The organism is Brevibacterium album DSM 18261, from assembly GCF_000426445.1.
Taxonomy (GTDB): Bacteria; Actinomycetota; Actinomycetes; order Actinomycetales; family Brevibacteriaceae; genus Brevibacterium; species Brevibacterium album.
The window spans coordinates 709,182-766,668 of sequence record NZ_KE384526.1 but is presented as its reverse complement, the minus strand read 5'-3'; the positions used below and the strand labels follow the sequence as shown (position 1 = coordinate 766,668).

The 57,487-nt window shown below is 70.3% G+C and carries 49 protein-coding genes (1 of these 49 running past the window's edge); 35 read left to right on the top strand and 14 right to left on the bottom strand.

Features of this window, described 5'->3' with window-relative positions; genetic code table 11:
• Positions 1–107: 107 nt before the first annotated feature.
• The gene (locus K318_RS0117130; RefSeq protein WP_029090393.1) at positions 108–494 is read left to right on the top strand and encodes an AMP-binding enzyme; all 387 of its coding nucleotides are present in this window, start codon (positions 108–110) and stop codon (positions 492–494) included.
• Between the two features lie 39 nt (positions 495–533).
• Here the strand turns inward: K318_RS0117130 and K318_RS0117125 are convergent, their stop codons facing one another.
• On the bottom strand, positions 534–779 hold the full coding sequence (locus K318_RS0117125; protein WP_029090392.1) for a helix-turn-helix transcriptional regulator: 246 nt from the start codon (positions 777–779) through the stop codon (positions 534–536).
• A 28-nt stretch (positions 780–807) separates the two neighbouring features.
• Between K318_RS0117125 and K318_RS0117120 the strand changes: the two genes are divergently transcribed.
• The 7 genes from K318_RS0117120 to K318_RS0117090 all read left to right on the top strand — a co-directional run bounded on the left by K318_RS0117120 (position 808) and on the right by K318_RS0117090 (position 9,012).
• Complete coding sequence (locus K318_RS0117120; RefSeq protein WP_084500368.1) at positions 808–1,515, top strand: TRAP transporter small permease; 708 nt, start codon at positions 808–810, stop codon at positions 1,513–1,515.
• Between the two features lie 134 nt (positions 1,516–1,649).
• Positions 1,650–3,029: a TRAP transporter large permease gene (locus K318_RS0117115; RefSeq protein ID WP_169721488.1), complete on the top strand. Its 1,380-nt coding sequence runs from the start codon at positions 1,650–1,652 to the stop codon at positions 3,027–3,029.
• A gap of 95 nt (positions 3,030–3,124) precedes the next feature.
• Positions 3,125–4,336, top strand: a complete 1,212-nt coding sequence (locus K318_RS22855) for a type 2 periplasmic-binding domain-containing protein (protein ID WP_051298156.1) — start codon at positions 3,125–3,127, stop codon at positions 4,334–4,336.
• Positions 4,337–4,342: 6 nt separating this feature from the next.
• Positions 4,343–5,626, top strand: coding sequence for an ArgE/DapE family deacylase (locus tag K318_RS0117105; protein WP_029090389.1), 1,284 nt, complete (start codon positions 4,343–4,345; stop codon positions 5,624–5,626).
• Between the two features lie 63 nt (positions 5,627–5,689).
• The gene (locus K318_RS0117100) at positions 5,690–7,327 is read left to right on the top strand and encodes an amidohydrolase (protein ID WP_029090388.1); all 1,638 of its coding nucleotides are present in this window, start codon (positions 5,690–5,692) and stop codon (positions 7,325–7,327) included.
• Between the two features lie 83 nt (positions 7,328–7,410).
• Positions 7,411–8,529 carry a serine hydrolase domain-containing protein gene (locus K318_RS22850; protein ID WP_169721487.1) on the top strand — a complete coding sequence of 373 codons (1,119 nt, stop codon included), beginning with the start codon at positions 7,411–7,413 and terminating at the stop codon, positions 8,527–8,529.
• Positions 8,530–8,532: 3 nt separating this feature from the next.
• Complete coding sequence (locus K318_RS0117090; RefSeq protein ID WP_035282223.1) at positions 8,533–9,012, top strand: GNAT family N-acetyltransferase; 480 nt, start codon at positions 8,533–8,535, stop codon at positions 9,010–9,012.
• Positions 9,013–9,041: 29 nt separating this feature from the next.
• Here K318_RS0117090 and K318_RS0117085 read toward each other — a convergent pair whose 3' ends face one another.
• Together K318_RS0117085 and K318_RS22845 are read right to left on the bottom strand one after the other, a co-directional pair.
• Positions 9,042–10,298 (bottom strand): ATP-binding protein, encoded by a 1,257-nt coding sequence (locus K318_RS0117085; protein ID WP_029090386.1) that lies wholly within the window; start codon positions 10,296–10,298, stop codon positions 9,042–9,044.
• 158 nt (positions 10,299–10,456) lie between these two features.
• The gene (locus K318_RS22845) at positions 10,457–11,236 is read right to left on the bottom strand and encodes a TetR/AcrR family transcriptional regulator (protein WP_084500366.1); all 780 of its coding nucleotides are present in this window, start codon (positions 11,234–11,236) and stop codon (positions 10,457–10,459) included.
• A gap of 105 nt (positions 11,237–11,341) precedes the next feature.
• Here K318_RS22845 and K318_RS25310 point away from each other — a divergent pair, with 105 nt between their 5' ends.
• The 6 genes from K318_RS25310 (at position 11,342) to K318_RS0117050 (ending at position 19,868) form a co-directional block, all read left to right on the top strand.
• Positions 11,342–12,952: a carboxyl transferase domain-containing protein gene (locus K318_RS25310; RefSeq protein ID WP_029090385.1), complete on the top strand. Its 1,611-nt coding sequence runs from the start codon at positions 11,342–11,344 to the stop codon at positions 12,950–12,952.
• 5 nt (positions 12,953–12,957) lie between these two features.
• Positions 12,958–15,021 carry an acetyl/propionyl/methylcrotonyl-CoA carboxylase subunit alpha gene (locus K318_RS0117070; protein ID WP_029090384.1) on the top strand — a complete coding sequence of 688 codons (2,064 nt, stop codon included), beginning with the start codon at positions 12,958–12,960 and terminating at the stop codon, positions 15,019–15,021.
• Between the two features lie 85 nt (positions 15,022–15,106).
• On the top strand, positions 15,107–16,297 hold the full coding sequence (locus K318_RS0117065; protein WP_051298154.1) for an acyl-CoA dehydrogenase family protein: 1,191 nt from the start codon (positions 15,107–15,109) through the stop codon (positions 16,295–16,297).
• Between the two features lie 135 nt (positions 16,298–16,432).
• Positions 16,433–17,380, top strand: coding sequence for an SDR family oxidoreductase (locus tag K318_RS0117060; protein ID WP_035282221.1), 948 nt, complete (start codon positions 16,433–16,435; stop codon positions 17,378–17,380).
• Positions 17,381–17,518: 138 nt separating this feature from the next.
• Positions 17,519–19,063, top strand: a complete 1,545-nt coding sequence (locus K318_RS0117055; RefSeq protein WP_035282219.1) for a phospholipase D-like domain-containing protein — start codon at positions 17,519–17,521, stop codon at positions 19,061–19,063.
• 244 nt (positions 19,064–19,307) lie between these two features.
• Positions 19,308–19,868, top strand: a complete 561-nt coding sequence (locus K318_RS0117050; RefSeq protein ID WP_084500365.1) for a MaoC family dehydratase — start codon at positions 19,308–19,310, stop codon at positions 19,866–19,868.
• Positions 19,869–19,987: 119 nt separating this feature from the next.
• On the opposite strand, the gene K318_RS0117045 is transcribed toward K318_RS0117050, so the two are convergent.
• On the bottom strand, positions 19,988–20,881 hold the full coding sequence (locus tag K318_RS0117045; RefSeq protein WP_029090379.1) for a helix-turn-helix transcriptional regulator: 894 nt from the start codon (positions 20,879–20,881) through the stop codon (positions 19,988–19,990).
• Between the two features lie 134 nt (positions 20,882–21,015).
• On the opposite strand from K318_RS0117045, the gene K318_RS0117040 reads away from it, so the two are divergent.
• The 4 genes from K318_RS0117040 to K318_RS0117025 all read left to right on the top strand — a co-directional run bounded on the left by K318_RS0117040 (position 21,016) and on the right by K318_RS0117025 (position 23,975).
• Positions 21,016–22,173 carry an MFS transporter gene (locus K318_RS0117040; RefSeq protein ID WP_029090378.1) on the top strand — a complete coding sequence of 386 codons (1,158 nt, stop codon included), beginning with the start codon at positions 21,016–21,018 and terminating at the stop codon, positions 22,171–22,173.
• Between the two features lie 94 nt (positions 22,174–22,267).
• Positions 22,268–23,008, top strand: a complete 741-nt coding sequence (gene aqpZ / locus K318_RS0117035; protein WP_211233350.1) for an aquaporin Z — start codon at positions 22,268–22,270, stop codon at positions 23,006–23,008.
• Positions 23,009–23,144: 136 nt separating this feature from the next.
• Positions 23,145–23,450 (top strand): ArsR/SmtB family transcription factor, encoded by a 306-nt coding sequence (locus tag K318_RS0117030; protein WP_029090376.1) that lies wholly within the window; start codon positions 23,145–23,147, stop codon positions 23,448–23,450.
• 3 nt (positions 23,451–23,453) lie between these two features.
• Positions 23,454–23,975, top strand: coding sequence for an SRPBCC domain-containing protein (locus K318_RS0117025; protein ID WP_051298153.1), 522 nt, complete (start codon positions 23,454–23,456; stop codon positions 23,973–23,975).
• A gap of 111 nt (positions 23,976–24,086) precedes the next feature.
• Here K318_RS0117025 and K318_RS0117020 read toward each other — a convergent pair whose 3' ends face one another.
• The 4 genes from K318_RS0117020 to K318_RS0117005 all read right to left on the bottom strand — a co-directional run bounded on the left by K318_RS0117020 (position 24,087) and on the right by K318_RS0117005 (position 28,833).
• The gene (locus K318_RS0117020; RefSeq protein WP_245579933.1) at positions 24,087–25,484 is read right to left on the bottom strand and encodes a YjiH family protein; all 1,398 of its coding nucleotides are present in this window, start codon (positions 25,482–25,484) and stop codon (positions 24,087–24,089) included.
• Positions 25,485–25,676: 192 nt separating this feature from the next.
• Entirely contained in the window at positions 25,677–26,387 is a 711-nt protein-coding gene (locus K318_RS0117015) for a LutC/YkgG family protein (RefSeq protein WP_029090373.1), read from the bottom strand.
• On the bottom strand, positions 26,387–28,012 hold the full coding sequence (locus K318_RS0117010; protein WP_084500364.1) for a lactate utilization protein B: 1,626 nt from the start codon (positions 28,010–28,012) through the stop codon (positions 26,387–26,389). Before K318_RS0117010 ends, K318_RS0117015 begins: the two co-directional genes overlap by 1 nt.
• The gene (locus tag K318_RS0117005; RefSeq protein WP_029090371.1) at positions 28,009–28,833 is read right to left on the bottom strand and encodes a (Fe-S)-binding protein; all 825 of its coding nucleotides are present in this window, start codon (positions 28,831–28,833) and stop codon (positions 28,009–28,011) included. The genes K318_RS0117010 and K318_RS0117005 overlap by 4 nt, the downstream gene beginning before the upstream one ends.
• A 393-nt stretch (positions 28,834–29,226) precedes the next feature.
• Here K318_RS0117005 and K318_RS0117000 point away from each other — a divergent pair, with 393 nt between their 5' ends.
• From K318_RS0117000 to K318_RS0116960, 9 genes are all read left to right on the top strand, one after another.
• Positions 29,227–30,054, top strand: coding sequence for an HpcH/HpaI aldolase/citrate lyase family protein (locus tag K318_RS0117000; RefSeq protein ID WP_029090370.1), 828 nt, complete (start codon positions 29,227–29,229; stop codon positions 30,052–30,054).
• 2 nt (positions 30,055–30,056) lie between these two features.
• Positions 30,057–30,806, top strand: coding sequence for an alpha/beta fold hydrolase (locus K318_RS0116995; protein ID WP_035282215.1), 750 nt, complete (start codon positions 30,057–30,059; stop codon positions 30,804–30,806).
• Positions 30,803–31,525 carry a peptide deformylase gene (locus K318_RS22840; RefSeq protein WP_035282212.1) on the top strand — a complete coding sequence of 241 codons (723 nt, stop codon included), beginning with the start codon at positions 30,803–30,805 and terminating at the stop codon, positions 31,523–31,525. Before K318_RS0116995 ends, K318_RS22840 begins: the two co-directional genes overlap by 4 nt.
• A gap of 159 nt (positions 31,526–31,684) precedes the next feature.
• Positions 31,685–32,206: a peptide-methionine (S)-S-oxide reductase MsrA gene (gene msrA, locus K318_RS0116985; RefSeq protein WP_029090368.1), complete on the top strand. Its 522-nt coding sequence runs from the start codon at positions 31,685–31,687 to the stop codon at positions 32,204–32,206.
• Positions 32,203–33,600 (top strand): MFS transporter, encoded by a 1,398-nt coding sequence (locus tag K318_RS22835; protein WP_084500363.1) that lies wholly within the window; start codon positions 32,203–32,205, stop codon positions 33,598–33,600. Before msrA ends, K318_RS22835 begins: the two co-directional genes overlap by 4 nt.
• A 310-nt stretch (positions 33,601–33,910) precedes the next feature.
• The gene (locus K318_RS0116975) at positions 33,911–34,738 is read left to right on the top strand and encodes a hypothetical protein (RefSeq protein WP_029090367.1); all 828 of its coding nucleotides are present in this window, start codon (positions 33,911–33,913) and stop codon (positions 34,736–34,738) included.
• A 159-nt stretch (positions 34,739–34,897) separates the two neighbouring features.
• Positions 34,898–38,575: an efflux RND transporter permease subunit gene (locus K318_RS22830; RefSeq protein WP_084500362.1), complete on the top strand. Its 3,678-nt coding sequence runs from the start codon at positions 34,898–34,900 to the stop codon at positions 38,573–38,575.
• A gap of 109 nt (positions 38,576–38,684) precedes the next feature.
• A complete protein-coding gene (locus K318_RS0116965) occupies positions 38,685–39,512 on the top strand; it encodes a CPBP family intramembrane glutamic endopeptidase (protein ID WP_035282680.1) in 828 nt (275 codons plus the stop codon).
• 202 nt (positions 39,513–39,714) lie between these two features.
• Positions 39,715–40,209, top strand: a complete 495-nt coding sequence (locus tag K318_RS0116960; RefSeq protein WP_051298152.1) for an ASCH domain-containing protein — start codon at positions 39,715–39,717, stop codon at positions 40,207–40,209.
• Positions 40,210–40,504: 295 nt separating this feature from the next.
• Here K318_RS0116960 and K318_RS0116950 read toward each other — a convergent pair whose 3' ends face one another.
• The 5 genes from K318_RS0116950 to K318_RS0116930 form a co-directional block, all read right to left on the bottom strand.
• A complete protein-coding gene (locus tag K318_RS0116950; RefSeq protein WP_051298151.1) occupies positions 40,505–40,933 on the bottom strand; it encodes a VOC family protein in 429 nt (142 codons plus the stop codon).
• Positions 40,934–40,988: 55 nt separating this feature from the next.
• A complete protein-coding gene (locus K318_RS25305) occupies positions 40,989–42,038 on the bottom strand; it encodes a helix-turn-helix domain-containing protein (protein WP_051298150.1) in 1,050 nt (349 codons plus the stop codon).
• Between the two features lie 178 nt (positions 42,039–42,216).
• Positions 42,217–43,653: a glycoside hydrolase family 15 protein gene (locus K318_RS0116940; RefSeq protein WP_051298149.1), complete on the bottom strand. Its 1,437-nt coding sequence runs from the start codon at positions 43,651–43,653 to the stop codon at positions 42,217–42,219.
• A complete protein-coding gene (locus tag K318_RS0116935; RefSeq protein WP_029090362.1) occupies positions 43,653–44,294 on the bottom strand; it encodes a VOC family protein in 642 nt (213 codons plus the stop codon). The genes K318_RS0116940 and K318_RS0116935 overlap by 1 nt, the downstream gene beginning before the upstream one ends.
• 371 nt (positions 44,295–44,665) lie before the next feature.
• Positions 44,666–45,154 carry an inorganic diphosphatase gene (locus tag K318_RS0116930; protein WP_029090361.1) on the bottom strand — a complete coding sequence of 163 codons (489 nt, stop codon included), beginning with the start codon at positions 45,152–45,154 and terminating at the stop codon, positions 44,666–44,668.
• Between the two features lie 127 nt (positions 45,155–45,281).
• On the opposite strand from K318_RS0116930, the gene dacB reads away from it, so the two are divergent.
• Genes dacB through tilS form a run of 3 tightly spaced genes read left to right on the top strand, consistent with a single transcriptional unit; the run spans position 45,282 to position 51,504 of the window.
• Positions 45,282–49,193: a D-alanyl-D-alanine carboxypeptidase/D-alanyl-D-alanine endopeptidase gene (gene dacB / locus K318_RS24005; RefSeq protein WP_051298148.1), complete on the top strand. Its 3,912-nt coding sequence runs from the start codon at positions 45,282–45,284 to the stop codon at positions 49,191–49,193.
• On the top strand, positions 49,190–50,353 hold the full coding sequence (locus K318_RS0116920; protein ID WP_084500420.1) for a zinc-dependent metalloprotease: 1,164 nt from the start codon (positions 49,190–49,192) through the stop codon (positions 50,351–50,353). The genes dacB and K318_RS0116920 overlap by 4 nt, the downstream gene beginning before the upstream one ends.
• Positions 50,350–51,504 carry a tRNA lysidine(34) synthetase TilS gene (gene tilS / locus K318_RS22815; RefSeq protein ID WP_156914088.1) on the top strand — a complete coding sequence of 385 codons (1,155 nt, stop codon included), beginning with the start codon at positions 50,350–50,352 and terminating at the stop codon, positions 51,502–51,504. The genes K318_RS0116920 and tilS overlap by 4 nt, the downstream gene beginning before the upstream one ends.
• A 72-nt stretch (positions 51,505–51,576) precedes the next feature.
• On the opposite strand, the gene K318_RS22810 is transcribed toward tilS, so the two are convergent.
• Complete coding sequence (locus tag K318_RS22810) at positions 51,577–52,548, bottom strand: DUF368 domain-containing protein (RefSeq protein WP_051298145.1); 972 nt, start codon at positions 52,546–52,548, stop codon at positions 51,577–51,579.
• A gap of 404 nt (positions 52,549–52,952) precedes the next feature.
• On the opposite strand from K318_RS22810, the gene hpt reads away from it, so the two are divergent.
• The 5 genes from hpt to folK form a co-directional block, all read left to right on the top strand.
• Positions 52,953–53,504 carry a hypoxanthine phosphoribosyltransferase gene (gene hpt, locus K318_RS0116905; RefSeq protein ID WP_029090359.1) on the top strand — a complete coding sequence of 184 codons (552 nt, stop codon included), beginning with the start codon at positions 52,953–52,955 and terminating at the stop codon, positions 53,502–53,504.
• A 145-nt stretch (positions 53,505–53,649) separates the two neighbouring features.
• The gene (gene ftsH, locus K318_RS22805) at positions 53,650–55,860 is read left to right on the top strand and encodes an ATP-dependent zinc metalloprotease FtsH (RefSeq protein WP_156914087.1); all 2,211 of its coding nucleotides are present in this window, start codon (positions 53,650–53,652) and stop codon (positions 55,858–55,860) included.
• On the top strand, positions 55,857–56,423 hold the full coding sequence (gene folE, locus K318_RS22800; RefSeq protein ID WP_035282210.1) for a GTP cyclohydrolase I FolE: 567 nt from the start codon (positions 55,857–55,859) through the stop codon (positions 56,421–56,423). Before ftsH ends, folE begins: the two co-directional genes overlap by 4 nt.
• A 5-nt stretch (positions 56,424–56,428) precedes the next feature.
• Positions 56,429–57,337, top strand: a complete 909-nt coding sequence (gene folP, locus K318_RS22795) for a dihydropteroate synthase (protein WP_051298241.1) — start codon at positions 56,429–56,431, stop codon at positions 57,335–57,337.
• On the top strand, positions 57,334–57,487 hold the 5' portion of the coding sequence (gene folK, locus K318_RS0116885; RefSeq protein ID WP_029090358.1) for a 2-amino-4-hydroxy-6-hydroxymethyldihydropteridine diphosphokinase. Its footprint extends 845 nt past the window's final position; 154 of the gene's 999 nt are visible here — the first part of the coding sequence; it begins with the start codon at positions 57,334–57,336; its stop codon lies beyond the right edge, outside the window. The genes folP and folK overlap by 4 nt, the downstream gene beginning before the upstream one ends.

Below are 57,487 nucleotides of genomic sequence, written 5' to 3'. Positions count from 1 at the left end.
CGCGAGGACTCGGAGTCCGCTGTGACCTGACTGCAGAGCAGCCTGATGCCGTACCGTGCTCGGCTGAGGACCACGCGCATCCGCGGACGATCTGGTTCCGAGGCGAAATGGCCGAGGTGCGGGTGGTCGGCGAGGACGGGGCGGATCGCGGGGCGGACGGCTGCCTCTTCCTCGTCGACCGGAAGAAGGACATGGTCATCACCGGGGGCCTCAACGTCTACACGAGCGAGGTGGAGCAGGCCCTCGACGGGATCGAGGGGGTGGGCCAGGTCGCCGTCGCCGGGGTGCCCCACCCCGACTGGGGAGAGGCGGTCGTCGCCTTCGTCGTGCCCGATGGGGGCGGGGTGACCGTCGAGGGCATCGCAGGGGCAGTCCGTGAGCCGCTGGCGAGCTACAAGCGGCCGAAGCGGATCGTCCTGCTGGACAGCCTGCCGCTGACGGCGCTGGGCAAGGTCGACAAGGTGCGGCTGCGGGGCGAGCTGAGAGCGGTGTGAGGTGCGGGAGGCGCGCCCGGTCGTGCCGGGGAAGCACACCTAGCGTTCTTCGTCCGGCCAGACCGGGGACAGCAGGTCGTCGAGCCCCACCTCGAACGTCGCGGACAGCCGGAGCCAGGTCTGGAGATCGCCGTAGTGCCGGCCCTGGCTGAGGTTGATGAGCGTCTGTCGTGACAGTCCGGAGCGGGCCGCCAGCTGATCGTATGTCAGCCCGGCGTCGTGCCGTGCCCGATTGAAGATCACACGCAGCTGTGAGAGGTCGGGCTCCGGGACGTAGTCATACACACGTTCATCTCAGGGCCAGAAGCCTTTGATGTCAGTAAAGAATCGTGTACCATTTATAAACGTCAGGCTGCTCTGGCGCGCGGGTGTTCTGGTGCCGGGTGTCGCGGGCGAGTTCGGTCCTGATGCGCCGCAAGGGTTCGAAGCTGCACGACTCTGGGCGCCGCACACGGCACATTGCGTCGATGATGACGGAGGGGGCGAGTGGCGAATGGGCATGAAGCCGCCCGCGGCTGTGCGGTCGATAGATCGCGCGATCAATTCGGTGACCGCTGTCGTGGTTGTCGCAATGATGGTTCACGTGACCGTCCATGCGCTGAGCAGATTCCTCTTTCAGGCTCCGCTCCCCGTCACCAACGAGCTGATCGAATACATGTACATGCCGATCGTGGCGCTGTTGGGGATTCCATCGGCGCTTCTGCAGCGCGAACACATCGTCGCAACGCTCTTCACCGAGCGGATGACCGTGGCCAATGCCGTGTTCTTCCGCGCGCTCGGTGCGGTGATCGGTGTCGTCGTCAGTGCTGCATGGGCGTTCTTCGGAGCCAGGGAAGCGACGCACAACATGGAGATCCAAGCGGTGGCAGGCATCTCCGCGGTCACCATCTGGCCGATCTACTTCATCGTTCCGATCGTCTTCACCATTCTCGCGGCCCTGTACGCATACAACGCTGTCATGATCATACGCAACAACGAACCAGATCCTGATCTGCTGCTTGAAAAGGCAGCTGAATCATAATGGCAGATCATCAGAAGCTCAGAGCGAGCGACATCGGAGCGGGACTCCCGCGAAGCGATGACGCGCCGCGTGAGCACACCGCCCGTCTGACCCGATATGTGCGACCCGGCCTGTCCATCGGCTTGCTTCTGCTCGTGACCTGCGTCATCGGCCTGCTCTCGAGCCAGACCACCCAGACCGCCGGAATCTGGGCAGTCGCCCTGGTGCTCGTGCTGATCTTCCTCTCGGTGCCGATCGCTCTGGCTCTCGCAGTCCCGAGCCTCCTGGCCGTGTACGTGATCAGCGGGACGACCGCGCTGCAGAACCTGCTCTCCACATCACCGTTCAACACCGCCGCCAGTTGGACCTACAGTGTGATCCCTGCGTTCATCTTCATGGGGATGCTCATGGTCGAGTCCGGCCTCACGACGAAGCTGTTCAGCGCCTCTGCGAAGTGGTTCGGATGGCTGCCCGGTGGTGTGGGCGTCGGGACCACGGCCGCCGGTGCAGGGCTGGCCTCCGTGTCGGGTTCCACGATCGGCATGACCTACGCGCTCGCTCGTGCGGCCATCCCAGAGCTGCTGCGGGCGGGCTTCAACAGGAAGATGGCCGTGGGAGTGGTGGTCGTGGCCGGCATTCCTGGCTCGGTCATTCCGCCCTCGATCCTGCTCGTGGTCTACGCCGGCATCGCCACCGTGCCTGTCGGCCAGCAGCTGGCGGCCGGAATCCTCCCCGGTGTACTGATTGCAGTCACGTTCGGTCTCTCCATCATCATCGCGTCACTGGTCCGGCCCGGGTTGGCGAACCGCGGAGTCGAGGCCGAGGGGCAGAGCAGGGCTGCGTGGGGCGAACGCTTCCGTTCGCTGCTGCCCATCTGGGGGTTCCCGCTGGTGATGATCGTGCTCTTCGGCGGGCTGTTCTCCGGCGCATTCACGCCGACCGAGGCCGGGGCGGCTGCGGCCATCACAGCTCTGCTCGTCACGGTGGCGATGAATCTCGACCGCAGTGCTCTGGGCCGAATCGTCACCGCCGCACAGAAGACGGTCTCTGCCACGGCATCCATCTTCTTCCTCATCATCGGAGCGGAACTGCTGATGAGGCTCCTGTCCATCTCCGGTCTGTCTGAGATGGTCGTCGACTTCATAGTGTCGCTGAACCTGAGCAGGACCTGGCTGCTGCTCCTGCTGGTCGTCGCGTATCTGATCATGGGCATGTTCTTCGATACGCTCCCGATGATGCTCCTCACTGTTCCGGTGCTGCTGCCGGTCCTGGTCGAGATGGAGATAAACCTCCTCTGGTTCGGGGTGTTCATGGTGATCATGGGTGAGATCGCCATGGTCACACCTCCGGTCGGGATCCTCGCGTTCATCATCCACGGGATTGCGAAGAACCCGTCGGTGAATCTTGGTCAGAGAATCTCCCTCATGGACGTCTTCATCGCAGTCGCGTGGTTCCTGCCCGTCGCGATCGGCTTCGTCGTGTTCCTGATCTTCATGCCCGAAGTCGTCGAATGGCTGCCGAGGATGATCGGATAGGCAGGTCGGATCAAATAGCGGCACGTGCATTTTCTGAGAACAGCTCAATGAGAAGGGAGAGGCCTATGCGAAGCGGATTGAAAGCGGCGTCGCTGATGGGTGTTCTGGCGCTTGCCGCATGCGGTGAGGGAATCGAAGCCGATTCCGATGCCGCCGGGTACGAATACGGTGCGGATCAGGCGGCGATCTCCGAGGCGATCGCCGACCTGGACGACGTGACGATCACCTACCAAACCCTCGCGCCGTCCGGGCAGGACCCGCTCGGCGCTCAGGCGAATGTCTTCAAGGAGATCCTCGAGGAGCGCTCCGAGGGCAAGATCGAACTCGACATCGTCTGGGGAATGGCCGCGGCCGGCTTCGACGAAGTTCGCGACGCTGTGGTGGACGGCCGAATCGATATCGGGTACACGAACCCGATCTACTACCCTGCTGAGTTCCCCGTGATGAATGCATACGCGACAGCGACGGCTCTGCTGGAGACGACGCCCTTCGAGGGTGAGCTCGTGGCGCAGGCCGTCGGCCGTGAGCTCGCGGTCACGGACGAAGCCATCTCCGAGGAGTACGAGAGGCAGGAGCTGGTGCCGCTCGTGCACGCGATGAACCACGGCTACGTCAACATGTGCAACCAGCCTGTGCGGAACGAGGACGAATGGAGCGGCAAGCAGATCCGCATCGCCTCGGTCACCCAGTCCGAGATCGCGTCGGCACTCGGCGCGGCCGGTGTCTCGACCGACATCACGGAGGCATACGAGGCCCTGCAGCGCGGAACCGTGACCTGCATCATGACCCAGCCGTCGGACTCACTCAGCTTCGGCTACGCGGATGCGGCGACCGATATCGGATACACGACAGAGACCTCGATCCCACGCTCGCCCGCGGTGTTCTTCGCAGGCCCGAGCTTCGACCGTCTGCCGCTTCCCTACCGGCAGCTGATCTTCGACTCCATCAACGAGTCCATGGCCGATTGGCACAGGGCCGGCATCGGCGGCTGGTCCGATTCGTTCAGCCGCGTCGCTGACTCAGGCGGTGTCATCGAGCAGATCGACGAGCCGAGCCAGCAGGTCATGGCAGAAGTCACCGATGAGCTCATCGACGGCCTGATCGCGGAGGGCGACCTCCCGGAAACGGTCCGTGACGATGTCAGCGGCTTCACGGAGAAGTGGAAGACTCGCGCGGCTGAGCTCGGATACGAGGACGGGGGCGATGTCGCGGAGGTTGCCGATTGGTACGACTCCGAGGCAGATCTGACCCCGTGGTTCGAGGAGCTCATCGCCGATGAGTCTCTGAATGTCCTGCGACCGGAGTGATGCGATATGCACTGGGATCAAGTCTCACAGATGGTGACCGAGGCCGTTGAAGCGAATTTCGACCAGCAGATCGCCGAAACTCAGAAGCTGATCCGCATACCCTCTCTGCGCGGCTGTGAGGGCGAGGGCCAGGACTTCGTCGAGAACGCGTTCAGACGGCTGGGGCTGACGATCGACCGCTGGGAGATCAACACCGAGGAACTGAAACAGAGCAGGAACTACGGCGTCCCCGACCCCGATGCGGGGCCTCAGGAGAATGTCGTGGGCACATACCGGCCTACGGCCGAGAAGGGGCGCTCGCTCATCCTCAACGGTCATATCGATGTCGTTCCCGTCGGTCCCCTCGAGCAGTGGGAGATGGATCCGTGGAGCGGCAGTGCTTCGGCCGAGTGGATCTACGGCAGGGGTGCCGGAGACATGAAGGCCGGCCTGGTCGCCAACATGTTCGCGCTGCAGGCGATCTTCGACGCCGGCCTGAGGCCCCGGTCCACCGTCATCCTGCAGTCGGTGGTGGAGGAGGAGTCCACGGGCAACGGTGCGAACGCCGCGCTGCAGCGCGGATACTCAGCCGATGCGGCGCTGATCTCCGAACCGGAGGACGATGCGCTCGTCCGGGCGAACACAGGAGTCCTGTGGCTGACCCTGCGGGTCACCGGGCAGCCTGCGCATCCTCGAATCATGACCGATGGTTCGAACGCCATCGAGTATGCGTTCGAAGTGCTGCAATCGCTGAAGTCGCTGGAAGAGCAGTGGAATTCGCAGAGCGGATCTCATGAGCACTTCGAGGGCGTGCCCCGGCCGATCAATTTCAACCTCGGCAAGATCTCCGGCGGGGACTGGGCGTCATCGGTTCCGGGCTGGTGCGAGCTGAGCCTGCGCATTTCGACCTTCCCCGGAGTCTCCCCTGAGGAGGCTCTCGCCGAGGTGCGAGCGCACGTCGCGGAGTTCAACCGCGACTCGCGCTACCAGGTCAGCGTCGAACCGTCCGGGTTCTTCGCCGACGGATATGTGCTCGATCCGGGCGGCGATGCCGAGAGCCTGCTCGCGCAGTGCCACCGGCACGTCGCGGGCAGCGAGCTCGAGACGATCACCACCCCGGGCTATCTGGACGCCTCGCTGTTCGTCAACCACGCAGATGTGCCGACGCTGGTCTACGGCCCCTACACCGAGAACATCCACAGTTTCGACGAGAGGGTCTCGATCGAATCGCTGAAGCAGTGCACGAAGACAATCGCCCTCTTCGCGGCGTTCTGGTGCGGGGTCGAGCCTGCGGAGGCACGCGATGAGTGACGTGCAGACGCGAATCGCGGCGAGACTCCCATCGTGTGGGTCGAGCGGAAGGCAGGCGAATCGATGAAGATCGACACGATCCTGAACAACGGCGCCATCTACACCGGCGATCCGAATCGCCCCTTCGCGAGAAGCGTCGGAATTCACCACGGCGTTGTCATCGGGCTCGACGACGACCTGTCGGGAGTCGAGGCGGTCACCTATGCCGACCTCGGCGGGCGCTGCACAGTGCCGGGATTCAACGACGCGCACATGCACTTCTCGACAATGGGAGTCGAGATGTCTCAGCTGGACGTCTCGTACACAGCGGCCGAGTCGCTGGATGCGCTCTACGGTCTGGTGGAGGAGCATGCTGCCTCGCTGTCTGCGGATGCGTGGGTCATCGGCCACGGATACGATCAGAATCGCATCGGCGGCCATCCGGACCTGAGAGTGCTGGACACGATCACGGGAGGCCGTCCGGCCTATCTGCTCCACAACTCCCACCACATGGCGGTCGTCAACAGTCCCGCGCTCGCAGCAGCCGGAATCGATGCAGCGGAACATATGGTCGTTCCGCCCGGCGGCGATCTGGGACGCGATTCCGACGGCAGGTTCACCGGTCTGCTGCTCGAGCGTGCGATGACGATCGTCTCGAGCGCCATCTGGCCGCTCGAGCTCGAAACGATCGTCAGCGGGATCGGCGCGGCGTCCGAGTGGGCTGTGCGCAACGGTCTGACGAGTGCGACCGAGCCCGGTCTGGGCGGAGACGTGATCGGAAACAGCGCTGTGGACTTCCGCGCGTTCCAGGTCGCCCACGAACGCGGCCTCCTCGATGTCCGCATGACGCTCATGCCTTACATCACCGCGTTCCACGAACTCGGCGGCAGCGACAGGCCCGAGGGCTGGGGCATCGACCTCGGCCTGCGGTCCGGTTTCGGTGATCGGTTCCTGCGCCTCGGTCCGGTCAAGATGCTCACGGACGGTTCACTGATCGGACGCACCGCTGCGACCTGCTGTGAGTACCGCGGCGAACCGGGCAACCGGGGGCTCCTCCAATGGGAGGGGCCGGAGATCGAACAGCTCATCGTCGATGCTCATGTGAATGGATGGCAGGTGGCCGCTCATGCCATCGGAGATCGCTCCCTCAACCATGTGCTCGACGGTGTCGAGAAAGCACAGGCGAAGCTGTATCGGCCTGATCACCGTCATCGCATCGAACATGCTGCGATAGTGTCCCCCGAGCAGGTCGAGAGAATCGCGAGGCTGGGGATGGTTCCGGTTCCGCAGGGCAAGTTCATCTCGACCCTGGGGGACGGCTTCCTCGAAGCGCTCGAGGACGATCAGCACTCGCACATCTACCGCATGCAGTCCTTCTTGGATGCAGGCGTGTGCCTCCCCGGCTCCTCGGACGCACCGGTCGTGGCCGGCGAACCGCTGCAGGGCATTCACGATATGGTGAATCGAAAGACGACGGCGGGTCGCGTTCTGGGTGAGAGCGAGCGTGTCACCGTCTCGGAGGCTGTACGGGCCTACACATTCGGCTCCGCGTTTGCGGTTCATGAGGGAGACGTGAAGGGCGTCCTCGCGCCCGGGTATCTTGCCGACCTGGTCGTCCTGTCCGATGACATCTTCACAATCGCGGCGGAACGCATTGGAGAGCTGGAGGTCATCGCGACGATGGTCAACGGATCATTCGTCTTCGACTCGGCGATTCAGTGAGCCGGGGGAGCGGTCATCGCGTGTCCGTTCGGGAGGCGCCGAGCCGTTGAGCGCTCGGAATCATGGATGCAGGAGAGGGAGTCGTGGAGAAGCTGCTGGCAACATGGATGACGCCGGAATCGAATCGCTGGGCATTCGCTAATGTGCGAGAGATCATCCCCACCGCAAGGGTGGCGCGAGGGGGTGACACGTTCGAGCTGACCGAGGCCGCGTGCGGCGCAGCTGCTCTGGATGCACCGTTGCAGAGCAGCGGAAAGACGGTGGCGAAATACCTCGAGGAGACGGCAACGGACTCAATCGTGGTGCTTTCCGGCGGCGAACTGCAGTTCGAGTGGTATGCCGAGGGCAGGACCGCCGCAGACGTCCACATCAACTTCAGCGTCACGAAGTCGTTGACCGGTCTCATCGGGGGAGCCCTCGCGGCGGAGGGTGCGTTCGCGTTCACCGACCTGGTGGTGGAGTACGTCCCCGAAGTGAAGGGCTCCGCCTTCGACGTCGAGATCCAGTCGCTCTTCGATATGGCTGTTCCGCTCCGGTTCTCGGAAGACTATGCGATGGCCGACCCCCGCATGCTCGAGTACCGCCGCTCGACCGGCTGGATCCCCGGCGAGAGCGAAGGGCTCCATTCGTTCCTGCCATCGCTCGAACGCCGGTCGCCGGAGGGCGCCGAGTACCACTACGCATCGCCGACGACCGACATGGCCGGCTGGGTGCTTGAGCGCGCGGCCGGACGCCGACTGGCGGAACTGTTCTCGACATACATCTGGAAGCCGATCGGCGCGGAGTTCGATGCAGACCTGACCGTTGACGACTACGGTGCAGGGCGCGCGGCGGGCGGCTTCTCCTGCTCGACCCGCGACCTCGCACGCGTCGGTCACCACCTGGCGGCCGGAAGCGGACTGGTCCCGGAGGCCTTCGTCCGCGACCTCTGCACCGGTGATGCTGCGAGGTGGCGGTCGGGCGCCCACATCCGCGACTTCCCGAACGGCACCTACCGGAACTTCTGGTACGTCCCCGACACCAGCGCACCCGTGCTCTACGCGGTGGGCATCCACGGTCAGGGACTCTACGTCGACCTCGAGAAGAAGGTCGTCATCGCCAAGCACAGCTCATGGCCGGTTCCCATCAGCGAAGAGATGCACACCGCCCAGTACCGCGGGCTCCACGACATCGCGGCCGCAGTCGACGGTGGGGTGAGCTGAGCGATGACTGCAGCGGACATCAGCGTCCATGCGGTGAGAGAAGACCACTTCGATCAGTGGTCGGAGCTCTACCGGGGATATGCGGACTACTACCAGGTGGTCCAGACAGCGGAGATGCGCGAGAGGGTCTTCTCGTGGCTGCTGGACGACGCGCACCCGCAGCGCGGCCTCGTCGCTGCCATGGGAGGGCCATCGAAGCTGGTGGGGCTCGCCCACTGCAGGACGTTCTCCCGGCCGTTGGCGGCCTCGCACGGCCTCTTCCTCGACGATCTGTTCGTGGATCCCGCGTCTCGGGGCAAGGGTGCGGCTCGCATCCTGCTCGATCGGCTGGCCTCCATCGCAGCGGAGGAGGGTGGGACGGTGGTTCGCTGGATCACCCGGGCTCACAACTATCGGGCACGCTTCCTCTACGACGAGGTGGCGGAAGGGACCGACTGGATCACCTATGACATGGCACCGGCGGTCGGTGGTGCTGCCCGGTAGGAGGGCGTGGAAACCCTCACGCTGAGCTTTTACGCCCGCCACAGGGTTCCGATCGGCAGGGCCCAGAGTCTGTCTCCGAAGGGCACAGCGCGGGTTCCCGTGTGCAGCACCGCTCCGGCGATGAACCTCGGCCCGGCCTTCTCCCTGAGGTACTCAAGCCCCCTGAAGTGGTTCTCCCCCACACTGGTGGTGGCCTTGACCTCGAGGCCGATGATCTCCCTGCGCCGGTTCTCCAGCACGAGGTCCACTTCCTTTCCGTTTCTGTCGCGATAGTGGCGGAGCGTGAAGTCCACCAGGGACCACGACTGCTGCTTCAGCAGTTCAGAGGCGACGAAGCCCTCAACCAGGCCTCCGGTGAGAGTGCTGGAGATGTCGTGCTCCAAACCGTCGGCGTCGATGTCACAGAGAAAGGCGGCGAGGCCGGCATCCTGGATGCTCAGCTTGGGCCGGGAGACCGCTCTGGTCGTGGCGTTGGTGCTCCAGGGCTTGAGCTCATGGATGAGGAAGACGTTCCGGAGCGCCTGTATGTACGCCGGAATGCTCCTTTCCGGTACGTCGAGCAGGCGAGAGAACCTGGCCGCGACGAACTCGGAGGCGTTCTCGGCCGCGATCACCTGCAGCAGTGGAAGCAGTCGTTCTGGGTGCCGGATCCCGGAGGCGTCTGCCACATCCTTGGACAGCACTCGTTCCACGTAGTTGCCGAGCCATCGGGCACGGCTGCGCGGAGGGGCGTCGCGGATCTCCGGGAACGTGCTGGCGGTGACAAGGCTCAGGTAGTCGCCGCGGCTGAGATCGTCGATGTCCGTGAGCTGACCGGTGCGAGGCAGGTCCCACATGTACGAGGCGAAGTCCTCTGTGCGGCCTGCGAGTTCGCCCTGGCTCAGCCCGCGGAGGACCACCGTCTGTGCGCGTCCGGCAAGGCTCTCCTCAGCACCTCTGAGCGAGTGCAGGTTGGACGACCCTGTGAGCAGGTATCTCCCGGGCCGGCGGTCTGCCTCGAGTGCGTTCTTCAATGAGAGCAGCAGCTCCGGCACCCGCTGGATTTCATCGATGGCAAGGGTGCCTTCCGGGAACTGTGCGGCAAAGCCGTCGGGATCGCTGAGAGCGGAGTTCCGGTCGATCGTGGAGTCGAGGTTGACGATCCTGGCACTGCGATCGGTGAGCAGTGTGCGCATCAGGGTGCTCTTGCCCACCTGGCGGGCACCGGAGATCACCGTAATCGGTGACTCCTGCATGATTTCCTCGGCCAGTGGAGCGGCGTTCCGGTGGACGAGTTCGCTGTTCATACGGCCTTAGCGTACCCGCTCTCCGCTGATCCGCGGGACGTGAGTTGCGGATTCGCGGCCCTTCTATTGCGGATTTGCCGGATGTGAGTTGCGGATTCGCGGAGTCTCTGTTGCGGATTTGTCAGAGCCGGGGTGCCGATCCGCCGGCTCTCCCGCGCTCATATCCCCAGCACCGCCCGGGCTGAGCGGCGGAGCTCGCGGGCGACGGTCTCGGCGGGCAGTCGTCTGCCCAGATGGGGCGTCGAGTTCACCATGCCGAAGAGCGCGTGGACGCGGACGGTTGCCTCCTCCTCGGTGAGCTGCGGGTGCGCGGCCCCCACGGCGCCCACCCACGCCGTCACGTACTGTCGCTGCAGACGGCGGACGCTCCTCCGCGCATCCTCCGGCAGCGCATCCAGGTCGCGGTCCTGAATCCGGATGAGCTCCGGCTCCTTCATCGCGAAGTCCACGTGAAAGTCGATGAGCTGCTCCAGGATGCGCAGAGCTGCCGCTGCCCCCGCTCCGTGGCCGGCCTTGAGGACCCCGGCTCCACCACCGGCTTCGGGGGCACCGGCCTCGGCGCCCGCCTGGGTGAGGCTGGTCCCTGCCCGGGCGTCACCGGCCTCGGCGATGATCTGTCGCCCGCCCTCGTGCAGGTACTCCGAGATGCCTACGAGCAACTCCTCGAGCACCGCCTCCTTCGAGGCGAAGTGCCGGTAGACGGCCGGTCCGGAGACGCCCGCGCCCTTCCCGATGTCGCCCAGCCGCACGGCCCGGAACCCGTAGCGGGCGAACAGATGCTTCGCCGAGGCCAGCAGCTGTTCCCGCCGCTCGGCCTTCGCCTGACCCCGGGGCCCGTGGTGCGCCTCCCGCGGCCCGTGGTGCGCCTCGCGCGAACCGGGGGCCGTCTCGGCGCCGTCTGCCCCGCTCCGCGCCGCTTCGCCTGTGCTCCTTGTCACTTCGCCTCCCGTGCCGCTAGGATCGACTTAGTTAATCAGCATTAACTGAGCATGTCTACGCTGACTGGACCTGTCTACGGGCATCGCCGCCCACGAGGAGAACGCATGCGCACCATCGGATCACCGGTCGATCCGCACACCTCGCCGCACGCGCCCGCACACGCCGAGCTCCTGTCCGAGCTCCGCGAGCGCATCGCGGCAACGGCCCGAGGAGGCTCCGAGGCCTCCCGTCAGCGCCACCTGAGCCGCGGCAAGCTCCTGCCCCGCGATCGCGTCGAGCGCCTCCTCGACCCAGGCAGCCCCTTTCTCGAGTTCTCGCCGCTCGCCGCGAACGGCATGTACGAGGATGCTTCGCCGGGCGCCGGGATCATCACGGGCATGGGGCTCGTCTCCGGCCGGCTCTGCGTCATCGTCGCCAACGACGCCACGGTCAAGGGTGGCACCTACTATCCCGTCACGGTGAAGAAGCATCTGCGCGCACAGGAGATCGCGGCGGACAACCACCTGCCCTGCATCTACCTCGTGGATTCCGGCGGAGCCAATCTGCCCAATCAGGACGAGGTGTTCCCGGACCGCGAGCACTTCGGCCGCATCTTCTACAACCAGGCCACGCTCTCGGCCGCGGGCATCCCGCAGCTCGCCGCAGTGCTGGGCTCCTGCACCGCCGGCGGGGCCTATGTGCCCGCTATGGCCGACGAATCCGTCATCGTCAACGAGCAGGGGACGATCTTCCTGGGCGGGCCGCCGCTCGTGAAGGCCGCCACCGGCGAGGAGGTCACCGCCGAGGAGCTGGGCGGGGGAGCGCTCCACTCCCGCACCTCGGGCGTCGCCGACCACCTCGCCGCGAACGACGACCACGCACTGGAGATCCTCCGGGACATCGCCTCGACCTTCGGCCCGCAGGAGGCCCCGGCCTGGGAGCGCGCGGAAGCCCGTGAACCCGCCCTCAGCCCGGACGAGCTCACGGCGGTGGTCCCCGTCGACTCCCGCACCCCCTATGACGTCCGCGAGGTCATCGCCCGGATCGTCGACGCCAGCGAGTTCCACGAGTTCAAGGCCGAGTACGGCACCAGCCTGGTCACCGGCTTCGCCCGGATCGACGGGCACCCCGTGGGCATCATCGCGAACAACGGCATCCTGTTCGGCGAATCCGCCATGAAGGGCGCGCACTTCATCGAGCTCTGCGATCAGCGCTCCACCCCGCTCGTGTTCCTCCAGAACATCTCCGGCTTCATGGTGGGCCGCGACTACGAGGCCGGCGGCATCGCCAAGCACGGCGCCAAGATGGTCAACGCCGTCGCCACGGCCCGCGTGCCCAAATTCACCGTGGTGATCGGCGGCAGCTTCGGCGCGGGCAACTACTCGATGTGCGGCCGCGCCTACTCCCCGCGCTTCCTGTGGATGTGGCCCAACGCCCGGATCTCCGTCATGGGCGGCGAGCAGGCGGCCAGCGTGCTCGCCACCGTCAGGCGCGACCAGCTCGAATCCCGCGGCGAGGAATGGCCCGCCGAGGCCGAGGAGGCCTTCAAGGACCCCATCCGCAGCCAGTACGAAGCCCAGGGCAATCCCTACTACTCGACCGCCCGCCTCTGGGACGACGGCATCATCGACCCCGCCGACACCCGCCAGGTCCTGGCGCTTGCCCTCGAGGCCGCCCGGCATTCCCCGCTCGAACGCCCCTACGCCGCGCCCGGCTACGGCGTCTTCAGGATGTGATCGCAGTGTTCTCAAGGATCCTCATCGCCAACCGCGGCGAGATCGCCCTCCGCGTCATCCGCACCTGCCGCCGCCTCGGCATCGAGACGGTGGCCGTGTACTCGGATGCGGACGCCGAGGCCGCCCACACCCGCGCCGCGGACTTCGCCCACCGCCTGGGCTCGGCACCGGCGGCGCAGTCCTACCTCGACATCGAGCGCGTGATCGCCGCCGTCCGCGCCACCGGCGCCGAGGCCGTCCACCCCGGCTACGGCTTCCTCTCCGAGAACGCGGCCTTCGCCCGCCGCCTCGAGGAGGAGGGCATCGTCTTCCTCGGCCCCACGGCCGCGGCCATCGAGACGATGGGCGACAAGATCTCCGCGAAGCAGGCCGTCGCCGCCCGCGGGGTCCCGCTCGTCCCGGGCGTCGCCGAGGCCGGCCTCACCGATGACCAGCTCATCGCCCGTGCCGAGGAGGTGGGCTTCCCCGTCCTCGTGAAGCCCTCCGCGGGAGGCGGCGGCAAGGGCATGCGCGAGGTGTTCGAAGCCCCTGCGCTGCCGGAGGCGCTCGCCTCGGCCCGGCGGGAGGCCGCCTCCAGCTTCGGCGACGACACCCTCTTCCTCGAGCGCCTGGTCCTGCGCCCGCGCCATATCGAGGTGCAGGTGCTCGCGGACTCCCACGGCAATGTGATCCACCTGGGCGAACGCGAGTGCTCGCTGCAGCGCCGCCACCAGAAGGTGATCGAGGAGGCGCCCAGCGCGCTCCTCGACGCCGCCACGCGCGAGGCGATCGGCCAGGCGGCCGTGGACACCGCCAAGGCCGTCGACTACCGCGGTGCCGGAACGGTGGAGTTCATCGTCTCCGCGGACCGCCCCGACGAGTTCTTCTTCATGGAGATGAACACCCGGCTCCAGGTGGAGCACCCCGTCACGGAGCAGGTCACCGGCGTCGACCTCGTCGAACAGCAGCTGCGCGTGGGTGCCGGCGAGCGGCTGGGCCTCGTGCAGGAGGACATCCGGCTCACGGGCCACTCCATCGAGGCCCGCATCTACGCCGAGGACCCCGCCCGTGGCTTCCTCCCCACCGGCGGCACGGCCCTGGACGTGGCGTTCCCGCGCGGCACGGGTGGGCCCGGCACGGGTCTGCCCGCGGGGGCGGCGCGCGGCGGCCACGGCGCGGACCGGACGGGTGTGCGCGTGGATGCCGGGCTCGAGCCGGGACAGCAGATCGTGAGCGACTACGACCCCATGATCGCCAAGCTCATCGTCACCGGCGCCGATCGTGCCGAGGCCGTCGCCGGCATGCGGCGCGCCCTCGCGAAGTCCGCGGTTCCGGGGATCGTGACGAACATCGGCTTCCTGCAGACCCTCATGGGCCTGCCCGAGGTGGCCGCGGGGGACCTCGATACCGGCCTCATCGACCGCATGGCCGAGGAGCAGCTGGCCGAGGAGCTCGATCCCCTCGCGCTCCAGTTCGCGGCCGCGGCTGTCACCTCCCAGTCCCCTCATTCCCGCCGAGTGAGCGATTTCTGTCGGATCGGTGGCCCGGAAACCTCACATAGTGCTCACTCGGTGAGTGTGGCGGGGGTGTCCGCATGGCAGCAGGGATCCGGCTGGCGAAGCCTGGCACCCGCGCGCACCCTCGTGCCGTTCGTGCACCGCGGCGAGCGGCACGAGACGGAGTTCCTGCACCCGCCGGTCACCCGCCTCGGCGGTGGGGAGCTCGTGCTCACGCTGGAAGGCGAGCAGCACCACGGCCGGGTCTGGGCCTCCTCGGATGCGCGGACGTTCTGGGTCCGCACCGCGCGTGGGGTCTTCCAGCTGGTGAGGCCGCTCGCGGATGCGACGATCGGCGCGGCGGCCGGGGGAGCGGAGGTGCTCGCGCCCATGCCCGGGACCGTCATCGAGGTCCGGGCGGCCGAGGGCGCCGAGGTGGCGGCGGGCGATCCCGTCGTCGTGGTCGAGGCGATGAAGATGGAGCACGTGCTGCGAGCGCCCGCGGCCGGCACGGTCGAGCTGCGGACGGCGGCGGGGGCGCAGGTGGCCCTCGACGAGGTGCTCGCCGTCGTGATCCCCGCGGACGGCGAGTGACCCGGCGGAACTGAGCGCCGCCTCCGGCGCGGAGAGGCGCCGGCGGAGAGAGACGAGGCCCGTGGGAGGGCCGGAGGAGAAGGACATGAGCACGCAGACAGAGCAGATCGCATTCGTCCCGGGGATGCTGCCGGAGGAGTACGAATCGCTGCGGCAGACGGTCGCCGCGTTCACCGACGAGGAGGTCGCGCCGGTGAGCGCGGAGCTCGACGCCAAGCACGAGTTCCCGTACGCCCTCGTGGCGAAGATGGGCGACATGGGGCTCTTCGGACTGCCGTTCCCGGAGGAGTACGGCGGCATGGGCGGCGACTACTTCGCGCTGTGCCTGGCGCTCGAGGAGATCGCGCGGGAGAACCAGTCGCTCGCGATCACGCTCGAGGCCGGGGTGTCGCTGGGGGCCATGCCCGTCTACCGCTTCGGCACGGAGGAACAGCGGCGGGAGCTGCTGCCGCAGGTCATCGACGGGCGCGGGCTCGCCGCGTTCGGCCTCACCGAGCCCGAGGCCGGCTCCGATGCCGGGGGCACCCGCACCAGGGCGCGGCTGGAGGACGGCGAATGGGTGATCGACGGGGCCAAGGCGTTCATCACGAACTCGGGCACGGACATCACGAAGTTCGTCACCGCCACCGCGGTGACGGGCACCCGGATGGGCCGGGACGGCAGCGAGAAGCCGGAGATCTCGACCATCATCGTGCCCAGCGGCACGCCCGGGTTCACGGCGGAGCCGGCCTACGACAAGATGGGCTGGAACTCCTCGGACACGCACCCGCTCACCTTCGACGGCGCGCGCGTGCCGGAGGCGAATCTGCTGGGCGAGCGCGGACGCGGCTACGCGAACTTCCTGAGCATCCTCGACGAGGGGCGCGTGGCGATCGCGGCGCTCTCCGTGGGGGCGGCGCAGGGCTGTGTGGATGCGAGCGTGACGTACGCGAAGGAGCGCACCGCCTTCGGCCGGCCCATCGGGGACTACCAGGGCGTGAGCTTCAAGATCGCGCGGATGGAGGCGCGGGTCGCATCGGCCCGGGCGGCCTACTACGCGGCGGCCTCGAAGATGGTGGCAGGGCTGCCGTTCAAGAAGGAGGCCTCCATCGCGAAGCTGCTGGCCGGCGAGGCGGCGATGGACAATGCGCGCGATGCGACTCAGGTGCACGGCGGCTACGGCTACATGAACGAGTACCTCGTGGCCCGGCACTACCGCGATTCGAAGATCCTGGAGATCGGCGAGGGGACCACCGAGGTCCAGCTCATGCTCATCGCCCGCGATCTGGGGCTCTGAGCCGCTGGCGGGCGTGTGCGGAGACGGCCTCGGCGGCCGTCAGGGGGCACGCGCCGGGGCCCGGCACCGGGGCTTCCTCGAATCCGCACCCGCGCGCTCGCCGCTCTGAGCGCATCGAGCCGAGAGGAACGCGATATGTCCATGGATGTGAGCGCACTCGCCCGCGATCCGTTCCCGCTGCGCGGCCGCGCAGTGCTCGTCACCGGGGTGAGCCGGAGGGCGGGCATCGGCTATGCGACCGCCTGTCGTGCAGCGGCGTACGGTGCGAGCGTCTTCTGCCACCATTTCGCACCGCACGACGCGCAGCAGCCCTGGGGCGGGGATGACATCGCGGCGGTGATCGCCGGGGTTCGCGCCCACGCGGCGGAAGGCACGGTGGTGGAGCATGCGCACGCGGATCTGGCGGAGGAGGGCGAGCCGGAGCGGCTGGTGCGCACGGCCTCGGCGGCACTGGGCGGTCTCGACGGGCTGGTCTGCAATCAGGCGCTCTCCGGTTCGGACGGTGCGCTGGGCGAGCTGACCGCGGAGATGCTGGACCGGCACTGGGCCGTGAACGCACGCGCCTCGATCCTGCTGGCGCAGGAGTTCGCGCGGCTGCGGGAAGCGGCCCGGGCGCAGGCGGGCTCACCCTCGGACCGCGGGAGGGAGGTGAGCGGGCCCGAGAGCACCTGCTCGGATCCTGAAGGTACGGAGAGCCTCGGGGCCGCGCCGCGCCTGGGCGACGATGCCAGCATCGTCCTTCTCACCTCCGGTCAGGGGGAGGGGCCGATGCCGGGGGAGGTCGCCTATGCGGCGGCGAAGGCGGCGCTCGCCGGGATCACCGTGACGCTCGCAGATCAGCTCATCGATTCTGGGATCAGGCTGAACACGGTGAATCCCGGTCCCGTCGACACCGGCTACGTCACGGAGGAGATGAGGGAGGCGACGCGGGCGCAGTTCCCGCTGGGGCGCTGGGGCGAACCGGACGATCCGGCCCGACTCATCGCCTGGCTGCTCACGGACGAGGCACGATGGATCACGAGTCAGGTGCTGAGCACCGAAGGCGGCTTCGCCCGCTGGCGGGCACCGCATTCGCGGGGGTGATGGGTCGTACTCGCAGCTACTGTAAAGAAGGTGTTCGAGTAGGTGTGACAGCTGCGGGGGCCTCGGTCACAGCGTTCGAGTCCCGCACCGATAACCCTCACCCGCCGTGATCCGGCCGCGTAGTCTTGTCCCGTGGGCATGAGTGCATTGGACGTGACGACATGGGGTCTGCCGCCCCTCGTGTCGACGATCCTGATCGTCCTGGACTACGCGATCAAGGTCGTTGCTGTGGGCGTGGTGCCGGAGAATCGCAGGCCGTCGTCCTCGAGCGCCTGGCTGCTGCTCATCCTCTTCCTGCCGCTGGTCGGCATTCCGCTCTTCCTGCTGCTGGGCAGCCCCTACATCACGGGCCGCCGCGGTGCGATCCAGGAGGAGGCGAACACCCGCCTCGTGCAGGGCACTGCGGACATTCCCGACTGGCCGCAGGCGCTCGAGGTTCCGCCCCAGCTCGGCAGCCTCGTCACGCTCAGCCGCAACCTCACCTCGCTGCCCATGGTGACGGGCACCGACCACGGCATCCTCACGGACTACGAGGAGAACATCCGCCGGATGGCCGCGGCCGTGGACGAGGCGGAGGAGTACGTCGACGTCTGCATCTACATCATCACGGCCGATCCCACGACGGAGGTCTTCATCTCCGCCCTCGAGCGTGCGGCTGCGCGGGGCGTGACGGTGCGGCTGCTGTTCGACCACATCGGCTCCCGCAAGTACGCAGGCTTCCGGCCCCTCAAGCGCAGACTGGACTCCGCCGGCATCCAGTGGAGCCTCATGCTCCCGTTCCTGCCCCTGCAGGGGCGGGTCCGCCGCGTGGACCTCCGCAACCACCGCAAGCTCATGGTGATCGACGGAGTCCGCGCCTTCATGGGCTCGCAGAACATGATCGACTCGGCCTACGGCAGGGAGTCGAACGCGAGGACGGGCCGTCGCTGGAACGACATCATGGTGGAGCTCACCGGTCCGGTCGTCTCCTCGCTCGAGGCTGTCTTCGCCACCGACTGGTTCTCGGAGACCGGCGAGGACCTCACGATCCGCGCCTACGAGTTCGAGGGCCGCATGGCCGAGCGCGAGAGCGCGATCGGCGAGAGGCTCGTCCAGGGGCGCTACCGGGAGAAGGTGAGCAAGGACTCCGAGGTCAATGCGGTCCAGGTGGTGCCCTCCGGTCCCGGGTTCCGCACTGAGCCCAATCTGCGCCTCTTCGTCTCGCTCGTCTACCTGGCGCGCAAGCGCCTGCGGATCGTGAGCCCGTACTTCGTGCCGGACGAGTCGATGCTCGCCGCGGTCGTGACCGCAGCCCACCGCGGGGTGGAGGTCGACCTCTACGTGAGCGAACAGGCCGACCAGTTCATGGTCGACCACGCCCAGAGCTCCTACTACGAGGCGCTGCTCGAGGCCGGCGTCCGCATCTACCGCTTCCCCGCGCCGGCCGTGCTCCACACCAAGTGCTTCACGGTGGACGGCCTGTGCTCGGTCATGGGGTCGTCCAACATGGACATGCGCTCCTTCGGCCTCAATTACGAGGTCAGCCTGCTCGCCTACGGCGGCGACATCACCGAGCGGCTCCACGAGATCATGGACGGCTACCGTGAGATCAGCAGCGAGCTCACCGCGGAGGAGTGGGCGAGGCGCTCATGGGGCCGCCGCTGGCTCGATTCGGCGATGCGTCTGACCTCGGCGCTGCAGTGACGCCGGTTCCGCTGTGACGCGGGCGGTGCGGCGAGGCCGCAGCAGTGAGGTGGCTGCCGCGATGGGACGGCCGCTGCGGTGAGGCAGGCGCTGCGATGAGGCAGGCGCCGCAGTACGGTGCGTGAGCCTCGGCGTCACACCTGCCCGCGGCCCCGGAGGTGAGACAGAGCCGCTAGCCTGGGGCGGAGAGCGCCGTGACGACCGTCACGGCGAGTGCACGAGCACGCAGGCGAAAGGAGCGCAGATGAGCGAGGAGAGCAGGGCTGAGGCTGGCGGCCAGGGAGAGGCGAGCGCTCAGGGGAGCGCCGCGGGGGAGACCGCCGCCGAGGCGAAGGTCATCGACCAGCGCGGGCTCTGGTTCGAGGAGTTCGAGGTGGGCGCTGTGTACCGCCATGCGCCCGGGCGCACCATCACGGAGGCCGACAACACCTGGTTCACCGCCGTCACGATGAACGCGCAGGCGCTGCACCTGGACGCGCACTTCGCGGAGTCCGAGCCCTTCGGGCAGCGGCTCGTGAACTCGATGTTCACCCTCTCCACCCTCGTGGGCCTGTCAGTCCAGCAGCTCACCCAGGGCACGATCGTGGGGAATCTGGGCTTCTCCGAGGTGTCGTTCCCTGCGCCGATGTTCCACGGGGACACCCTCTACGCGGAGACGCGGATCCTCGACAAGCGGCTCTCCCGCTCGCGACCGGGCGAGGGCATCATCAGCCTCGAGCACATCGGGCGGAACCAGCACGGGACGATCGTCGCCAAGGCCGTCCGCAAGACGATGGTGTTCACGCAGGAGCACGCGCAGAGCTGAGCGGTGATCGGCTTAGCCACCCCTTGTGCCGCTGGACGGCCCTATATGACGGGGCGTCCAGCGGCATTAGGGGGTGAGTGCGCGCTCCGCTCAGACCGCGGGGTCACCCGCGGATGTCGTCACGGCTCCGCGCGCAGCCAGGTGGAGAACGCCTCGCCGCCGGCCTCGGGCTCCGCATTCCCGGCGCCGTCGTGCGCGTCGGCGCCAGCACCCGTGCCGAGCGAGGTGTAGTACACGAGCCGCAGGTGCCGGTCGCTCTCGAGTGTCATGGTGATGTGTGCGAGTTCGATGTCGCCGAGCCCGTCCAGGCGGAAAGTCCGCCGCCCGTTGCACACCCCGTCGATGTCCGGGCGCTTCCACCAGCGCGCGAAGTCCGGATCCATGCGCGAGAGGTTCTCCGTGAGCGCGGCGAACTCCGCGTCCTGCGGGGCCTGCGCGAAGTCCCGCTTGAAGCTCGTGAGGATCTGCCTGGCCTGCTCCTCCCACGGCCGCAGCCGTGAGCGCAGCCGCTCGTCCGCGAAGGTCATCCACAGCATGTTGCGCTGCTCCATGGGCTGTGCCGCGAAGCCGAACAGCCGGTCCGCCGCCGAGTTCCACGCCAGCACGTCCCATTTCAGGTTGAGGACGAACGCCGGAGAGTCGGGCAGCCGGGAGAGCAGGTCCAGCGCCGTGGGCGGGACGGTGCATGCGCTGCGCGCCGGCTCCCGGGGCGGCCGCTTCTGCGTGAGCATGTAGAGGTGCCTGCGTTCGGCGGCGTCGAGCCTGAGCACCGTGCTCAGATCGTCGAGGAACTCCGCGGACACGCCGATGTTCCGGCCCTGTTCCAGCCAGGTGTACCAGGTGATCCCCACCCCAGCCAGGGCCGCGACCTCCTCGCGCCGCAGCCCGGGAGTCCTCCGCCGTCCCGACGACTGGAGTCCGAGCTCCTCCGGCGTGATGCGCTCCCGGCGGCTGCGCAGGAACTCCGCCAGCTCTGTGCGCGTGCGCTCGAGCCTCCGGGCACTGTCCGCCATCACGTCTCCCTCCCTCAGAGCATCACTGTCTGTAACAGCATAAAAGGACATATTGTCACACCCTCGGTGCGCCCGTACGTTCGGTGTGGCCGGTCCGCAGGGGCCGGTGTGGAACTTCAGTCGAAGGGTGGAGAATGATCCGCACAATCTGGCCGCTCGTCATCGCGGCGGTCTCGCTGGGCATCGATGCGTACGTCCTGGCGGGGGTGCTGCCGCAGATGGCCGATTCGCTTGCGACGACCGTGGGCGGCATCGGGCTCGGTGTCACGGTATTCACCGGCGCCTATGCGCTCGCCGGCCCCGCACTGGCGAGGAGGGTGGCTGCCGGCCCCACCGCGCGGGCGCTGCTGCTCTCCCTGGGGGTGTTCAACCTCGGCAATCTGCTCACCGCTCTCGCTCCCACCCTGGCCGTCTTCCTGGCCTCCCGGGTGTTCGCGGGGGCGGCGGCCGGCGTCCTCACCGCACTCGCGACGAGCACGGCGGCGGCTCTCGTCCCCGCCGCGCACCGAGGGCGCGCGATGTCCCTGGTCACCTTCGGCCTGTCCGCCGGGACGGTGGCGGGCGTGCCGCTCGGGATGCTGATCGGCGAGCACATCGGCTGGCGCTGGACCATGGGCCTCGTGGTGCTCGTCGGGGCGGTGTCCATGACGGCCCTGGCCGTCCGCGGCCGGTCGCTGCCAGTGATCCCCTTTGCGCAGACCGCAGGCATGAGCGTGCTCCGGCAGCCGCAGGTCCTCCTCGGCATCGCCCTGGCCTTCCTCCTGGGCATGACGAGCCTGGGCTTGTACACGTACATGCTCCCCGTGGCGGAGGATCGCGGTCTCGCGGGGTGGGGGTTCGCGCTCATCTGGGTGTGGGGCATCGGCGGGGTGACGGGTTCGATGCTCGTGGGCCGGCCCATCGACCTGCTCGGCTCGCGCAGGCTCCTGCCCGTACTCGCCTTCGCGCTGCTCGCGGCCTTCGTCGTGATCGGCTTCGCCGGGCACGGACTCGCATGGATCCCCGCCGTTCTCGTCTGGGGAGCTGCCGGCTGGGCATCCGTCCCCACCGTTCAGGACGCGCTCACCCGCAGTCGGGCGGAGGACACCCCTTCGATCGTGGCCTTCCAGATGGGGGCGATGTACCTCGGCTCGGCGGCCGGCTCCGCCCTCGGCGCCGCCGTGCTGGAGCGCGGTGCGCGCGCGGGCGCGCTGCCCCTGTGGGCGGCGGCGGTCCAGGTGCTCACGGTGGTCCTCGCCTTCGCCGTCACGGTCCTCGGGCCGAGGCCGTCCTCCGTGCCCGCACGGGAGTGAGGCCGATCGGCATGACCTGCGCTTTCGCCTTCCCAGGGTGGCCTCCGAGTCGTAGTCTGGACAGACAACTCCATCTCAGCCCTCGGAGGCCGCAATGTCGCAGTCCACCGCTCCTCCCATGTCCGCCCGCCTGTGGGCGGAGCTCCTCGGCACGTTCTGGCTGGTGTTCGGCGGCTGCGGGGCCGCAGTGCTCGCGGCCAAGGTCGTCGGCGACGACGGCATCCAGATGGGCATCGGGTTCCTCGGCGTCGCGCTCGCCTTCGGGCTCACGGTCCTCACCGGCGCATACGCGCTGGGCCACCTCTCCGGCGGGCACTTCAACCCGGCGGTGACGCTGGGAGCCCTGTGCGCGGGGCGGGTCGAGGGCAGGGCTGTCGCTCCGTACATGATCGCCCAGGTGGTGGGCGGTGCGCTCGCCGCCACGCTCCTGTTCGTCATCGCCAGCGGTCAGGCGGGCTTCGCCATCGACACCTCGGCGGCGGGCTCGTTCGCCACCAACGGATACGGTGAGCTCTCGCCGGGCGGCTACAGCCTGCTCGCCTGTCTCCTGCTCGAGATCGTGCTCACGGCGGTGTTCGTGTGGATCATCCTGGGTGCCACGGATCCCCGTGCCCCGGCGGGCTTCGCCCCCATCGCGATCGGCCTGGGGCTCACGCTCATCCACCTCATCGCGATCCCGGTGACCAACACCTCGGTCAACCCCGCCCGCTCGCTGGCCGTGGCCTTCTACAACCCGGCGGCGCTGGGGCAGGTGTGGCTGTTCATCATCGCGCCGCTGGTGGGCGCTGCGATCGCGGGTCTGAGCTACCGTGCGCTGACGGCGGCGAAGGACTGAGGTCGCCCGCCACCCCTTGTGCCGCTGGACGCACTGACGTATCGGAGCGTCCAACGGCGCAAGGGGTGGCTTTCCGTGTGGAGTCGTGTGAGTGCACCCTTTGTCAATGCGTAAGGGATCGCTTACGCTTTAGTGCATGAGCGCGTTGGACGTCCTCGATGACCCCACGCGGCGGCGCATCGTCGAAGTGCTGTCGGACGGGGAGCTCAGTGCCGGCGAGGTCGCCGCTGAGTTCGCGATGAGCAGGCCCGCCGTCTCCCAGCACCTCCGGATCCTCCTGGACGGTGACGTGGTGACGGTGCGGACGGCCGGACGCAGACGCCTCTACCGGCTCAACCGCGCAGCGCTGCGCGAAGCCGGGGACTGGCTCTCTGCTCAGGCAGGCCGGTGGGAGCGGGTTCTCGACGATCTGGAGGCCGCACTCGACGAGGGAAGGATCTGAGTCATGCAGGAAAGAGATACGACGACTGCGCCGAAGGGCGCGGGAACACTGGGCGTCTCGGGAGACGGGGTGTTCCGGATCCACTTCGACAGGCACCTGGCGCACCCCGTGGAGAAGGTGTGGACGGCGCTCACTGATGACCGGACGCGTGCGGTGTGGCTGGACGGCGTCCGCATCGACGCCCGCCCGGGCGGCACGGTGGCCTACGACTTCGGTGAGGAGGGCACCGCGACCGGCGAAGTGCTCTCGGTGCACGGTCCCAGTGCGGACGACCCCGCGGCTGAGCTCGTGCACACCTGGCAGTGGGAGGGCGTGCCGGACTCCGTCGTGACCTGGCGGCTCGAGGGCGGCGAGGGAGGGACGCGTCTGCAGCTCACGCACTCCGAGCTGGTCCGCGAGCCCGCACGTGATTTCGCGGTGGGCTGGCACATCATCCTGGACTCCGCGGATCTCCACCTCTCCGGTGGGGATCCGGGCGCGGCGTGGGAGGCATACGAGGAGGTCGCCGGCCACTACGCCGCGTGAGGCGGCACCTCCCTTGCCCTGCCACCCCTTGTGCCGCTGGACGCACTGATACGTCGGTGCGTCCAGCGGCACAAAGGGTGGCCGGCGGAAATGTGCGCGGCACACCGGAGGTCAGTAGAACAGGTGCGCGGCCAGCACGACGATCGGCAGGGTGATGAGCGTCCGGAGGAGGAAGATCAGCACGAGATGGTGGAACTTCACGGGGATCTTCGAGGCGAGCAGCAGCCCGCCCACCTCGGACATGAAGATCAGCTGCGTGATCGACAGGCAGCCGATGACGAACCGGGTCATCTCCGTCTCGATGCCCGCCCCGATCACGGTGGGCAGCAGCATGTCCGCGAAGCCCACGAGGACCGTCTCCGAGGCGGCCCGGGCCTCGGGCACGCCCATGAGCTCGAGCAGCGGCACGAAGGGTGTGCCCAGCCAGGCGAAGAGCGGAGTGTGCTCGGCGATGAGGACGGCCACGGTGCCCACGGCCATGATCACCGGGATGATCCCCACCCACATCTCCAGGACGTTCGACGCCCCGCGGCGCAGGATGAGGCCCGGCCACACCTGTGAGGCTCGGCGCAGCGCGCCGTCCCATGCCCGGCGGAGGGGAGAGCCCTGCTCTGCCCCGGCCGCAGCGGTGACGGCAGCGCCCGTGGTCGCGGAGCCTGTGTTCGCCGCTGCGGCGCCCGAGGCCTTCGCCCGCTCCGGCCGGGAGCCGTCGATGTACTCGTCGGGGATGCGGGAGAGCGGCGGGATGCGGGGCATGATCACGGCGGCGACGAGGCCCGCCACCACGATGGTCGCGTAGAACTGCAGCGTCATGTGCTGCAGGCCCAGCAGGCCGATGATCACGACGGTGAACGTGAGCGAGACGACGTTGAAGGTGGTGCCGAGGATCGCCGATTCGCGCTTGGTGTAGAAGCCCTTCTCGTACTGCTGGTTGGTCATGAGGACGCCGATCGTGGCGTCCCCGAACCAGGAGGCCAGCGCGTCCACCGAGGACCGCCCGGGCACCGTGAACACGGGACGCATGACGCGGTTCATGAGCACCCCGGCGAACTCCAGCAGGCCGAAGTCCAGCAGCAGCGGCAGCAGGAAGCCCGCGAAGAGGAAGACCGTGAACATGAGGACGCAGAGATCGAGGATGAGGCCTCCGGTGTCCTCTCCCCACAGTCCCTCCGGGCCCAGCTCCAGCAGCGTCGCGAGTCCGAGGGCGAAGCCCGCGCAGCGCACGAGGCACCACACCGCGGTGACGTCGAACAGCAGCTGCGGCACGCCGCGCTGCATCCACCCCGGCTTCACGGTCAGTGCGAGGAGTGAGCCCAGCGCCGAGACCCCCATGACGGCCACCACGAACGGGTGGACGATCGCCGCGAGCGCCGTCTCGAGCATGCTCGCGAGGAACGCCACGGGGATGGTCGCCCCGCCCGCGCCGTCCGGCACGGGGGCGACGAAGATGAGGAGTCCCAGCAGGGAGGGCAGGAGGAAGCGCAGCGCTGCGGCGGGCCCGGACGGCACGGGCACCGCCGCGGAGGAACCGTCGAGAGCAGGTTCGGCCGGCGAGCGCTCAGCCTGTGCCGCCCCGGACGGAGGCTGCTGCCCGGGAGCTTCCTGCGGCGGTTCTTCAGCAGACGGGGAGGGGGTGGTTCCCCGGTCCTCCGCACTGCTCCGGTTGCGGGGCTGCGGGTCAGAGGAGTCTGTCAATCGGTCTCACACCCCGCGGACGATGACGACATCGAGCGTGCGGGGGCCGTGCACGCCTTCGACGCGCTCGAGCTCGATGTCACTGGTGGCCGACGGACCGGAGATCATGGTGACCGTGCGGGTGGGATCGATCCGGGCCCAGGCCTCGGGGACGATCTCCACGATCGAGGATTCCGGAACCAGGCACACATGGTGGTCCGGCACCAGGGAGATGGCACGGCGGCCGCAGTCGTCCGCTCCGTCGAGGAAGATGGTACCCGTCTGCGCGCATGAGACACGAGACGAGGTGATCACCGCACTCGTCCGGTCCAGCTCGTCGACGGTGAGGGCGGTGGTCTCGTCCTCCACCGTGATGTGCACGGCGGGATCCAGTGCGGACAGCACCGGCTCGTCCAGGGCGGAGAGCACACCGCCGTCGAGGCCGAGCGGTGCCACGACCGAGGCCGCCCCGGCGAGCTTCTCCGCGACGACGCCCGGCACCTCGGCCGGCTGCGCCTCGACCACGTTCGCCCGGTAGTCCACGAGGCGGTCGACGAGCTGGGCGATGACGGACTCGTGGTCCAGCGCGCCGGTGCGCCGGTAGTCGCGCGGAACGGGGGCCGCGATGTCGACGGGCCTGCCCGTGCCGGGCACGATTCCGGGGCGGGTGGTGACGCCGTCCTCACGGCCGAGCGCCTCGTGCAGACGCCCCATGATCTCTTCCCGTGCACTCGCCATCAGCGGTCACCTTCCTTCGCAGCTGCGCTGCGATCGTGTCCCGAGCTCGGGGCCGCACCCCTGTTCTTCCCCCACCAGGTGCGGAACGACTGGGCCGGCAGCCGGGGGACGTCGCGGCTGGACGTCCACGCGCCCACGACTCCGGGCATCCGCCGGATGCGGCCGGACCGTGCGCCCAGCAGGGAGGCCAGCGGCAGCGCGCGCTCCGCGAGCGCGATGCGGCGGCCGTCGGCCATCGCCCAGGAGGCGGCCTTGAGACCTGCGTCCAGCTGGCCCTCCGCGCTCGCGAGGCGCCGGACGCGCTGAGCGGGGCCGGCCTCGGCGGCGGCCTCCTCCTTGGCGAGGTGGTCCTCCCCGCGCAGGTGCACGAGGATCGAGGGGATGTCGATCTTCACGGGGCAGGCCGAATAGCAGGCGCCGCACAGGCTGGAGGCGTACGGCAGGGAGTCGTTCTCCTCGGCCTCGACGCCGGTGAGCAGCGGGGAGAGGATCGCTCCGATCGGTCCGGGATACGTGGAGCCGTAGGCGTGGCCGCCCGTGCGCTCGTAGACCGGGCACACGTTCATGCAGGCCGAGCAGCGGATGCAGTGCAGCGCGGACCGGCCGTACTCGTCCGCCAGCGCGCGCGAGCGCCCGTTGTCCAGGAGCACCACGTGCACGTTCTGCGGCCCGTCTCCGGGAGTGACGCCGGTCCAGAAGCTCGTGTAGGGATTCATGCGCTCGCCGGTGGAGGAGCGGGGGAGGAGCTGCAGGAACACCTCGAGGTCCTCCGGCGCCGGCAGCAGCTTCTCGATGCCCATGACGGTGATGAGCGTCTCCGGCAGGGTGAGGCACATGCGGCCGTTGCCCTCGGACTCCACGACGCCGAGCGTGCCGGTGGAGGCGATGCCGAAATTGGCTCCGGAGACTGCGACCTTCGTCGTGAGGAACTTGTTCCGCAGATGCCGGCGGGCGGCCTCGGCGAGCTTGGGCGGGTCATCCGTGAGGCCCGGGTCCACATCCGGCATCTGTTCGAGGAAGATGTCGCGGATCTCCGTGCGGTTCTTGTGGATCGCGGGGACGAGGATGTGGCTGGGCTTGTCGTCGCCCAGCTGGACGATGAGCTCTGCGAGGTCCGTCTCGAAGGCGTCGATGCCGCGGGGCTCCAGGTATTCGTTGAGTCCGATCTCCTGCGTCGCCATCGACTTGATCTTCACGACCTCGCGGCGGCCGGTGTCCAGGACGGGGGCGTGGGCTTCGATGAGCTCCTCCACGATCCGGTTGGCCTCGTCCGCGTCACGGGCCCAGTGCACGTGCCCGCCGGCGGCCTCGAAGGCCTCGGCGAACTGCTCGAGGAGCTCCGGCAGGTTCGCCATGACGGTCTGCTTGATCGCGGCACCCGCGCTGCGCAGCTCCTCCCAGTCCGGCAGCTCCGCGACCACATTGGCCCGCTTGGCCCGGATCGTCGAGGTGGCGTGGCCGAGGTTGCGGCGCAGCTGCGCATTGCCGAGCTCGCGCTCCGCGTAGTCCGGGAAGTGCTCGGACTCGAAGACGTTGCCCAGGGCGCCGGGGATCGAGCCCGGGACGCGCGCATGGCGGATCGCCGGGCCGCCGCCCACAGCGGGCATGCCGAGGAACGTGGTCATCGCAGGCTCCCTCCGGAGAGAATCGGTTCTGAGCGGGGCGGCAGCAGCGGCTTCTCCCTCGTGGAGGCGAGGACGCGGGCGAGGTGCACGGTGCCCACGGCACCGCCCCGGGGGCTCACGGCCCCCGAGCGCGAGAGTCCGCCGCCGATGTGCATGAGGCAGCTCGCATCGCCGCCGGCGCACAGGCTCGCGCCGGTGGAGACGATGTTCGCTGCCTTGTCCTCCAGCATGGCCGAGGACACCTGGCGGTTCTTCATGGAGAACGTGCCGCCGAAGCCGCAGCACTGGTCCGCCTGCGGCAGCTCCCGCAGGTCGATCCCCTCGACGGTGCTCAGCAGCTCCCGCTGCCTGTCGCCGAGGTTCAGAAGGCGCATGCCGTGGCAGGAGGGGTGGTAGGTGACGGGGTGCGGGAAATAGGAGCCCAGCTGCGCGGCCGCGTCCGTGACGCCCAGGACGTCGGTGAGGAGCTGGGCGAGCTCATAGGTGCGCGAGGCGAGGTCCTCTGCACGGGCCGCGAGGTCCTCATCGCCGGCGCGGCGGGCGATCATGGGCTGCTGGTGGCCCAGCGAGGCGACGCAGGAGCCGGAGGGGGCGACGGCGACGTCCCAGCCCGGCTCCTCCTCGAAGGCGCGGACGTGGCCGGCGACGACGGGGTGGGCGCCTGCGAAGTCGCCCGAGTTGATGTGCATCTGGCCGCAGCAGGCCTGGCGCTCGGGGAACACCACCTCGTGACCCAGACGTTCGAGGATCGTGACCGTGTCGCGGGCGACCTCCGGGTACATGGCATCGACGATGCAGGTTGCGAACAGCGCTATCCGCATGGGTCCTCTCCTCCTGCGGCTGCCCGGGTGAGAGCCGGTACGGGCCTGTCCGATGACCGGCATGGGGTGGCCGCCGCGTGGTGCCAACTCTAGACCGCGGCACGGACATGACCGGGGCGCGGGTGCCGGAGGGCGAGGCCCGGGCAGGCGCGATGCGGCGGTACCCGGTCACAGTGCCGGCGGGCTCGGCCTGCGCTCCGGGCGACCCCCGGCCGGTGCACCTGCGTCCTGAGCGGTCCCGGCAGCCGCACCGGGCGACCGCTGCGGATGCGCACCGCATAGGATTGTGAGCGGTGTCGCACCGGCGGGGTCCGGCCTCGGCGATCCGGGTGCGGGAACGCTTCCCGCGCCCCTGCGGCACCGGCACCGCTGCCCATCGAAAGGCCCCGTTCCATGTCCTCGTCCTTCTCCCTCCGCCCGGCCTGGCTGTTCGTCCCCGGCGACCGCCCGGACCGCTTCGCCAAGGCCGCCGAGCGCTCCGACATCGTCATCCTCGACCTCGAGGACGCGGTGGCGGAAGGGGACAAGGAGGCAGCGCGGAGCGCCGTCGCCGAGGCCGCGGGCACCCTGGACCCGAAGCGGACCGTGGTGCGCGTCAACGCCGCGGACACCCCGCACTTCGAGGCCGACCTGGAGCTGCTGCGGACGCTGCCCTTCACGGTGGTCATGCTGCCCAAGGCGGAGAGCGGTGAGAGCGCGGCCCCGCTGGCCGACTACGGCGTCATCGCGCTCATCGAGACCCCCGCCGGTGCCGTGAACGCCGCGGAGATCGCCGCGGCGGAGAACGTCCGCGGGCTCATGTGGGGCTCCGAGGACCTCATCGCCTCGCTGGGCGGCGGCTCCTCGCGGAGGGCCGACGGCACCTACCGCGAGGTGGCGCGGCACGTCCGCTCCGCCACGCTGCTGGCGGCCAAGGCGCACGGGAAATGGGCGCTCGACTCCATCTGGGCGGCGATCGACGATCTCGACGGGCTCGCGGAGGAGGCGACGGACGCGGTGGAGAGCGGCTTCGACGCGAAGGTCTCCATCCACCCCAAGCACGTCCCGGTGGTGCGCCGGGCCTATGCGCCCACGGAGAAGCAGGCCGCCTGGGCCGCGGGCGTCCTGGCCGCCGCGGAGGGGGCGAAGGGCGCGTTCAGCTACGAGGGGTCGATGATCGACGCCCCGCTGCTCGCGCACGCCCGCAACATCCAGGCGCGCGCCGCGGCGGCGGAGGGCTGAGCATGACCGCCCTGTGGTTCGCGGACCGAGGTGCCGGCGAGCCCTTCGTGCTGCTGCATCCGGGCGGCACCGATGCCCGCGCCTTCGAACCGCTCATGGCTGAGCTGGACGGCGGATACCGCTTCCTCACGCCCGAGCAGGCAGGCCACGGCCGCACACCGGACTGCGAGGGGGAGTGGGGCTTCACGGACATGGCCGCGGACACCGCGGCACTCCTCGAGGAGCTGGGCACGGGGCCGGTGCACGTGCTGGGCTGGAGCGACGGCGGGGTACTCGGGCTCTATCTCGCCCACACCCGCCCGGACCTCGTGCGGAGCCTCGTGGTGGGCGGGGCGCCCTTCCACCTGGACGGCTGGCGCGAGGGCGTGCTGGACGGCGGCGCGCCCGGCGGGGTGCCGGAAGGATACGCGGAGCTCTCCCCGGACGGCCCGGAGCACTGGCGCGTCGTCGCGGCGAAATCGGACCGGCTGCACGAGCGCGAGCCCGCGCTCACGGAGGACGATGTGCGTGCGCTGACCATGCCCGTGCTCATCCTGCAGGGCGATGACGACGAGGTGCGCTTCGAGCACACGGTGCGGATGTACGAGGCGCTGCCCGACGGCGAGCTCGCGATCGTCCCCCGCGCCAGCCACGGGCTCATCGTGGAGAAGCCCGCGCTCCTGGCCCGGCTCATCCGCGATTTCCACGACCCCGGGAAGACCGACGGCCTCGTCCCGATCCGCCGGGCCCGTACCACCGAGGAGAGACCATGACCGCGACAGCCGATGCGCCCGAGGACGCAGCCTCCGCCCGCGCCATCCGCGACACCGTGCGCGCCCTCCTCGACCATGCGCGGGAGCACGACGGCCTGCTGCCCATCGTGAAGGCCGGCGACCCCGTCCTCCGTACCGAGTGCGCGCCGGTGGACGGCCAGCTCGACGACGCGGAGCTGCGCGAGCTGTCCGAGGCCATGCTCGCCACCATGCTCGCCGCTCCTGGAGTGGGGCTGGCCGCCCCTCAGGTGGGCGTGCCGCTGCGCATGTTCGTCGCCCAGGACACGGCCGCGGACCCGGACGTGCTCGAAGCGAGCGACCCCGAGGCCGCGGACCGTCTCCGGCAGCGCGAGCGGGCGCCGTTCGCTCCCCGGACGGTGCTCAACTCCCGGTACGAGGCCGCCACCGGGCGCACGGCCTCCTTCTACGAGGGCTGCCTCTCCATCCCCGGCTACCAGGCCGTCGTGGACCGCCCGCGGGCCATCGCGCTCACCGGCTGCGACCTCGACGGCTCCCCGCTGGAGGAGGAGCTCACGGGGTGGCCGGCGCGCATCGTCGCACACGAGTCCGATCACCTCGACGGAGTCCTCTACCTCGACTCGGCGCAGATGCGCTCGCTGGCCTCGGACGAGGCGGTGGCTCGGTGGTGGGCCCGGGCGGACGTGCGCGAGGCCGCTGCGGCACTGGGCTTCGAGATCCCCGCGACGACCGTCTTCTGAGGTCGGTGCCGACCATCCGGCTTCCGTCTGCTGCGCGAACGCAGATCGGCTCTCTGCGCGTTCACGCGGCAGACGGAAGCGCAGCACGGACGGAAGCGCGGTGCCGGGCGCGACCGGGTGCGGCGGAATAAAACGGTGGCGGTGCATGTCTGGACGGATATGACGACTCTGACCCTGGGCGCAGGGTGCTTCTGGTGCCTCGACGCCGTCTATCAGCGCACGCGCGGAGTGACCAGCGTGATCAGCGGCTACACCGGGGGCGAGGTCGATCACCCCACATATGAGCAGGTGTGCTCCGGCACCACGGGCCACGCCGAGGCCCTCCAGGTCACGTTCGACGAGTCCGTCGTTCCCGCCGACGTCATCCTCGGCCTCTTCTTCACCGGCCACGATCCGACCAGTCTCAACCGCCAGGGCAATGACGTGGGCACGCAGTACCGCTCGTCCATGTTCTACCGCGACGAGGACGAGCGCGCGTACTTCCAGCAGGCCCTCGACCAGGTCCAGGCCCAGCTCGACCGCCCCGTCGTCACCACCCTCGAGTCCCTGGGCGCCTTCTGGGAGGCCGAACCGGTCCACCAGGACTTCTACACGCAGCACCCCTACAACGGCTACTGCCACTTCATCATCGAGCCCAAGCTCGCCGCCGCTCGCCGTCATTTCCACGAGTGGGTGGGATGAGGGTGCGGCGGGACGAGGAGGAGTCGAAGGTCTCGGGCAGGGCCGGGAGCAGCGCCTCGGGCAGGGCACCGCGCAGGGCCTCACACAGAGCAGAGCAGAGGGCCGCGCGCAGGGCCGCGGTCCCGGCCGACATCTGGGTCCTCGTCTCCGCGGCCTTCATCGTGGCGCTGGGCTACGGCCTCATCGCCCCGATCCTCCCGCAGTTCGCGGCGAGCTTCGACCTCGGTGTGACCGCGGCGAGCGTGGTCGTCAGCTCCTTCGCGTTCTTCCGGCTCGTGTTCGCCCCTGCAGGCGGCCGGCTCGTCGACAGGCTGGGGGAGCGACGCGTCTACGTCGCCGGTCTGCTCATCGTGGCGGCCTCGACGGGAGCGGTCGCCGCCGCGCAGGACTACTGGCAGCTGCTGCTGTTCCGCGGCCTCGGCGGCATCGGCTCGACGATGTTCACCGTCTCCGCGATGGCGCTCATCATCCGGCTCGCACCCCCGGAGGCGCGCGGGCGGGCCAGCGGCCTTTACGCCTCCAGCTTCGTGTTCGGCAACATCATGGGACCCGTGGCCGGCGGCCTCCTCGCGGGACTCGGCATGCGCCTGCCCTTCGTCATCTACGCCGTGGGCCTCGTGATCGCCGCGCTCGTCGTGTGGGTCCGCCTCGAACGCCAGCCCCAGCTGGACTCGAAGGGGCCGGCGGGAGGTGAAGGCGCCTCGGCGGAGGCGAAGGGCAGCACCGCCGCCGAGGCCGCCCCCGGCCCGGAGCCAGTGTCCGGCCAGGAACCGGCGTCCGGCCAGGAGCCTCTACGCGAGCGCATGCGCTTCCGCGATGCCTGGCGGGACTCCGCGTACAAGGCCGCGCTGGGTTCGGGCCTGGCCGTGGGCTGGGCGGCGATGGGCGCGCGGATCGCGCTGTACCCGCTGTTCGTCGTCGCGGTGCTGGGGGCGGATCCGACGCTCTCGGGAGTGGCGCTCACGGTGTTCTCCGCGGGCATGGCCGTCTCCGTCTCGCAGGCCGGCCGGATCGCGGACTCGCGCGGGCGCCGTCCCCTCCTCATCGTGGGCCTCGGTGTGCTGGGCGCCTCGACCATCGCGGTGGGCCTCTCGGACTCGATCTGGGTGTTCTTCGTCCTCAGCCTGTTCGCGGGCCTCGGCGGCGGGCTCATCAATCCCGCTCAGCAGGCGGCGCTCGGCGACATCATCGGCCCGCACCGCAAGGGCGGCACCGTGCTCTCCCGCTTCCAGATGGCGCAGGACCTGGGCGCGATCGCCGGTCCCATCGTCTCGGGCATGCTCGTGGACGCGCTGAACTACGGCTGGGCCTTCGCGGTCACGGGGACGGTCGCGCTGCTCGCCTGCCTCGGCTGGATGCTCGCCCGGGAGACGCTGGGCACGCCCCCGCGGTGAACGGGTGGGGTCCCTCGGCGATGCAGCGGGGATCCCCGTGGTGACGATGGGCTGAGCATCGTGATGTCGGTGGGCGGAGCCCCGCGGTGACGCCTGGCCGGCCTCGGAGGCGGGCCCGGCCGCCCTGCCGGTACGGCAGGGCCTCCTGACACCGGACTGACACATGTGCGCCGCGCCGGCGGCCTCCGGTCTGCGGCAGGATGAGGGCATGAGCCAGGACCCGTCGTCTCAGCCCTCGTCCGGGCATCCGCCCGCTCAGCCCCTGCCGATGCGCCCGCCGCAACCTCCGCCCTCCGGCGAGCATGAGCGCATGCCGCAGCCGCACCCGCCGAGCTGGGGGCAGCCGCCTCGACAGCAGCCGCGGATCCCGGCACCCCTGCCCGAGCCGGCCTCGGCTGCACCGCGCGGGCGCACGGAACGCCGCCGGCGCAGGGATCCCGAGACGCAGGTGCCCGGCTGGTGGGGCGATGCGCGCCGGATGCTCATGTACGCGATCATGAGTGCGGCGTTCTGGGCGCTCGCGCTCCTCCTGGCGCGGACGGGTCTGCTGAGCCACAGCGGCAGGGCGGTCTCCGGCGATGCTGTGCTCGCCGGCATCCTGGCCGCCATGCCAGGCCTCGTGTTCCCGTTCCTCCAGTTCGCGAGCGGGCGGGCGGATCGCGGCTTCCGCACGCACCGGCTGGTGCCGCTCATGTGGTTCTCCCTCGGCGCCGGTGCGCTCGTCCAGACGCTGAGCATTCTCGTGTGGCCGCTGATCCTGGGCGACCGAGCGGTGCCCGGCACCGTCCTGGGGGAGCTCCCCGGCGGCACTGCGGTGCTCACCGTGTTCGCGTTCGTGCTGGCGTCGATGGCGTGGTTCACGGCCCTCGTCATGGTGATGATCCTGTGGGCGCCGGTGGGCGCGCTCATCGCCCTGCTGCCGTTCCTCGGGGCGATCGTCCTCTTCGGGTTCGCCGGAGCGGGCGTGTTCGGAGCGGCACCTGCGGGGGCGCAGGCAGGCCTCTGGGGTGCTGCCGCCGCAGCGGGACTCGCCGCCGTGACGCTGGTGAGCGCGCTGCGCGTACGCCGGCATCGGAGGGCCCAGATCTCCGCCCCTCAGCGGCCGACGCTCGAGGAGCTGCGCCGGCACCCGCGCTGAGCGGGTGGAGTTCTCCCCACTCCTTCCCGGGGCTGGCCTCCGCTTCTTCCCGGGCTGGCCTCCGCGCCAGGACGCCCGTACCGGGTGCGGGAACGGCGCCTGTGACCGGGCAGTAGGATTGGCACGGCCCCTCTGCCTCCTCCGCACCCAAGGACCCGCGTGCTCTCCCTCACCAGGATCAGTCTGAAGAACCGCGCCCTCATCGCGCTCATCACGATCTGCGCAGCCGTGTTCGGCGTGATCGGCACCTCCAGCCTCAAGCAGGAGCTGTTCCCCGAGTTCGAGCTCCCCCAGGCCTTCATCTCCGCCCAGTACGAGGGCGCGACCCCGCAGGCGGTCGAATCGGAGGTGACCGCACCGCTGGAAGCCGCGCTCACGGGTGTGGCCGAGGTCGAATCGATGCAGTCCACCTCGGCGGCGGGTTCGTCCCAGATCGTCGTGGAGACGGACTACGGCACGGACTCCGATGACGTGGTCCGCTCGCTGCAGCGCGCCGTCTCGCAGGCGCAGGGCCAGCTGCCCGACGGTGTCGAGCCCACCGTCTTCGCCGGCGGCCTCGCGGACTTCCCCGTCATGATGCTCACCGTCACCGGCGGCGAGGACGTGGAGAGCCTCGCAGCGGACATGGAGGACATCGCGGTCCCGGAGCTGCAGGACGTCGAGGGCGTGCGGAGCGTGGAGGTCACGGGCGACCGGCCCATGCAGGTCTCCATCACGGTGCGCGAGGACGACCTCGAGGACGAGGGCGTGAGCATCGAGGCGCTCTCCGGCCTGCTCCAGGCCAACGGCATCCCCTCGGCCCCCGGCCAGCTGCGCACCTCCGAGGGCAGCGCCCCCGTCCAGGTGGGCACCCGGCTGGAGTCCGTGGAGCAGATCCGCAGCCTCGTGCTTGCGGGCGCGGACGGTCCCGTCCGGGTCGACGACGTCGCTGACGTCGAGCTCACCCAGGAGCCGCAGACGTCCGTCTCGCGGACCGACGGCAAGGACGCGCTCACCGTCCAGATCATGAAGAAGCCCGACGGCAACACCGTCGAGATCTCCCACGGCGTCACGGCGACGCTCGACGAGGTCGCCGACACGATGGGCGCCGGCGTCGAGTTCACGACCGTCTTCGACCAGGCCCCCTTCGTGGAGCAGTCCATCGAGGATCTGCTGGTCGAGGGCCTGCTGGGACTGGGCTTCGCCGTGCTCGTCATCCTCGTGTTCCTGCTGAGCGCGCGGGCCACGGTCATCACCGCGATCTCGATCCCCGTCTCGCTGCTCATCACCATGATCGGGCTGTGGGTGAGCGGGTACACGCTCAACATGCTGACCCTGGGCGCGCTCACGATCAGCGTGGGCCGCGTGGTCGACGACTCCATCGTCGTCATCGAGGCGATTCGCCGCAGGCATGCGATGGGCGGGGACAAGCTCACGAACATCCGCGCCGCCGTCGCCGAGGTCGCCGGCGCGATCACCGCCTCGACGCTCACCACCGTGGCCGTGTTCCTGCCCGTCGCGTTCGTGGGCGGCCAGGCCGGGGAGCTGTTCCGCCCCTTCGCGCTCACCGCCTCGCTCGCGCTGCTGGCCTCGCTCTTCGTCGCGCTCACCATCGTGCCGGTGCTCGCGTACTGGTTCCTCTCCCGGCGCGGGAAGCAGACGCGGCTGTCGAAGGAGCAGAAGCGGCACTGGAAGTCCGAGCGCACAGCGCTCACCCGGGAATGGCGGAAGGAGCGGAAGGAGGCGCGCAGCCGCCGCATCGACCCCGCCCATCCCTCCGGCCGGCGCTCGACCGCCGAGCTGCCGGTCGTGGGCGCGGGCACGGAGCTCGGTGCGGCCGGGGGCCGACGGGTGGATCGCGGTGTCGCCGAGGCGGGCTCGGGAGGGACTGGCCCCGGCGCCTCGGCAACGGGCGGCTCTGCGGCGAGCGGTCCTGCGATGAGCGCTTCCGGTCCCGGCGGCTCGGGCACCTCTGACATCGACGAGCTCGAGGCCATGCACAGCCCGGTGACCCGGCTGCAGCGGACCTATGTGCCCGTCGTGGGCTGGACCACCCGGCATCCCGTCGTCACTCTCGCCGCGGCCCTCGTCGTGTTCATCGGCACGATGGCGATGACGCCGCTGCTCAAGACCGAGCTGTTCGGCGACACGGGCGAGGCCGTCGTCCAGATGACCCAGGAGTTCGGCGCGGACGTCTACCTGGACGAGGCCTCGGAGGAGGCGCGGCAGGTCGAGGACGTGCTCGCGGAGCGTCCCGAGGTGGTCTCCAGCCTCGTCTCGATCACGGGCGGCGGCGACGCCATGATGATGGGCGGCGGTGGCGGCGGTCTGAGCGGCACCTATGTCGCCAACCTCGGCGAGGACGTCGACATCCCCGCCTTCGCGGAGTCCCTGCAGGAGGAGCTGGACGCGCTCGGGACCTCGGGGGAGATCGAGGTGCTCACGGCCGGCACGATGCCCGGCGGCTCGACCATCGACGTGACGCTGACCTCCAATGACACCGCCGCGCTGGAGGAGGGCGCGGACTCGCTGGGCGCGGAGCTCGGCGAGCTGGGCGGCGTGCAGAGCGTGAGCGACGACCTCACCGCCGTGCAGCCGGTCGTCGAGGTGCGCGTGGATCGCGAGGAGGCCGCGGAGTACGGGCTCACCGAGTCCGGAGTGGGCCAGGTGGTCTCGCGGGCCATGCGCGGGCAGCAGCTGGGCCAGGTCATCATCGACGACGTGGGCCACAGCGTCCTGCTCTTCGACGGCTCCGTCGAGGACCTCGACGACCTGCGCGGCCTCGAGCTCGACGGTATGGAGACGGTGGACGCACCGGCCCCGCCGCTCGACCCGACACCGGGGGAGCAGGCCCCGGGCGGTCCCGGCGGTGAGCAGGGCGGCGAGGGCGGTCCGGGCGGCGGCCTCGGCGACGGGCAGGGCGCTGCGCCGGGACCGGGGACGATGCAGCAGCCGGCGACCGTGGAGCTCGACGAGATCGCGGAGGTCGAGGAGGTCACGACCGCGCCGACCATCACCCGCGTGGACGGACTGCGCGCCGTCACCGTGAGCGCGACGCCGGGCAGCGACGATCTGGGCACCGTGAGCGCGGAGATCCAGGAGGCGGTCGACGCCCATGAGCTCCCGGACGGCGTGCGCGCGGAGATCGGCGGTGCCGCGGCGGAGCAGCAGGAGGCGTTCACGCAGATGGGCATCGCGATGCTCGCCGCGATCCTGCTGGTGTTCGTCATCATGGTCGCGACGTTCCGCTCGCTGATCCAGCCGTTCATCCTGCTCGTCTCGATCCCGTTCGCCGCGACCGGCTCGGTGGGCCTGCTCCTGCTCACGGACACGCCGCTGGGCATGACGGCGCTCATCGGCCTGCTCATGCTCATCGGCGTGGTGGTGACGAACGCGATCGTCCTCATCGACCTCATCAACCAGTTCCGCGAGCGCGGGGTGGACCTGCGCACGGCGATCGTGCAGGGCGCGCGGCTGAGGTACCGGCCCATCCTCATGACGGCGGCGGCGACGATCTTCGCGCTCACGCCCATGGCCCTGGGGGTCACCGGGGGCAGCGTCTTCATCTCGCAGCCGCTGGCGATCGTGGTGATCGGCGGCCTCATCTCCTCGACCGTGCTCACGCTCATCCTCGTGCCGGTGCTGTATCAGCTGGTGGAGGGCTTCAAGGAGCGTCGCGCGGAGAAGCGCGAGATCGCGGACATCACCCGCGATCAGGCGGTCGCCTGGCAGCCGGCCGGCGCGAGCGGGGCCGAGGCGGATGCTCGCGGTGCGGGCGTGTCCGGGTCTGCAGCACCGGGGGCCGGTGCCGATGCACCAGATGCCGGCGGGGCGGCCGGCGAACACGGGAAGCACTGAGGTCGTGGCGGAGCCCGGAGAGCCGGAGCGCACGGGCGGAGAGCGCGACGCTCACACCGAGCGCATCGGGGACGCGCCGCCGGAGCGCACCCTTCTCCCTGAGCGGGCGCTGCCGCTGAGCAGGCGCCAGACCGTCGCCGAAGCGCTGGTCGTGGCCGGTCTGTCGCTCGGGCAATCGGGTGTGTACGCGGTGGTGCGGCTCATCGACATGCTCACGCAGGCGCCCCTGTCCGAGCAGGAGGCCCGGCTCAACACCTCGGCCTCGGAGCGGCCGTGGTTCGACCTCACGTACCAGCTGCTGGGCATCGGGTTCGCGCTGGTGCCCGTGGCGCTCGTGCTCGTCCTGCTGGCCCGCGACGGGATGCTGCTGCGAGGCCTGCGCGCCTCGCCGGGCGCCGTACGGCTTCCGGAGCCGTCCGCGGCGCACGCATCCTCAGGAGTGCTCGCCCGGCTGGGCGTGATGCGGGCGCCGGGCCGGGACCTCGGACGCGGTGCGCTGCTGTTCCTGCTGATCGGCGCCGGCACGCTGGGGGTGTACGCGGCCGGGCGGGCGCTCGGCGTGACGGCGCAGATCCAGACCGACAACCTCGGCGCGCACTGGTGGACGGTGCCGGTGCTGCTGCTCGCGGCGGTGAAGAACAGCCTGCTGGAGGAGGTGCTCCTCATGGGGTACTTCCGGATCAGGCTGCACATGCTGGGCCTCTCGCCGTGGACGGTGATCGTGGCGCTGGCCGTGCTCCGCGGCAGCTATCACCTGTACCAGGGCGTGGGGCCCTTCCTGGGGAACGTCGCGATGGGGCTGATCTTCGGGTGGTGCGCGCTGCGATGGGAGAGACGACGCGGAGACGCGGTCATGCCGTTCGTGTGGGCGCACTTCCTCATCGACGCCGTGGGCTTCCTGGCCCCGGGCGTGCTGCACATGGTGGACCCGGTGTGACGGGGTCGCTCTGACGCCGTGGCGCTGGGCTGCGGCCTCTGCCGCCTCGGCCTCGGCCTCCGGCGTTGTGGTCTGCCGTGCCGACGCGAATCCGCGCGAATCGCGTCGGCACGGCAGACGAAAGCGGCGGGGTATGGGGCGCACGGAGCGATGGCCGGCCACGGCCTGAGGCCTCGCGCCGGCCCGCTGATAGCGTTGCGGCATGGCTCACACTGCTGACTGCACCCAGGCTGAACTGCTGGAGGAGTTCTGGCTCCGGGCGCACACGGCGCTCCCCGAGCTGCCTGCAGAGAGTCCGGAAGCGTGGTCGTTCGGGGCCACGCCCGCGCACGCGGACCAGTTGCTGGAACTCGTCCTCGCCGGGATCAAGACGGCCACGTCCTCGTCGCTGTGGGACCTTGATGCGACGGGTGAGCCCGTTCCTCAGGTCGGCGATCTGAGCATCCTCCTCGACGGGCGGGACCGGCCTCGCGCGGTGATCGAGACAGTCGATGTCGTGACGGTTCCCTTCAGCGCGGTGAGTGCTGAGCACGCGTATGCGGAGGGGGAGGACGACCGCACTCTGGAGACCTGGCGGAGCGGCCATGAGGCATTCTGGCGGAGGTACGCGGAGAGCTCGCGGGTCTTCGCCGCCGATATGCCCGTCGTCTGCGAGAGGTTCCGCCTGCTCTGGCGCGAGGTCGAAGCGCCGGCCTGAGGTGTTGGCTTGCGACGCCGGCCTGAGGTGTCGACCTGAGGCCGTCTCGGCGACTCTGCCGGCACCAGGGCCGGGCCGGTTGCCGCTGTAGTCTCTGCGCCTCCGCCTCCGCCTCGGGCACTGTGGTCTGCCATGCCAACGCGAATCCGGGGGAATGGCGTTCGCGCGGCAGACGACAACGGCGGGGGCCGCGAGCCAGCGCGGTCGGCGCGGCAGCTGGGACCAGCGCGACCAGCGCGGCAGCCGGGAGCAGCACCTCGGCCGGGGTGTCCTGGTCTGATCTTGTGAGGCCCGCTCACTCCTCCAGGGGCGCGCCGGCATAGGTGCCGAAGGACCACTGATTGCCCTCCGGATCGCGGACTGTGAACTCGCGGCTGCCGTGGTCCGTGTCCCGCAGCGGTATGACGACTTCCGCCCCGTGTGCCGTGACGTGCTCGTAGAGGGCGTCCGCATCGGCGGTGACCAGGTACGCGCCCGCCGTGCCCGGGGTCTGCGTGTACTCGCGGCCGGGGTCGTGGCTGCCGAGCATGACGCCTCCCGGGCCCTCTGGCCAGCGGAGCTCGGCGTGGGCCACACGGCCGTGGTCGTCATAGCGGGCGGTGAGGACGAAGCCCAGCACCTCCGTGCAGAAGTCGATGAGCGCGCTCGCGTCCTCGGCCTGCAGGGTGTGGAACAGCGCCGGACCGATGTCCTGCGCGTGCGTTGTGCGGTCTGCTGCCTGCATGTTCCTGCCTCCTCGGGTATCGGGCACCGGACTGCGTCCCGGTGCTCCCGCCCATTCAGTGTGCGGCAGCGCCGTGCCCGCCGTCTTGAATGTTTCGGAACTCCTCGGCGATCCAGCTCCGGGGCGGCAGTCCGGAATAGCGGGCGAACTCGCGGCTGAGATGCGCCTGGTCGCTGTACCCGGCCAGGGTGGCCGCACCGGCGAGGTCCGCGCGCCCTGCACCCGCGACCTGCCGTGCGATGATCCGCGTGGCCCGCTCGAAGCGCATGAGGCCCGCGATCTGCTTGGGGGAGTGCCCCACCTCCTGCGCGAACAGCGTCCCCAGCCGCCGCGTGCTCAGCCCCGTCGCGGAGGCGAGCTCACTCACGCTCACGGCTCCGCCGCTGCGTTCGAGCAGCTGCCACGCCTGCAGCAGCTCGGGTCGCAGGCGGGACGAGACGGTATCGTTCCTCCCGTGCTGCCGCACGAGGGCTCTGGCAGTCTCCCCGAACAGTCCGGTCCACCGGGAGCGCTCCGCATCCGCTCCTCTCTCCCGCGGCACGATCCCCTGCCCCGGATGCTCCCGCACCGTGCGCTTCCGCGTCGACTCCTCCCGGGGCCCATCCGTCCCGGACCGTCCTCGGGGCCCACCCAGGCCCTCCCGCTCGCGCTTCTCCCGAACCAGCTCCTCCTGCGTCAAGCTCTCTTCCGCCAGGCGCTCCTGCAGCTCCGCGGCCCAGCCTCCCAGCACCGCGGCGCCGTCGAACCCGCTCAGCGGCAGCGCCGAGGCGGGCATCCCGAACAGCGCGCGGGCCGCGAGCGGGTGCACCGCCAGCTGGATGCCCGCCTGCGCGTGCTCGCGTCGCACATGGCTCGCGACGGTGTGCAGACCCGCGAGGAGGAGGGGGTTCGGGCGGGCGGAGGCGGCCTCGGCCTCGGTGGCGCCGGCCTCGACGCCCTCATCGAGTGCGAGGATGAAGGTGAGCCGCGCCGAGGGCAGGCCGCGATGCACCGCCGCGGGCGCGGGCGCGGAACGGTAGCCCACCATCGTGCTCACACCCGGCGCGAGGCCGCGCGGAGCGAGGTGGAAGGGACTCGCCGCCGGATCGCGGCCCTTCTCCGCCATGTGTCGAGTGTACGGACGGATGCGCCTGCAGCGCAGAGGTCGGGTTGCGATCGTGCGCCGAGGAGTGTGGTCTGCTGTGCCGACGCGAATCCGGGCGTATGGCGTTGGCACGGCAGACGAAAGCGGCGGGGTCAGCCGGCGCGCAGGAGCTGAGGAGCCGCGGCCGGCCCCTGCAGGCTCACTCCGCCAGCGAGAGGGAGTGCGCCGCGAGCGCCACGCATGCCGCCGTCCATGCCAGCGGCGCCACCGCTGCGGGCTCCCCACCGGCCAGCACCTTCTCCGGATAGCTGCCCGCGGGGGTGCGGTGGGCACCCAGCCAGTCGAGCAGGCGGACGGCCTCGGCGCGGTGGCCGGCCTCGGGCGAGGTCGCGTGAGCGAGGGCGAAGACCGCCGTCTCCGGTGTCCACGAGACTCCGTCGCGGGCCCACCTCTCCCCGGGCGAGATGCCGCCGGCCGGCTGTCTCAGCGCATCCTCCGTACGCGCGAGCTCGCTGCGCACGTGCTCCGCATCGCGCCAGTCGCGGACATAGGGCGGAAGCATGAAGCCCACGGCGGAGTCCGCATGGCTGCCGCCGGCGTGCCGAGGGAAGCCGTGGGCGGCGAAGCGCTCGGCGATGTGGTCGGAGAGCTCGGCCTCGGCACGGGCGCAGGCCTCCTCGAGCGGATCGTCGGCGGCGGCGAGCACCGGCTGCAGACGCTGGAGCCCTGCCAGCGCAGGTGCCGCGGTGCCGAGCGTCACCCGCCACTCGAACACCTCCCAGTAGTCCGAGGAGACGGGCGGCCGACCGCCGTGCGCGTCGAGTTCGCCGAGCAGGCTCTGGGCGAGGGAACGGGCGAAGGGGGCACGGCGCTGCACGAAGGCATCGCGCTGGGCCGTCGTGGGCATCGCGTTCTCGTGGATCCAGCCCACCGCCCAGGCCGCCCAGCCCAGCCCGTCGAACTGGGGGCTGCGGTCGTCCGGGGCGCCGGTGCCGTCCAGGGCGTAGCGGGCCTCGAACCAGCCCTCGTCGGTGCGGGGAGCGTCCGCGAGGAAGTCGAGGAGCGTCTCGGCCCGGGGCAGGTCACCGGCGGCGGCGAAGGCCACGGCCGCATGCGCGGTGTCGCGCGGCCAGATGTGGCGCCAGGCCGTCGTCCAGCCGGCGACCGTTGCCGGCAGCCCCTCCGTGAGCACGAAGAGGTCGAGATAGGCATCGCGGACGAGGCCGGCGTGCGGACCGCGACGGGTCCAGCCCGCCAGGGAGGCCAGCCACTCCCTCTCCCGCGTCAGCAGCTCATGGGCGGCCGGCGCCGAGGCCTGCACCCGCGAGCCGGGCAGCACCGCCTCGGCGCTGCTGATGAGGGAGCGTTCGTCCGCCGAGGAGAACGCGGCGGTGAGGGAGTGCAGGGGGCGGTCGGCGAGGGTGTCGTGGGCGGGCGGCAGGAGCCGCCGCGTGAGCAGCGTGCCGCCGGCCGCCGCGCCGAGGCCCAGCGCCGAGCCGATGAGGAGGTTCCTCCGCGAGACCTGGGGGCGGAGAGCGCCGACCGCGCCCCGCACACTGTTGTGCGAGGGCGCGGGGGAGGCTGCGCGGGAGGGCGGCCGGGCCACGGCCCCCTCGGCCGTGGCGTCGGGCTGCATCAGAGCGTCACGAGCCCCTTGGCGGTGTGGAAGGTGACGGACATGAGGCCGGGGGCGCCGTGCGGTGCCGTCCAGTCGATGCTGATCTCCGGGATGGGCTTCTTCTCGTCCGTGCCCAGCCATTCGCGCACGCGGTCGCGGTCACCGGCGATCGTGATCTCCGCGATCGAGACGTCATTGGGCCGGCCCAGCTGCGAGGGGTGCTGGCTGCGCGGGGAGAGCCAGTGGATGAAGAACGGCAGCTGCGGGTCTGCGATGAGGCCCTTGACGCCGATCTGCTTCCACAGCACCTCCTCCTGGCCTGCGGGGGTGCGGTTGCCGTCCACGGCCTTGCGCTCGAGCCGTGCCTCGACGGCGGCGAGATCGTCGACGCGGACCACCCAGCCCAGCCAGCCCCCGCCGAGTTCCGTGCGCGCGCGGACGGCCTGACCGAACGGTGTCGACAGGGTCGCAGGGTGCTCCAGGGGCTCCACGACCTCGACGTAGTGGCCCTGGGCGAGCGGGAAGATGAGGTTCCGGGTGCCGAACCGCGGATGGATGCCGCCGTCGTAGGGTTCGATCCCGAGGGCGTCTGCGAGGCGTCCGGCAGTTGCCTCCAGCCCGTCGGGTTCGCTTGCGAAGGAGACGTGGTCGAGATGCATATGTGCAGAGTGTCACATTCTGCGGTCCCGGGGCAGTGAGGGTGACCTAAGTGCGGTTTCGGGGGTGGTGTGGGGCGCGGCGGAGTGCGGCCGGGCCGCTGCGTGCCGGGCCCGCACGGACGCCCGGTCTCCTTTCGTCGACGCCCAGTTCTCCCTCCGGGCGCCCACCGGTCCGCGCAGACGCCCAGTTTCCCTTCGTCGACGCCCAGTTCTCACGCAGACACCCACGTATCCGTGCGAATACGTGGGTGTCTGCGTGAGAACTGGGCGTCATCCAGGGGGCCACTGCGCCCGCGGCTGTTCAGCCTGTCGGAGCGAGCCCGGCCTGCTGAGCCTTCGGCCCCCTCGGGAGCGCTCAGATCGTCCGGGTCTCAGTGGCCCTCGGCCTTGAAGCGCTCGATCGACTCGGTGACGATGCGCTCGGCCTCCTCGCGGCCGGCCCACTCGGATCCCTTGACGAACTTGCCCTTCTCCAGGTCCTTGTAGCGGGTGAAGAAGTGCTCGATGGCGTCGAGCTCGTGCTGTGCGACATCGGACACGTCCTGGATGTGGTCGAAGCGGTCATCGCCGCCGAGCACCGCGAGGATCTTGTCGTCGCCGCCGGCCTCGTCCTCCATCTTGAAGACGCCCACCGGGCGGGCATCGACGAGGCAGCCGGGGAACACCGACTCGTGCAGGAGGACCAACACGTCCAGCGGGTCGCCGTCCTCGCCCAGGGTGTCCTCGAAGAACCCGTAGTCCGTGGGGTACTGCATCGAGGTGAAGAGGTAGCGGTCGAGCTTCACCCGGCCGGTCTCGTGGTCGACCTCGTACTTGTTGCGCGAGCCTGCGGGGATCTCGATCGTTGCGAGAAGTTCCATGGGTCCTCCTGGACGTGCGGGGCGCTCCGACGCGGGTGGCCGCGCGGGAGCGCGCTGTTTCGAGCCTCACCTAGCATAGTGACGAGAGCGTGGTGGCGACACCGCAGACCGTTGTGAGGGAGTCCGAGTGTCAGACACCACAGGTGAAGGCCCCGACGCGCACGAGACCGCCTGCGACGGCGAGGAGCACGTGCGGGAGTCCGTTGCCGGGACGGCTTCCGAGGAGGGGCTGAGCGCCGAGGCCGAGGGGGAGCGCCATCCTGAAGCGGAGGCGGCGCCTGATGCTGAGGCGGGGGCAGAGTCTCATGCTGAGGCGGGGGTGAAGTCTGATGCTGAGGCGGAAGAGGCGGAACCGGAGCGCGTCGCCGACGCGGGCCCCGGGGGTGACGCCGAAGAGGAGTCCGCCGTCGATGTCGAGGCGGCGCTCGGGGCCGACGCTGAGACGGCCGAGGAGCCCGGTGCCGAAGCGGTGGAGGAGCCTGGTGCCGAGGCGCCTGGTGGTGGGGTGGTGCTCGGTTCCGAGGACGTGACGCCGCCCGAGGAAGCTGGACCGGACGCCGGGACCGAGACCGGGAGTGCTGACCGGTCAGCGGCCGTGCCCTCGGAAGCCGATCAGGCAGTCGCCGCCCCACACGAGGTCGAGACTCCCACATCGGAGGAGGGCCGCCTGACCGAGCTCACAGAGGCCGAGGCCGACATCCGAGGCGACGATGCGAGAAACGACGGCGATGCGGGAAGCAGTGCTGGCACCGGTCCTGCCGCGGAGGGTGCGGGGGTCCGGGAAGCCGGCGATGAGGACGGGGCGGCCGCCGATGGCGGTGCCGCTTCCGAGGACGGCGCGACCGCCGGTGGCGACCCGGCTGCCGAGGCGGAGACGTCCGATGAGACCGATCAGGCTCATGACGGCCATGTGACCGAAGCTGACAGGGCGGATTCGGAGGGGTCTGCGAGCATCGCCGCTGAGGGTGCTGAGGGTGCTGAGGGTGCTGAGGGTGCTGAGGGTGCTGAGGGTGCTGAGGGTGCTGAGGGTGCTGGCACGGATGAAGGCGAGGCCGAGCCGGCGGAGGTGATGGATGCCGAGCCGACATCTGATGAGGCTGTCGCAAGCACCGAGGCCGAGGCAGGCGGGGAGCCGGCCCCCGTCCATTCGGACGAGCCGACGGACAGGCTTGAGCAGGAGCCCGCAGGTCGGGAAGGGGGCGCCGGCCTCGGTGCCGAAGACGGCGAAGGCGCGGGCGCATCGGGCAGTGTGGTTGACCATGACGGTGACGATGAACCGGCGGGTGCGAACGAACCGGGTCATGAGAGCGAGCCGAGCGGCTCCGACGACACTCACGGCGTAGACCGGTCGGACGACTCCGGAGAAACCGAATTCGCCGAGTTGGCCGCTCACACCGGCGACGGGAGCGAGCTGGACTGGGACTCGATTGCGCCCGTCGGCTTCGATGTGTCCGCGCACCTCGACGCCGGCGAGGCGGATGATTTCGCCCACGCCGTCACGGGCGCGGACCTGCCGGTCGATTCAGGCCCGTCTGAGCCGCCCGAGGACTCTGGCCCGGGTGAAGGACCGGACCGGTCACAAGAGTCCGAGCGGTCGGGAGAATCCGGCCGACTGGGAGAATCCGAGCAGTCGGAGGAGTCCGGTCGGCTGGGGGAGCCTGACGGACCGGAAGAGTCTGACCGGTTTGACGAGGAGGAGCCCGATCCGTCGGATGCACCTGTCATTCCGGAGGACGCCGACCTGCAGGAGGAAGACGAGGCCGACCTGCAGGAGGAGGACGAAGGCGACCCGCAGGGGGAATCCACTTCGTCTGCTCATGCAGAAGCTTCTGCGGGCTCGGAAGCAGCGGAGTCCGAGGCGTCCGAATCCGCTGTCCAGGAGCAGACCGCCTCGACCGAGGCCGATCCGGAGGCGACCTCTGGGCCGGAATCCTCCGAACCAGGCCTCTCCGAGCCGGAGCTCTCCGAATCGGAGCCCCCGGAACTGGAGCCCTCGGAACCGGAGCCTTCGGAACGGGACTTCTCCGGCCACAGCCCCGCTGCGCAGGAATCGCTCGACGGAGCGGCCTCGGAATCGGACCCGGACGATCCGGTGTCGGACCCGGACGATCCGGTGTCGGACGCCGAGGCCGATCCGGAGCCGTCCCCCACCGCTGAGTCGTCCGAGGAACCGGAAGCGCAGGTAGAGGCCTCGCCAGATGACGGTGCCGACGCGGCACCGAGCGAATCAGTGACGGCCGATTCCGCCTCGGCGGCGGCCGCTCTCATCAGCCTGCCCGAACCCACTGAGCCCACCGAGCGAACTGAGCCCACCGGACAGTCCGGCCCAGACAACGCACCCGAACCCGCTGACGACGCAGAGCCCTCGGACGCGGACGATTCCGCCACCGCAGCGGACCCGCCTCCGTCCGCGGACCCGCACCCGGCCGCCTCGCCACCGGCTCCCGCAGGCTCGCCCGAAGCGCCCGAAGCGCCCGAAGCGCCCGAAGCGCCCGCCTCCAACCCACTCGAGGCTCTCACCTCCGGCCCACCAGAGACCGCAGAGGCACCCCGCAGACGCCGTGGCCTCGTGTTCGGGACGGCCGCGCTGGTCGTGCTGCTCGGCGGGTACGCTGCCCTCGACGCCTACGGGCACGTGCCGGGCGTCCTCACCACGGAGCCGCAGATCGCGGTGCAGGCGGTGCCCCAGCCCGCGCCGGAGGTCGAAGGGCGGAGCGCCATCGGCCCGCTCTCGGACTCGGCTCCCGCGCCGCAGGGCGTGCAGGAGCTCATCCAGGCGGTGTTCGACGACGCGGAGCTCACCGGCCGTCACAGCTACGACGTCCGCGACATGCTCACGGGCGAGGTCCTCGCCTCGCAGGACGCGGGGACGGCGCACACGCCCGCCTCGGTGACGAAGGTCCTCACGGGGGCGGCCGCCCTCGGCACCATCGGAGCCCGCACCCGCTTCGCCACGCGCACCGTGCTCTCCGGCTCGGCCGTTGGCGGAGACTCCGACGCGGCGGCCCCTGCCGAGGACGCTGCGGAGACCTCCGCCTCCCAGACCGCGCACGGTCCTGCGACGGTCCACCTCATCGGCGGCGGAGACGTCCTCCTGGGCACGGGTGAATCGGATCCGGATGCCGTCATGGGCCATGCCGGCCTCGGCACACTCGCCCAGGAGACGGCGGCGGCGCTCGCCGAGGCGGGCATCGCCTCGGTCACGGTCTCCGCCGACCTCTCCCGCTACTCCGGCAGCGGCTGGCACGAGGGCTGGGCCCGCGCTGACGTGGGCAGCGGGTTCATCACGCCGATCGCACCGCTCATGCAGAACTCGGCCTTCGAGCAGCCCGGCCAACGCTATTCGCCCAGGCAGGAGGACGCGCCCGCCGTCGCACTCGAGACCTTCGCCGAGGCGCTGCGCACCGCGGGCGCCGAGCAGGGCCTCGCAGTGCAGACGGCGGACCCGTCACAGGCCCCCGGAGCCGCCGAGGAGCTGGCCCGGGTGGAGTCCGCGCCGGTCTCGGCCGTCGTGGACTTCATGCTCGGCCAGAGCGACAACGTCGTCGCCGAGGTGCTGGGCCGCGAGACGGCGGTGGCGCTGGGGCGCGAGGCCACCTCGGCGACGGGCCCCGAAGCCGTCATCGACGCGCTCGCGGAGCAGGACATCGACACGGGCTCCATCCGCCTGTCCGACACCTCCGGCCTCGACTACGCCAACCGGATCTCCGCACACGACCTCACCTCGATCATCGAGGCCTCGGCGGCATCCGAGGGGGATCTCTCGCTGCTCGCGCCCTCCCTCCCGGTGGGCGGCTGGTCCGGCACCCTCGCCGAGCGCTACCGGGACGAGGACTCGCGGCCCGGAGCCGGGGTCGTCGTCGCGAAGACCGGCACGCTCGCCACCGTCACCTCGCTCGCGGGCACCGTCCTCACCGCCGACGGGCGCCTGCTGGTGTTCTCGATGATGGCCGACGAGATGGAGCCCGGCACGGCGGGCGAGATGCGTCAGGCCTTCGACGTCGCGCTCGCCCGGATCGCGGAATGCGGGTGCGCATGAGCGCCTTCGTCGACATGCGCCTGCTGGAGCGCGGCCTCCGGGAGCTCGTGCCCGGCGGGCCCGCACTCGGCCCGGACGAGGCGGCCGGCGTGGTCGAGGAGCTCCGTGCGGCGGCGGAGACCTCCGTGGACCTCGTCCTCGATGTGATGCGGCTGGAACCGGAGCACGCCGATGCCGTCCGCGCCCGTGCAGCGCACGATCATGTGCTGGTCGTGGACCGGCCGGGCTGGGCGAAGGCGACCGCGCAGTCGCTCTCGGCGATGCTCGGACCGGTGGTGAGCCCTGCGACGCGCGCGGCGATGGAGGACTCGAGGCTGTCGACGACGATGGAGCTGGCCGGAGTGCTCGCGCTCCTCTCGACCCGCGTGCTGGGGCAGTTCGATCCCTTCGGTGCGGGCGCGGCCGGTGGTGCGAGCACACCGAGTGCGGGTGCCTCGGGCGGAGATGCCTCGGGTGTCGGGAGCATGGCCGACAGCGCCGTCGGCACTGCGGCGGGCCGGCTGCTCCTCGTGGCGCCGACCGTGGCGCAGACCGAGGCCTCGCTCGGCGTGCCCGCACGGGACTTCCGCCTGTGGGTCGCCCTCCACGAGACGACGCACCGCATGCAGTTCGCGGCTGCGCCGTGGCTGCGCGGACACCTGCAGGTGCAGGTCGCGGAGCTGCTTGACGAGCAGAAGCCGGAGGAGGGGCCGGGGCGAGGCGCGCGGAGCCGGCCGGGCGTGCAGCTCGGGCTGGGTGAGGTGCTGAGCCGGCTGCCGCAGGTGGTCCGGGGCGAGGCGGAGCTCGTGGACATGCTCACGCAGCCGGCGCAGAGGGAGGCGCTCGACCGGGTGCTGGCCGTCATGAGCCTGCTCGAGGGCCATGCGGATGTCGTGATGGACGCGGTCGGGACCGGGGTCATCCCCTCGCTCCGGCTCATCCGGAAGCGGTTCGAGGCACGGCGCGATGCGGGGATCGGCCCGGCGGGGACGATCGGTCGCCTCCTCGGCGCGGATTCCAAGCTGCGGCAGTACCGCGAGGGTGCGGCCTTCGTCCGCGCTGTGGTGCGGAGAGCGGGTCACGCGGGCCTCGCCGCGGTCTTCGCCGATCCGGAGAATCTGCCCTCGCCCGAGGAGATCGCCCGCCCCCGGCTCTGGGTCGAGCGGGTGAACGGCACGTGAGTGAGGGGCGTGCCGGGGCCGGAATCCGCAGGCCGCGCCTCGATGCGGCCACCGCCGCCGTCCGCACGGCGCTGCGTGCCGGTCTGCGGAGGCCTCTGCCCCGCGCTCCGGCTGAGGGTGCTGAGCCGCCCCCTGTGCTCCTCGCGGTGTCGGGCGGGGCCGATTCCCTCGCCCTGGCCTCGGCGGCGGCATTCCTGCACCGCCGGGGCGAGGGGCGGTTCCTCGCCTGCACTGTGGACCACGGGCTGCAGGAGGGCTCCGCCGAGGTGGCCCGGCAGACCGTCGACCTCCTCGGGGAGCTGGGGCTGCCGGCTGTGAGCGTGCGCCTGGGACCCCTGTCGGAGTCGGCGGAAGGCATCGAGGCGCGGGCCCGGCACGCGCGCTATGCCGCACTCGCCTGCGCAGCCCGGGAGCACGGGTGCGCCGGCGCCGTCCCTGAGCGCGATCCATCACGGAACGGGGCGGACGAGGCGGAGGGCCGGGCCGAGGAGGCACCGGACGCCCTGCCGCCACTCGTGCTCACGGCGCACACGCAGGACGACCAGGCGGAGACCGTGCTGCTGGGGCTCATGCGCGGCTCGGGCGCGCGGTCGCTCGCGGGCATGGCCCCGCTGGCCCCCCTGCCGACCGAGGCGGGGGAGATCGTCCTCGTGAGGCCGCTGCTGGGAGTCACCCGGGAGCAGACCCGCGCGAGCTGCGAGGCGCAGGGCCTGCCCGTCTGGGACGACCCCATGAACGAGGATCCGGAGTTCGCCCGGGTGCGGGTGCGCAGGCTCCTGCACCGGCTCGAAGGTGAGCTGGGACGGGGGCTGCGCGGCAATCTCGCTCGTACGGCGAACCTCCTGCGCGAGGACGCGGACTTCCTCGACGCCGAAGCGGACCGGGTCCTCGCGGAACTCGCCGGAGACGGATCGGAGCTCCTCGAGGGCGAGCGCCTCGCCGCCCTGCATCCGGCGGTGCGGACCCGTGTGCTGCGGCGCTGGCTGCTGGCCGCGGGGGTGAGTGCGCAGGAGCTCACCGCGGCCCATGTGCGCAGGGTGTCGGAGCTCGCCGTCCCCGGGGCGAAGGAGCGGGCACGCGTGTCCGTGCCGGGCGGGCTCGAGGTGCGGCGGACACGCGGGCGCTTCGAAGTGCGCACCGCGTCCCCCTGACCGCGTTCCCACCCTTTGTGCCGCTGGACGCCCCGATACGTCGGGGCGTCCAGCGGCACGAAGGGTGGGAATTCACACGGCGCGGGAGCTCCGCCGCGAGACCCACAGGGTGAAGAGCACGAACACCGCACCCGCGACCATGAGGAGCAGCGGACCCACGACATCGCCGGTGGTGTAGTCCGCGCCCGGCTCCCAGGGCCACAGCGCGCGCAGCGAACCGGCCATGAGCCCGGCCATCGAGGCCGCGGCGAGGTGCGGGATGCGCACGAGGGCCACCCGGATCACGCGGACGATGCTCACGAGCCCCACGAGCGCGCCGAGGCCGAAGACGCCCACGTATGCGAGGTCCCGCTCGCTCACCGCCTGCAGCGTGGGTGCGTAGAGGCCCATCGCGAGCAGCATGAAGGAGCCGGAGACGCCGGGGATCACGAGTGCGCAGATCGCGACGGCCGCGGCGAGGAACACGGCGATCATCGAGGGGTTCTCGGCGGGGGAGTCCGTCGCGAGGCCGGTGAGGAAGAAGGCGGCTGCGGCGAACACGAGGAACAGCAGCACGTGCACGGCACTCAGCGTCCCGCGCCAGCGGACCATCTGCAGGGGTGCTGCGATGCCCACGACCACGATCCCGAAGAACAGGCCGAGCGAGCTGAGCGGATAGCCCTCCACGAGGTCGTGCAGGAGCCCTGCGAGCAGGAGGATCGCCGCGACCATGCCTGCACCCAGCGGCAGCATGAGTCGCCAGTCCACCTCTTTCAGCTCAGCGCGGAATGCGGCTGAGCGTCCCCGCAGCAGCGCGCGGCCGGCGCTCACCACGTGGTCGGCGGAGCGGATGATGGGCTCGTACACGCGCACGATCATCGCGACGGTGGAGCCGGAGACCCCCGGCACGAGCTCCGTGATGCCGATGAGGAAGCCGCGCAGCAGGTCCAGCGGAAGCAGCGCCCAGGACCGCGGCGGCTCCGGCGCGGTCGCTGCGTGCTGCGGGTCCGCGCCGTGCGCGGGGTCGGGTGCCGGTTCGTTCGCGGGGTGTGCGGTGCTGGTCACAGAGAGGTCCTCGGATGGCGGGCGGGGATGCGGGAGAACATTATTCCCTGTCTCGCTGCGGAACGCCTGTGCGGGCGGCCGGGGTTAGGCGCAGTAGTGCTCCGTCGCCGCGATCGCCCCCGGGGCGCTGAGGCAGTGCCCGGGACGGCGGGTGCGCATCCCCGGCGGAGATCGCACCCGGGACGCCGAGTCCGCGTCCGCGACGGAGGGCGCGCATCCGCGGCAGGGGGATTCGTCCGGGGCGGAGCTGCCGTGTCCGCGGTCCGCGCTAGAGTTGGGGAGGATTCGAGCAGATACGAGCACGCGCAGCAACGAGCACGGGCAGACACGAGCACCAGGCAGGTGCGCACGGGATGCGGCGGGCAGACCGGGCTGCGCGTACAGGTTCGCATGAGGAGTGACAGGTGGACGAGAAGGACCTTGGCGACGACATCACGACGGTGCATGCCACGGAGGCGCAGATCAAGCACCGCCTCCAGGAGATGGCCGCGGACATCGACCGCGACTACCGGGGCAGGGACCTCCTCCTCGTCGGCGTGCTCAAGGGCGCGGTGATGGTGATGGCGGACCTGGCGCGGGAGCTGCACCTGCCGGTGCGCATGGACTGGATGGCGGTGTCCTCCTACGGCTCCGGCACCAAGTCCTCCGGCGTGGTCCGCATCCTCAAGGACCTGGACACGGACCTCAAGGACCAGCATGTGCTCATCGTCGAGGACATCATCGACTCCGGTCTGACGCTGTCGTGGCTGCTGGCCAACCTCAAGTCCCGCGGCGCGGCCTCCGTGGAGGTCTGCACCATGCTCCGCAAGCCGGAGGCGGCGAAGGTGGAGATCGACGTCAAGTACGTGGGCTTCGACGTGCCCAACGAGTTCGTGATCGGATACGGCCTGGACTTCGCGGAGCGCTATCGCAACGTTCCCTTCGTCGCGACGCTCGCCCCGCACGTCTACAGCTGAGCCGCTCAGCGGAACCGGGCGCCGCGCAGCGTCCGGCCGCCGGACCATGCACGGGCACCGCACCGCCCGGGCCTGGCAGACGGCCCACATGTGCACCGGCTAGTCTTGCCGGGCTCGCCCCACCCTCATGCCCCAGAGAGGATCCATGGCTGAAACAGCTGACCGCAAGCCCGACCTGAAGAAGGCCTCGAGGGGGCCATTCTCCTGGGTCCTGCTTGTCGTGCTGATCGTCGCGGTCGGCTTCATGTTCATGAGCGGGGGCGGGTTCCAGCGCATCGACACGGAGCAGGGCCTCACCCTGCTGGAAGAGGGCAAGGTCGAGCAGGCCAAGATCGTCGACCGCGATCAGCGCGTGGACCTCGTGCTCACCGAGGACTACGAGTTCGAGGAGAAGGACTACGGCAAGCGCATCCAGTTCTTCTACGTGGAGCAGCGCGGCGAGCAGATCGTCGAGGCCGTGGACGCCGCCGATCCGGCGCAGGGCTACACGGATGACGTGCCCCAGCAGTCGTGGTTCACCTCCCTGCTCATCAACCTCATCCCGTTCCTCCTCATCTTCGCCGTCCTCTGGTTCCTCCTCTCCCGCATGAGCGCCGGCGGCGGGGGCATCATGAACGTCGGGAAGTCCAAGGCCAAGCTGGTCAACAAGGAGAACCCGGACGTCACCTTCAAGGACGTCGCGGGCGTGGACGAGGCGCTCGAGGAGCTCGAGGAGATCAAGGAGTTCCTCGCGGAGCCGGACAAGTTCCAGGCCGTGGGCGCCAAGATCCCCAAGGGCGTCCTCCTGTACGGTCCCCCCGGCACCGGCAAAACCCTGCTGGCCCGGGCCGTGGCGGGCGAGGCCGGCGTCCCCTTCTACTCGATCTCCGGTTCGGACTTCGTCGAGATGTACGTGGGCGTGGGCGCCTCCCGCGTGCGCGATCTGTTCAAACAGGCCAAGGACAACTCGCCCTGCATCATCTTCATCGACGAGATCGACGCCGTCGGCCGTCAGCGCGGCGCCGGCATGGGCGGCGGGCACGACGAACGGGAGCAGACGCTCAACCAGATGCTCGTGGAGATGGACGGCTTCGACTCCTCGACGAACGTCATCCTCATCGCCGCGACCAATCGGCCCGACGTCCTCGATCCCGCACTGCTGCGCCCGGGCCGCTTCGACCGCCAGATCCAGGTCGAGGCCCCGGACATGAAGGGCCGCGTGAGGATCCTCGAGGTGCACTCCGCGAACAAGCCGCTCGCGCCCGAGGTGGACCTCGCCCAGGTGGCCAAGCGCACCCCCGGCTTCTCCGGCGCGGACCTGGCCAACGTCCTCAACGAGGCCGCGCTGCTCACCGCACGTGCGGGGAAGTCGATCATCGACAACGCGATCGTCGACGAGGCGATCGACCGCGTGATCGCCGGCCCGCAGAAGCGCACGCGGCTCATGAACGACAAGGAGCGTCTCGTCACCGCCTACCACGAGGGCGGTCACGCGCTCGTGGCCGCCGCCATGAACGACACGGACCCCGTCACCAAGGTGACGATCCTGCCGCGCGGCCGCGCCCTCGGCTACACCATGGTGCTGCCCAGCGAGGACAAGTACTCGACCACGCGCAATGAGCTGCTCGACCAGCTGGCCTATGCGATGGGCGGCCGCGTGGCGGAGGAGATCGTGTTCCACGACCCCACCACGGGGGCGGCCAACGACATCGAGAAGGCCACCGACATCGCCCGCCGGATGGTCACGCAGTACGGCATGAGCGGCCGCGTGGGCATGGTGAAGATCGGCGGCGACACCTCGGAGCCGTTCGCGGGCCGTGCCGGTGCCGGGGGCGGGGACGGCGCCTCGGACGAGACGCGGTTCACCATCGACGAGGAGATCCGCATGCTCGTCGATGCGGCCCACGAGGACGCCCACCGGGCTCTCAACGCCAACCGCGAGGTGCTGGACAGGCTGGCCTACGAGCTTCTGGAGAAGGAGACGCTCGACCAGGCCCAGCTCGCGGAGATCTTCGCGCCCGTCGTCAAGCGGCAGCGCCGCGAGGTGTGGCTCGCCCACGACGACCGCCCGGTCTCCGACCGCGGGCCCATCCGGCCCCCGGCCGCGCGCGCACAGGATGCCGAAGCCGGGAGCGAGGACGGGGCCTCGGCCGGCAGCGACGCCTCGGCCGGCACCGGCGCCTCGGGAACCGCCGAGCCCGGACCCGGCGCGGACACGACGGCGCTCCCCGGTGCCGAGCCCGGCCGCGGGGAGGAGCGTTCGGGGACCGACGCGTCCCAGAGCGCGCAGGAGCCCTGGACCGGCGGCTGGCCCGGACAGGAGAGAGACGGCCGCCGGGATGCCGGCGACAGCGATGAGGAGGGCCCACGGGCATGAGCGTCGATCACGCACGCATCGAAGCGGCGGTCCGGGAGATCCTCGCCGCCGTGGGGGAGGATCCGGACCGGGAGGGGCTGCTGGAGACCCCGGCACGGGTGGCCCGCGCCTATGCGGAGTCGTTCGCGGGTCTGCACCAGGACGCCGGTGACGTGCTCGGGACCCAGTTCGACATCGGGTTCGACGAGATGGTCCTCGTCCGCGACATCGCGATGTACTCCACGTGCGAGCATCACCTGGTTCCCTTCCACGGCTCCGCGCACATCGGCTACATCCCCGGGGCCGAGGGGAGGGTGACGGGCCTGTCGAAGCTCGCCCGGCTCGTCGAGGTCTACGCGCGGCGGCCGCAGGTGCAGGAGCGGCTCACCACGGAGATCGCGGATGCGCTCATGGAGCATCTGGAGCCGCGCGGCGTCATCGTCGTGATCGAGGCCGAGCACCTGTGCATGTCGATGCGCGGGGTGAAGAAGCCCGGCTCCTCGACCATCACCTCGGCGGTGCGCGGGCAGCTGCGCGACGCCGCCTCGCGCTCCGAGGCGATGAGCCTCATCCTCCGGAGGTGATCGGCATGCCGCAGCAGCGCAGTTCCCTCGAGGCGCCTGCCGCCGGCGAGCGGACGCAGATCATGGGCGTCCTCAACGTGACGCCCGATTCGTTCTCCGACGGCGGCCGCTGGTACAGCCACGCCGATGCCGTGGACCACGGCTTCTCCCTGCTGGACGGCGGTGCGGACATCATCGACGTGGGCGGGGAGTCCACCCGTCCCGGCGCCTCGCGGGTGGCCGAGGACGAGGAGCTGCGCCGCGTGGTGCCGGTGGTCCGGGAGCTGGCGCGCGATGGTGCCGTCATCAGCGTCGACACCATGCGGGAGACCGTGGCGCGGGCCGCTCTCGAGGCCGGTGCGGCGATCGTCAACGACGTCTCCGCGGGGCAGAGCGAACCGGGGATGCTCGGGCTCGCCGCGGAGACCGGGGCGCCCATCATCCTCATGCACTGGCGGGGCCACCTGGGTGACACGTCGGTGCGGCCGCACTACGAGGACACCGTCGCCGAGGTCGTCTCCGAGCTCGAGGAGCGCATCGAGGTCGCCTGCGCGGCGGGTGTGCGGCGCGGTGACATCATCCTCGATCCCGGCCTCGGGTTCTCGAAGAACGCACAGCACAACTGGGACCTCGTGAGCCGGCTGGACGTGTTCGCGGGCATGGGCATGCCGCTGCTCGTCGCGGCTTCGCGCAAGCGCTTCCTGTCCGCGCTCGCGGCGCCGGAGGGCGCGGCCGCGGAGGCGAGCCTCTCCGACCGCGACTCCGCCACCGCCGCGCTCACGGTGCTGGCCGCGCAGGCCGGCGCCTGGGCGGTGCGGGTGCACGAGCCGCGGTCCTCGCGGATCGCGGCCGAGGCCGTGCGCGAGGCCGCCCTCGCCCGTACGCGGACAGCCGGAAGCGCGCGGGTGCGCGCGGGCGGAGGCGAGGACGGATGAGCGCTGATGCGATCAGGCTGACCGGGCTGCGGGCCCGGGGCTTCCACGGCGTCTTCGAGTTCGAGAAGCGCGAGGGGCAGGACTTCGTCGCCGATGTGGTGCTGTTCCGCGATCTGTCGGTGCCCGCCGCGAGCGACGACCTCGCCGACA

Excerpts from the sequence above, each read along its gene's own strand:
- K318_RS0117130 (WP_029090393.1), top strand. The coding sequence starts at position 108 with ATGGCCGAGGTGCGGGTGGTCGGCGAGGACGGGGCGGATCGCGGGGCG.
- K318_RS0117120 (WP_084500368.1), top strand. The coding sequence starts at position 808 with ATGTCAGTAAAGAATCGTGTACCATTTATAAACGTCAGGCTGCTCTGG.
- K318_RS22855 (WP_051298156.1), top strand. The coding sequence starts at position 3,125 with ATGGGTGTTCTGGCGCTTGCCGCATGCGGTGAGGGAATCGAAGCCGAT.
- K318_RS0117105 (WP_029090389.1), top strand. The coding sequence starts at position 4,343 with ATGCACTGGGATCAAGTCTCACAGATGGTGACCGAGGCCGTTGAAGCG.
- K318_RS0117100 (WP_029090388.1), top strand. The coding sequence starts at position 5,690 with ATGAAGATCGACACGATCCTGAACAACGGCGCCATCTACACCGGCGAT.
- K318_RS0117090 (WP_035282223.1), top strand. The coding sequence starts at position 8,533 with ATGACTGCAGCGGACATCAGCGTCCATGCGGTGAGAGAAGACCACTTC.
- K318_RS0117085 (WP_029090386.1), bottom strand. The coding sequence starts at position 10,298 with ATGAACAGCGAACTCGTCCACCGGAACGCCGCTCCACTGGCCGAGGAA.
- K318_RS25310 (WP_029090385.1), top strand. The coding sequence starts at position 11,342 with ATGCGCACCATCGGATCACCGGTCGATCCGCACACCTCGCCGCACGCG.
- K318_RS0117065 (WP_051298154.1), top strand. The coding sequence starts at position 15,107 with ATGAGCACGCAGACAGAGCAGATCGCATTCGTCCCGGGGATGCTGCCG.
- K318_RS0117060 (WP_035282221.1), top strand. The coding sequence starts at position 16,433 with ATGTCCATGGATGTGAGCGCACTCGCCCGCGATCCGTTCCCGCTGCGC.
- K318_RS0117055 (WP_035282219.1), top strand. The coding sequence starts at position 17,519 with ATGAGTGCATTGGACGTGACGACATGGGGTCTGCCGCCCCTCGTGTCG.
- K318_RS0117050 (WP_084500365.1), top strand. The coding sequence starts at position 19,308 with ATGAGCGAGGAGAGCAGGGCTGAGGCTGGCGGCCAGGGAGAGGCGAGC.
- K318_RS0117045 (WP_029090379.1), bottom strand. The coding sequence starts at position 20,881 with ATGGCGGACAGTGCCCGGAGGCTCGAGCGCACGCGCACAGAGCTGGCG.
- K318_RS0117040 (WP_029090378.1), top strand. The coding sequence starts at position 21,016 with ATGATCCGCACAATCTGGCCGCTCGTCATCGCGGCGGTCTCGCTGGGC.
- aqpZ (WP_211233350.1), top strand. The coding sequence starts at position 22,268 with ATGTCGCAGTCCACCGCTCCTCCCATGTCCGCCCGCCTGTGGGCGGAG.
- K318_RS0117030 (WP_029090376.1), top strand. The coding sequence starts at position 23,145 with ATGAGCGCGTTGGACGTCCTCGATGACCCCACGCGGCGGCGCATCGTC.
- K318_RS0117025 (WP_051298153.1), top strand. The coding sequence starts at position 23,454 with ATGCAGGAAAGAGATACGACGACTGCGCCGAAGGGCGCGGGAACACTG.
- K318_RS0117015 (WP_029090373.1), bottom strand. The coding sequence starts at position 26,387 with ATGGCGAGTGCACGGGAAGAGATCATGGGGCGTCTGCACGAGGCGCTC.
- K318_RS0117010 (WP_084500364.1), bottom strand. The coding sequence starts at position 28,012 with ATGACCACGTTCCTCGGCATGCCCGCTGTGGGCGGCGGCCCGGCGATC.
- K318_RS0117005 (WP_029090371.1), bottom strand. The coding sequence starts at position 28,833 with ATGCGGATAGCGCTGTTCGCAACCTGCATCGTCGATGCCATGTACCCG.
- K318_RS0117000 (WP_029090370.1), top strand. The coding sequence starts at position 29,227 with ATGTCCTCGTCCTTCTCCCTCCGCCCGGCCTGGCTGTTCGTCCCCGGC.
- K318_RS0116995 (WP_035282215.1), top strand. The coding sequence starts at position 30,057 with ATGACCGCCCTGTGGTTCGCGGACCGAGGTGCCGGCGAGCCCTTCGTG.
- K318_RS22840 (WP_035282212.1), top strand. The coding sequence starts at position 30,803 with ATGACCGCGACAGCCGATGCGCCCGAGGACGCAGCCTCCGCCCGCGCC.
- msrA (WP_029090368.1), top strand. The coding sequence starts at position 31,685 with ATGACGACTCTGACCCTGGGCGCAGGGTGCTTCTGGTGCCTCGACGCC.
- K318_RS22835 (WP_084500363.1), top strand. The coding sequence starts at position 32,203 with ATGAGGGTGCGGCGGGACGAGGAGGAGTCGAAGGTCTCGGGCAGGGCC.
- K318_RS0116975 (WP_029090367.1), top strand. The coding sequence starts at position 33,911 with ATGCCGCAGCCGCACCCGCCGAGCTGGGGGCAGCCGCCTCGACAGCAG.
- K318_RS0116960 (WP_051298152.1), top strand. The coding sequence starts at position 39,715 with ATGGCTCACACTGCTGACTGCACCCAGGCTGAACTGCTGGAGGAGTTC.
- K318_RS0116950 (WP_051298151.1), bottom strand. The coding sequence starts at position 40,933 with ATGCAGGCAGCAGACCGCACAACGCACGCGCAGGACATCGGTCCGGCG.
- K318_RS25305 (WP_051298150.1), bottom strand. The coding sequence starts at position 42,038 with ATGGCGGAGAAGGGCCGCGATCCGGCGGCGAGTCCCTTCCACCTCGCT.
- K318_RS0116940 (WP_051298149.1), bottom strand. The coding sequence starts at position 43,653 with ATGCAGCCCGACGCCACGGCCGAGGGGGCCGTGGCCCGGCCGCCCTCC.
- K318_RS0116935 (WP_029090362.1), bottom strand. The coding sequence starts at position 44,294 with ATGCATCTCGACCACGTCTCCTTCGCAAGCGAACCCGACGGGCTGGAG.
- K318_RS0116930 (WP_029090361.1), bottom strand. The coding sequence starts at position 45,154 with ATGGAACTTCTCGCAACGATCGAGATCCCCGCAGGCTCGCGCAACAAG.
- K318_RS0116920 (WP_084500420.1), top strand. The coding sequence starts at position 49,190 with ATGAGCGCCTTCGTCGACATGCGCCTGCTGGAGCGCGGCCTCCGGGAG.
- ftsH (WP_156914087.1), top strand. The coding sequence starts at position 53,650 with ATGGCTGAAACAGCTGACCGCAAGCCCGACCTGAAGAAGGCCTCGAGG.
- folE (WP_035282210.1), top strand. The coding sequence starts at position 55,857 with ATGAGCGTCGATCACGCACGCATCGAAGCGGCGGTCCGGGAGATCCTC.
- folP (WP_051298241.1), top strand. The coding sequence starts at position 56,429 with ATGCCGCAGCAGCGCAGTTCCCTCGAGGCGCCTGCCGCCGGCGAGCGG.